Here is a 57,671-nt window from a genome sequence, read left to right on the forward strand (position 1 = left end):
TTCTCGACGCCGAGAGGATCGACGCGCACTGGAGGCACGACGGTTCACTCTACGTGGCCCGCAGCGCGCCGCAGGTCGACCGGCTGCGGGGCTGGCACGAGGTACGGGGCAAACTCGGCATCGGTGGGCTCACCCTGACCGTCGGCGCACCGGCCGCCGAGCAGATCGGGTTGACCGGGGTGCGCGCCACCGCGTACACCCCGCACTGCGTCACGGTGCATCCGGCCCGGCTCGCCCGTGGTCTGCTCGCCGCCGTCGAACGCCGGGGGGTCCTCGTCGCCGAAGGTACCCGCGCCACCCGGATCGCACCGGGCCTCCTGGTCACCGACGGTGGCACCGTGCGTGCCCGCTCGGTGCTCATCGCCACCGAAGGCTACACGGGACGCCTGGCCGGACATGGTCGTCGGGTCCTGCCGCTGCACTCGTACGTCCTGGCGACCGAACCCCTGGACGCCGCAACGTGGCAGCACATCGGCCTGACCGACCACCGGACCGTCGCCGAGTCCCGATACCAGTTCGGCTATCTGCAACGCACCCTCGACGACCGATTGGTGCTCGGCGGACGCGGCGCCTACTACCGTTTCGGGTCCGCCACGGATCGGGCGGCGGCAGCCGGACGACGGGCACACGACCTGCTTCGGCGCACCCTGGCCGAACTGCTGCCCGACCTGGCCGACGTGCCGGTGACGCATCGGTGGAGCGGGGTGTACGGACTGCACCGGCACACCGAGCCGGAGGTGGTGTACGACCGCGAGACCGGTCTCGGCCACGCGGGTGGTTACGGCGGTGAGGGAATCGCGCTGAGCAACCTCGCTGCCCGATCACTTGCCGCTCTCGTCGCCGGGGTCAGCCGCCCGGAAACCCGGTTGTGTTGGGTGGACAACGCCTCGCGCCGCTGGGAGCCGGAACCATTGCGATACATCGGCGTACGGACAGTTACCGGGGTCGCCACCGGGGCGGACCGCTACGAGCACCGCTTCGACCGGACGGCACCACTGGCCCGGCTCGCCCTACGCGCCATCGTGTAAGCCCCGACCAGCGACGAGGAGACCGGCGTGGACGACCCGCAACGGATGCGGAAGGTTTGGGAGTTCATCTTCCAACAGGCGGTCACCGACAACTCGGACTTCTTCACCGATCTCGACGGCGACTCGATGGCCGCCGCCGCCCTCGTGCACCACGTCGGCGAGGAGTTCGGCGTCTCACTGCCACTGTTCGAGGTGTTCGAACGCCCGACCCCCGCGGAGCTACTCGTCGCCGTCCGGGAACAGCTCGCGGTCGGCTGACCGCTGTCACACGCAGCGAGGAGCACGATGGATCAGCTCACGGCAACCGGTTTCGGACTCAGCGACCTGCAACAGGCGTATCTGATCGGTGAGCTGGGTGACTTCCAGCTCGGCGGTCCCGCGCTGTTCTACGAGGAGTACGTCTGCCCGCCGTTCGACGTCGACGCGTTCGTCGCGGCCGTGGGCATCCTCGTCCGCCGGCATCCGATGCTGCGCTGCGCCGTCGACGACAACGGCCTGATCCGGATTCTGGACGATCCACCGGCGCCGCTGACAGTGCGGTCGCTGCGGGGCGAGTCCACCCGGCAGCGCGACGAACTGCTCGCCGCCAGTCGCCGGGAACTAATCGACAACGGGCCACCCCTGGCCGGCCCGGCCGCCTTCCGGATGGTCGTCTGGTGTGACGAGACCGAGTTCCTGGTGCAGATGGCGGGCCGGCTGATGGTCTTCGACGGCCAGTCCGGCGAGGTGTTCGCCCAGGAGCTGCGCACCCTGCTCAGCGGCGGTGCCCTCGCACCGCTGGACTTCACCTACGAACGGTACCGCCAGGAACTGGACCACCGTCGCGACGGACCGGAGTACGCGGCGGCCCGCCGCTACTGGACCGACCGGCTCGACGACCTGCCCGGCGCACCGGAGTTGCCGTTGCGCCGAGGTGGGCGGCACGACGGTCCGCTGGTGCGGCGCACCTTCACGTTGTCGGTGGAGCGGACCGAAGCCTTCAGCGCGGCGCTACGCCGCCGCCGGCTCACCCCGACGATGGCCGTCGCCGCCGCGTTCGCGCGGGTGCTTCGGCACTGGAGTCGCCAACCCCGGTTCACCGTCAACATCATGTACGGTGAGCGCCTCGACCTGCACCCGGACGTCTCACAACTGATCGGCAGCTTCGCCAGCACCATGTTGTTGGAGTGTTCACCCGCGTCGGGTGGAAGCGACTTCACCGCCGACGCGACCGCGCTGCGTTCCCGGATGCTGCGGGACATGGCCCATGGCGCGTTCAGTGGCGTGTCGGTGATCCGGGAGCTGAACCGTCGATCGGGTGCGGTGTCCGCTGCCCGCATGCCGGTGGTCTTCACCAGCATGCTCGGGCTGGGCTCCGACACCGATCCGGTCTTCCTGGAACTGCTCGGCTGGCAGCGCCGCGAGTCGCTGGTACGCACCCCCCAGGTCGCCTTCGACCACCAGGTCTTCATGCGGGCCGGCGAGATGGTGTTCAGCTGGGACACCGCCGACGGTCTCTACCCGACCGGCCTGGTCGACGACATGTTCGCCGCCTACCAGCGGCTGCTCCTCGACCTGGCCACCGCGGACACCGCCTGGGCCTCGGCCGGTGACGACCGGTTGACCCCCGCCCGGCAGCTGGCGGTACGGGCCCGGGTCAACGACACCACAGCCGGCGTGCCTCCGCAGACGCTGCACGGCGGTTTCCTGGCACAGGCCCACCGCGCCCCCGACGCCGTAGCTGTCCTCACCCCCACCGGCCCGGCCAGCTACGGGCAGCTGCGGGCACGGGCCGGTGCGGTGGCCGCCGCCCTGCGCGCCGCCGGACGTGGCCCGGGCGACCTGGTCGCGGTCGTCGCCGAACGGGGCGTCGACCAGATCGCGGCGCTGCTCGGGGTGTTGATGAGCGGTGCCGCCTACGTCCCGGTCGCGCCGGGCTGGCCGCTCCGCCGCCGGGCGCAGATCCTCACCGGGGCGGACGTCCGGGCGGTACTCGGTGGTTGCGACGCCGACTGCGACGGTGCGCCGGCCGACGCGGTGCGGTGGCGTCTGGACGCGCTCCCCGAGGGGGACCTGCCCGACGACGAGGCCGCCGCCGAACCGGAGGCGCTGGCGTACGTGATTTTCACTTCCGGTACGACCGGCACGCCCAAAGGCGTGATGATCCGTCACCAGAGCGCGATGAACACCATCGTGGACGTCAACGCACGGTTCGGCGTCACCGCCGCCGACCGGGTGCTGGCGGTCTCCGAGTTCACCTTCGATCTGTCCGTGTACGACGTCTTCGGACTGCTCGCCGTCGGCGGCACGGTGGTCGTCCCGGATCCGCAGCTGTCCCGCGAGGTGGTGCACCTGCACGAGTTGGCATGCCGGGCCGGCGTGACGGTGTGGAACTCGGTACCCGCGTACCTGTCGATGTTCGTCGACTACGTGGGCGCCTCGGCCGAGCGGAAGCGACCGCAGGCGCTGCGGCTGGCCATGGTCAGCGGCGACTGGGTTCCGCTGTCGTTGGGCCGCGAGCTGGCCGACGTCGCGCCGGCCGCCCGTTGTGTCGCGCTCGGGGGCGCCACCGAGGCGTCGATCTGGTCGAACTGGTTCGACGTGCCGGTGCGGGTGCCGGCCGACTGGACCAGCGTCCCGTACGGCTGGCCACTGCGTAACCAGCGTTTCCACGTCCTGGACGGCGGGCTCGTCCACCGACCTGACTGGGTGCCCGGTGACCTGTACATCGCCGGGCGAGGGCTCGCCGACGGATACCTGCACGCCCCGGAGTTGACCGCCGCCGCCTTCGTCACCCATCCGGTCACCGGTGAGCGGCTCTACCGCACCGGTGACCTGGGTCGGTACCGGCCGGACGGGGTGCTGGAGTTCCTCGGCCGCGACGACCCCCAAGTCAAGATCAACGGCTTCCGGGTGGAGCTCGGCGAGATCGAGGCAGCCCTGGTCGAGCAGGCCGACGTCGCCGATGCCGTGGTGGTGGCCCGCCGGGGCGACCGGGGCGCGTCGCTTGTCGCCTTCGTCGCCGCCGATCCAGCACGACCGGAGCTCGCCGACGGGCTGCGTGAGGCGCTGGGCGCGGTGCTGCCCGCCTACCTGGTGCCGCCGGTCATCGACGTCCGGGAAGCGCTGCCGCTGACCGCCAACGGCAAGGTGGACCGGTCCGCGCTGGCGGCGGAGGCCGCCGGACTCTCACCCACCGCCGGTGAGTTCCGTACCCCGCGTACCGCCACCGAGCGGCAGCTCGCCGAACTCTGGGCGGAGCTGCTCGATGTGCCGGCGGTGGGTGTCGACGACCCGTTCTTCGGTCTCGGGGGCAGCTCACTTCAGGCGGCACAACTGATGAACCGGGTCGAGCGGGAGTTCGGCAGCAGGCTGCCGCTGGCCGCCCTGTACCAGCACCGGACGGTGGCCGCGCTGGCCCGGCTGCTCGACAACGACGACCGACCCGCCACGACGTCGACGGTGCAGTCGTTGGCTCCCGGCGACGGTCCGCCGGTGGTGCTCATCCATCCGGTCGGTGGTGATCTGCTGTGCTACCGCGAGCTGGTCGAACGGCTGGGCGACGACTGGTCCGTGCTCGGGGTCGCCTCGCCCGCTTTGGACTCGGCTGTCGCTGTGCCGCCGACCCTGCCCGAGCTGGCCGCAAGCTATCTCGACGACCTGCGGGGCGCGTTGCCCACGGACGGGCCGGTGCGCCTGGTCGGTTGGTCGCTGGGCGCGGTACTGGCGTACGAGCTGGGCCGGCAACTCACCGCGGCGGGGCGAACCTGCACCGCGGTGTTGATCGACCCGTGGGTCGGACCCGTCGGGTCCAGCGGTGAGCCGGAGACCGACGAGCTGTTCCGGGCGTTCCTGACCGACGTGACCCGGGGCGAGATGTCGGTGGTGGTGCCGCCGGCCGGCGGTGGCGTCGTCAGTGCGGAGCCGTTACGTGCCCGCTGGCCGGAGTTGGCCGCGACCCGGCCGGAGCTGGCGGCACTGGGGCTGGCGGCGGCGGAACGGCTGTTCGACGTCTTCGCCGCGCACACCCGAGCGCTGGTGCGTTACCCGGTGCCGGAGGCTACCGAACTCACCGTGCACCTGATCGAGGCGCAGACCAGGCTCGGTGGTGCGGCCGGCGACTACCTGGTACGACTCGGCGACCGGCTGCCCGAGGGCGCCGCGACGACGACCCGCCGGATTCCCGGTGACCACTTCGCGGTGACCGACGCGGTCGGCGTGGGCCCGGTAGCCGCAGCGGTAGCCGCCGCTCTCGGCCACGTCTGACGGCGGTCGCCACTCGGCCGAATCGGCGCAACCCACGTCGGTGTGGCCGTCACCGGCAACGGCCACACCGGTCGGTTACCTCAGGCGTGCAGCCGGTCGAGCAGGTCGGCGCGGATGGCCGGGCGAGTGCCGAACACGAGCAGGAACATCGCCTCGCGCATGAGTCGTTCGGTCGGGCGGTGCCGCAACACCGCTGCGCTGCCGGTGGTGGTGGCGAGCAGGCCGGCGGACCGCAGTGCGAGGGCGGCAGCGGCGGCTCGCGCCGAGGGCAGTTCCTGCGGGCCGGCTTCGTCGAGGGCACGCCGACACCTGTCGATTGACTCGTCCAGTGGGCTGGGTCCGATCAGCCGCGCGCAGCGGGTCGCCACACCCAACGGCAGGGAGCCGTTGAACCGCAGGGTCGCCGGGTCACGTTGCAGGTAGACCTCGTGCGGGACGGTACCGGTGACCCGTTCCTCGGGCAGGAAGTGGCCGGTGAAGGTGACCTGCACGGTGCGGCTGGCGCCGACCGCCACCATGTCGACCGGCGTGACCCTCAGGGTGTCACTTTCCCGGGCGTCGAGCAGTGACCAGACCAGGGTGTCCGCGTCGTCCCGCGCGGCGGCGAAGAGGGTGTCGACCAGCCCCCACCCGGTCACCCAGGGGGCTTCGCCGTGCAGCAGCCACCCACCGTCGACCGGTTCGGCGCGGACCGCCGGTGGCCCGGGTCGGGTCGCCGCGATGGCCAGCCCGGCTCGGCGGTCGCCCCGGCACAACGGCTCGAGCCATTCCTGCGTGATGCCGGGACGCTGGCTGTGGGTGGCGGCCATGACGGCGCTGTGGTGCTGCGCCCAGACGAACCCGGTGGTGAGGCAGCCACTGGCGATGATCTCCATGACCCGGGCGGCGGTGGCGGTGTCCTCGGCCGACATCGCACTGAACTCGGACGGGCCGGCGACGCCGTAGAAACCCTCGGCGGCGAGGAGGTCGAGGTGGTTGTTCAGTGTCATCTCGCCCGCATCGACCGTCTCTGCCGCCGGGAACAGCACCTCGTCGGCGATGCGCTCCGCGCGGTCCAACACCTTGGCAGAGTTGCTCATCAGTGGGTCCACCGTCCGTTCCGTTGTCAGTCGGTGTGTGGATTGTGCCAACAGCCTAACGAACACACCTCACGCAGCCTAGAAGCTACACAGTCGGGTGTTGCGTTTGTTGGCTCAGCACTATGCTGAACACGTCACGCCGATCCGGGAGGTCGCCACGGTGGCAGAAGACCCAGCGACACGGTCCCAGCGGGTCAGCACGTTCTACGACCTGATGGGCACGTTCCTCGACGCCGTCTACGGCGACAACCTGCACTACGGCTACTGGACCGACGAGCACGATCAGGCCACCATGCCGCAGGCTCAGGAACGCCTCAACGACGAGATCGCCGCCCGGCTGGGCGTCGGTGCCGGCGACCGCGTACTCGACATCGGCTGCGGCACCGGAGGACCCACCCGACGGATAGCCCACCGCACCGGCGCCGAGGCCGACGGCATCTCGCTCAGCGGACGCCAGGTCGATCGGGCCAACGAGCTGGCCGCCGAGGAAGGACTCGACCGGCGGGTACGTTTCACCCGCGCCGACGCCACCGACCTGCCGTTCCCGGACGACAGCTTCGACGCGGCGCTGGCCCTGGAGGTGCTGGTACATGTGCCCGACAAGACCGCCGCGTTGATCGAGGCGCACCGGGTGTTGCGACCCGGTGGACGACTGGTCCTCGCCGAACTGACCCTGACCCGCCCGATGGGACCGGAACAGCAACGGATCTGGTCGGGGATGCCGATGTCGACGCCGCCGACCGCCGAGGCGTACACCGGGCAGGTACGCGACGCCGGCTTCGAGATCATCGAAGTGCTGGACGCCAGCGAGCACGTCCGCCGCTCACACCGAGCCACCCGGGAGGCGGTCGCCCAGCAGCGTGAACAGCTCTCCGGCAGCTACGGCCCCCGGGTGCTTCGCCAGGTCAGCAACGCGGTACTCGACCTGCAGTCGGTCGCCGAATCCTGCCTGGGCTACGTGCTGCTCACCGCCCGCCGGTCCGGCCGAGACTGATCGGCCCGGTCAGGTCCGGGTCGACCCGGACGAGTTGAGGAGGACCCGTGTACCGACCCCGCCCCGTCCACCACCTCCTGTCGCGGTTCACCGGCCGGCCTGCCGGGCGGGCCTGGCCCCGCGACTTCACCGACCGGCTCACCCATCCCGTCCCCGGACCGGCCGCGGTCCTGCGGTTGACCCGCGAACGCGGCAACCGCCCGGTCGGGCCGACGGCGGGACGGGTACCGGTGGTCGACGAGGCGCTACCCCGCCCCGACCCAGGGCAGGCCGCGGTGACCTGGATCGGCCATGCCACCTGTCTGGTGCAGCTCGGTGGCCGGGTGGTCCTCACCGACCCGGTCTTCGCCGAGAAGATTCCGGGCACCCCGACGCGATTCACCCCACCCGGTGTGGCCTGGGACTCACTGCCACCGGTCGACGTGGTGTTGATCAGCCACAACCACTTCGACCACCTCGACGAGCCGACCGTGCGTCGGCTGCCTCGGGACACCACGATGTTGGTGCCCGCCGGGTTGGCCTGGTGGTTCGAGGCGAGGGGATTCCGCCGGGTCGTCGAGCTGGACTGGTGGGAGTCGACCACGATCGACGGCGTCCGTTTCGACTTCACCCCGGCGCACCACTGGAGTCGCAGAGGGCTCTTCGACACCTGTCAGAGCCTGTGGGGCGGCTGGCTGATGACCGCCTCCGGCCCTGCCCCCCAGAGGGTCTTCTTCGCCGGCGACTCCGCCTACGGCCCGGCGTTCGCCGAGATCGGCGCACGTTTCCCGGGCATCGACGTGGCGCTGTTGCCGGTGGGCGCGTTCCGGCCACGCTGGTTCATGAAGCCGCTGCACATGGACCCGGCCGAGGCGGTACGCGCCTGCGGGGACCTGGGGTCCGAGCGGATGGTGACCATTCACTGGGGTACGTTCGCGCTCTCGGCCGAGCCGGTGCTGGCACCGGTCGAGCTGGCCCGCAAGGCATGGGCGGAATCGGGACGACCGGCCGCGAACCTGTGGGATCTCGCCGTCGGTGAGAGCCGGTTGCTGACCGGCGACGCCTAGCGCGATCGTCCCACTGGGCGTACTCCCCTCGATTGTCCGGGCGCCCGACGGGACCGGGCGCCCGGACGACGTCACCCGGCGGGGACGGCCAGGTCAGCGGCCGGCGCCCGCTGCCCGGGCGCGACGTGCGGCCCGGGCAGCGAAGAACGCCCGCGGCGCCAGAGCCGCCGTGTGCGGCAACAGCAACGGGAGTCGGTCACCGGTCTCCTGCCGCCAGATGAACAGGTGCGCGCCCTTGTCACCGGCGCTCCCCTTGGCGAACTTCGGCTGGTTCACGGTGACGAACGCCAGCTCTGTGTATTCGGTCTTGCGGCGCAGCACCAGGTCACGCAGGATCTTCCCGCCGGTGTGGCTGGGCGCGATTCCGTTGCCGGTGTAACCGTGGCCGTAGACGAGACCGTCGCCGGTGCGGCCGAACTGCGGGATGAAGGTGCGGCTCCAACCGATCGGCCCACCGAAGGCGTGACTGAACCGGACGTCCCGCCAGGCCGGGAAGAACCGGGCGAACGACTCGCGGAGATCGGCGTGGGCCGCGTCGTTGCGAAGATGGCTCCGGTCCGTGTCGCGCCGGTCGAAGTAGTACCACCGGCCGCCGGACCAGACGACCCGGTTGTCGGCGGTCAGCCGGGCCGCGTGGGCGAACGACAGTGAGTTGCTGACGCCCTCTCGGCCGGGCCAGGCCACCCTGGCCAGCTGCACGTCGGTGAGCGGTTCGGTGACCATCAGGTAGTTCCACACCGGCATGACCTTCGTGTGGGTCTGGGCGAAGCTGTGCTGCCAGGCGTTGGTGGCCAGGACGACCTCGTTCGCGGTCACCGTGCCGGTGGGGGTGCTGACCTGGTATCGGTTACCGACCTTGCGTACCTCGACGGCCGGGGTCTGCTCGTGGATCGTGACGCCCTGCTCCCGGACCACCCGGGCCAGGCCCTGTATGAGGCGGTGCGGGTTCACGAGCGCGCCGGTGGTCCGCAACGCGCCGAGCACCTGCGGCGACCCGATCCGCTGCTGGGCCTCGTCACGGTCCAGCAGCTTGAACGAGCCGCGCAGCCCGGTACGCTCACTGCGCTTGACCTGGAGTTCGAGCCGGGCCAACTGCTTGCGGTCGGTGACCACCTGGAGCATGCCGTTCATGCTGAAGTCGGCGTCGATGCCGTACTGGCGGCAGAACCGGCCGATGTCGATGATCGAGCGGGCACCGCTGCGGTACACCCCGGCGGCCTTCTCTCGACCGTAGTACCACAGCAGCCGACGCAGCACCTTGCCGGCGGTCAGGCCGACGAACCCGCCGTTGGCGCTGGACGCGCCGCTGCCCACCGTCGAGGCGTCCAGCACCCGGATGTCTGCTGACGGCTCCGCCTCGGCGAGGAAGTGCGCCGCCCACAGACCGGTGTACCCGGCGCCGACGATGCAGATGTCGCAGGTCGCGTCGCCGTCGAGCGGCTCACCGGTCTCGACCGGCTCGGTGTCGTGCCAGTAGACGCTGTACCGGGTCTCTTCCACGTCGGTCTCCCAGTCGTCGGTGCGGAGTAGTCCGGCGGCGCGGCACACCGCCCGGCGCGTGTCGTACCACCCGTGGCAGCCAGGCGGTCCGGTCCCACTATCTACAGCGTATGTTGTTTTGGGCAAGACCCTACAACCGACGATCCCCGTCGGTTGTCCGCGCCGCCCGCTCGGCCCGGCGCTGCTCACGCAGACGATTCATGAAGTAGTCGGCGTTCAGCCAGTAGAACTCCAACCAGATGTTGTCCGGATCGCGCAGCCAGATGCCGTAGCCGGCCTCGAGGAACAGCTCACGGACACCGGAATGCGGCGCGCCGACAGCGTCCAGATGCTCGGCCCACTCGCTCAGGTCGGCCATGTCCGGTACGTGGTAGCCCAGGTGGTGCAGGCCGACACGCCGCTCGTCGAAGGGTTCGGGGTCCGGTGTCACCGCCTGGCCGAGCACGATGGAGGAGAGAGACCCCCGGTGCACGAGCGTGCGGAAGGTGAACCCGGACTCGGCGGGTGTCGCGTCCCGCACGGGGGTGAAGTCCATGACCCGGCAGTACCACTCGGTACTGCGCTCCAGGTCGCGGACGGTCAGGTTGACGTGGTTCCTGCCGTTGAGTTTGGGCACAAGACGCATGATAGTGGCCTGACTCGTATCTTGGGTGTGGCGTGTTGTCGTCGTTTCCCGGTAGCGTGTCGTCACCTGGCAGCGTGGTCGCCGGTAGCCGCCGGAACGGATGTGAGGAAACCGGGCATGCATCTGAACGTGTTCACCCAGTGCTCCCCGTCACCGCAGTTCAAAGGCATGTGGCGGGTACCCGGCGACCGCACCGCCACCGGCTACCGGTCCCTGGAATACTGGATCGCCCGGGCCCGCCAACTCGAGGCGGCCTGCATCGACGCCCTGTTCTTCGCCGACATCCACGGCGTGTACGACGTCTACCGGGGCTCCTGGGCGCCAGCCGTACGGCACGCTGTGCAGATCCCGTCGATCGACCCGGCGCTGCTGCTCTCCGCCGCCGCAGCAGCCACCCGGCACCTCGGTTTCGCGATCACCTATTCCACCACCTACCACTCGCCCTACGAATGCGCCCGGCTGTTCTCCTCGCTGGACCATCTCACCAGCGGACGGGTCGGGTGGAACATCGTCACCTCCTACCTACGCTCAGCAACCGCGAACGGGCTCGGCGACTACCTCGACCACGACGAGCGCTACGACCGGGCCGACGAGTACGTCCACGTCGCCCGCGCCCTCTGGGAGGACAGCTGGGACGCCGACGCGGTGGTCCGGGACGCCGAGCGGGACGTGTTCACCGACCCCGACCGGGTCCGTCAGATCGACCACCATGGACGCTGGTTCGACGTGCGCGGACCGCATCAGTGCGAGCCCTCACCGCAGCGCACCCCCGTGCTCTACCAGGCGGGTTCCTCTCCGCGGGGGATCGAGTTCGCCGCCCGGCACGCGGAGGTGGTCTTCCTCACCCTCGCCGACCCGGCCACCGGTGCCGAACCGGTGGCCGCCCTCCGCGCCGCCGTGGCCCGCCAGGGCCGGGACCCGGCCATGGTCAAGGCGTTGCAGGGCACGATGGTGATGGTCGGTCGGGACCGGGCCGAAGCCAAAGCCAAGGCCGAGGCGTACAACACCCTGTGGAGCAGCGAAGGACAGTTGGCCAAGTGGTGCGGGTGGATGGACATCGACCTCGCGGCCTTCCCCGACGACACCCCGGTCGCCGAGATCCGCAGCCAGGCGAGTCACTCGTTCCTCGGCTTCCTACGTAAGCTCACCCCGGACCGCACCTGGACCATCGGCGACGTCAAGTACCTCGTCTCGCGCCCCCGCCGGCCCCGGGCCGAGGCACCGGTGACACTGTTCGGCACCCCCGAACAGGTCGCTGACCGGATGGAACAGTGGCTCTCCGTCGCCGACGTGGACGGGTTCAACCTCATCCCCTGCCCACCGTCGGACGGCATCGACGACATCTGCGACCTGCTCGTACCCGAGCTGCAACGACGGGGCATGTTCCGAAGCGCCTACGATCCAGCGGAGGTCACCCTGCGAGAGCGGTACTTCGGCGCGGGAACGCCCACCTACCACGATCCGGCCCGCGTCGTGGCCGCCCGGGAGGGCTGACCGGTGCGGCTACGCGACACCGCCGAGGAGTCGGAGTTCCGCGCCAGGCTACGCGCCTGGCTCGCCACGCACGTGCCCCGGCACCACGGCGGCACCGCACCAGGCGACTGGACGAAGGCGCTGCACGCGGCCGGCTACACCGGCCTGACCTGGCCCGCCGCGTACGGTGGACGCGGACTTCCGCCGACCTACCAGGCGATCTACGCGGAAGAAGCCGCCCTGGCCGGGGCGCCCGACCACGTGAACGTGATCGGGCTGGGGATGGTCGGGCCGACGATCGTCTCGCACGGCACACCCGAGCAGCAGCGCCGTTTCCTGGAACCGATCCTGTCCGGCGACTTCGTGTTCTGCCAGGGGTTCTCCGAGCCGGACGCCGGCAGTGACCTGGCCTCGGTACGCACCCGCGCGGTGGCCACCGACGACGGCTGGCGGGTGACCGGCGAAAAGGTCTGGTCCTCGTACGCCCACCAGGCCGACTGGTGCCTGCTGCTGGCCCGTACCGAGCCCGGCTCCACCGCACACGCCGGCCTGACCTGCCTGCTGGTCGACATGCGCAGCCCCGGTGTGCAGGTACTACCCCTGCGACAGAGTACCGGTGACAGCGACTTCAACCAGATCGTGCTGACCGACGTGGCCGTCCCCCACGACTGTGTACTGGGGCCGGTGGGTGAGGGGTGGCGGATCGCGATGACCACCCTCGCGCACGAACGCGGCACCTTCGGGATCACCCTGACCGCCAGGCTAGCCGTCGAGTTCGACCGGCTGTTGGGTACCGTGCGCGACCTCGGACTGGCCGACGATCCGGCGGTACGCGCCGACGTGGCCGAGCTGTACGTGCAGTTGCAGGGCTTGCGCTGGACCGGCCAGCGGACGATGGCCACGCTGGCCCGCACCGGTAGACCCGGGCCGGAGAGCTCGATCCTCAAACTGCACTGGTCGGTCACCAACCAGCGCCTGGCCGCGCTCGCGCTGCGCCTGCTCGGCCCGGCGGCGATGCTGCACGGTCCGGACAGCCACGCCGCCGGCCACTGGCAGCACCTACGACTACGCAGCAGGGCCAATTCGATCGAGGGCGGCACCTCGGAGATCCTGCGCGGCATCATCGCCGAACGCGTCCTCGACCTGCCCCGGACCAGGTGAGCCGTTCAGGCCGGAGAGGAACAGCATGGACTTCGCCCTCACCGACGACCAGCGCGAGCTGGCGGCCGCAGCCGCCCGGCTGCTCGCCGACCGCTACCCGGTCGAGCGGGTCGCCGAACTGGCCGACAGCTGCGGCACGGATCCGGGCACCTGGCCCCTGCTTCGTCGACAGGGCTGGTGTGACCCGGAGCTGGGCATGGTGGAGAAGGGGCTGCTGGCCCAGGAGAGTGGCTACGCCCTGGCCGCCACCGCGTGGTGGAGCACGGTCGGTCTGGCCCACCCGGTCTACCGGGCGGCCGGGCGCGGTCTGCCCGCCGACCCACTCACCCTCGCCTGGCAGGACGATCCGGCCGGCGGCGGCTGCCGGGCCGCCCGGCACGGCAGCGGCTGGCAACTGACCGGACAACGCGCCCTGGTGACCGACGCCACCACAGCCTCCGCCCTGGTGGTCGCCGCCGACACCGACGACGGGATCGCGTTGTTCGCGGTACGGTCACCGGCCGCCGGACTCACCATCGAAGCCCAGCCCACGCTGGAACGTCTGCGCGGTGCCGCCCGGCTGCACCTCGCCGAAACGCCCGGCGAGCTGCTGGTGGCCCCGGAGACCGCGGGGCAGGTGCTGGCCGACACCCGGCGGCACGCCGGGACACTGCTCGCCTGCGAGGCGGTCGGGGTGGCTCGCCGGGCCCTCGACATGGCCCGCCGACACGCCGTCGACCGGGTGCAGTTCGGCCGGCCGATCGGGGCCTACCAGGCGGTGGCGCACCGGCTCGCCGACAGCTACGTGGCTCTGGAACTGGCCACCTCGCTCGCCCTGCGCGCCTGCTGGCTCGACGGCACCGCGGACGTCGACGCCACGACGGTCGAGCACGCTCACGCCGAAGCGGTGATCGCCAGCCGGCAGGCCGCGGTCCAGGCCTGCGAGAGCGCCCTTCAGGTCACCGGCGGGCTCGGCGCCACCTGGGAGTACCCGCTGCACTGGTGGTACCGGCGGGCACTCTGGCTGGACAGTTTCGACACCCGCACCAGGACACATCTCGCCACCCTCGCCGACCACCTGCTGACCGCGCCGCCGGAGCCGGCCGGTCAGGCGGCCGGCTGACCGACCCAGTTGACAAGGAGCAGCGATGCTGACGAGACGACGTCCCGGGATCGACGTGCCGGCCATCCTTCGGCTGATGGAGGTGGGTGACTACCTGCTGCCGTACACGATCCGGGCGGTCTGCCTGCTGCGGGTCGCCGACCGGCTCGCCGACGGACCGCTACCCGCCGACGAGCTGGCCCGTGCCTGCGAGGCGCACGAGCCGTCGCTGACCAAGGCACTGCGCTACCTCGCCACCCGGGACCTGTTCGCCGAGGTCGAGCCGGGCACGTTCGGCCTGACCCCGATGGCCGACCTGCTGCGGACCGACCACCCGTACTCGGCTCGGGACATCTTCCTCTCCCCCGTGGTCTGCACCCGGGCGATGGAAGGGCTCGACCACACCCTGCGCACCGGAGAGGGCGCCTTCGACGCCGTGCACGGCATCGGCATGTGGGACCACTTCGGCCAGCACCCCGGTGACGGGGAAGCCTTCGACAAGGTGATGAGCGGCGTCACCGGCATGGAACTGATGGCCATCCTGCGCGCCTCCGACTGGTCCCGCTTCGGCACCGTCGTCGACGTCGGAGGTGGCAACGGTCGCTTCCTGGGCGACCTGCTGGCCCGCTTTCCCCGCATGCGGGGAGTGCTGTTCGACCTGCCCGGTGTGGTGGCGAACGCGCCGGAGACGTTCGCGGCGGCCGGTGTCGCCGACCGGGCCCGGGTCGTACCCGGTAGCTTCCTCACCGACGACATCCCCCGCGACGGCGACGCGTACGTGCTCAAGCGGATCCTCTACAGCTGGAGCGACGAGGAGGCGACCGGTGTGCTCCGGCGCATCCGGACCGCCATGTCCCCGCAGGGTCGGGTCTTCATCCTCGAAGCTGGCAGGCAGACCGAGGCGGACAGCACGCCGCTGGCCCGCCGGATGGACATGCTCATGCTGACGCTCAGTGCGGGCGGCGCACGCAGCCTCGACGAACAGCGGGCTCTGCTCGCCGGAGCCGGTCTGGAACTGGTCGAGGCCACGTCGACGCCGATGTTCCCGGTGATCGAGGCCCGCCCGGTATGACCGGGCTGTTGTCCTGGCTCGACGATCCGCGCACCGACCGGGGTATCCGGTTCTCCCGGCCGGACGGCAGCTGGCAGTCGTGGTCGTACGCCCGGCTGGCCGGGCTGGCCCGGGCGCGGGCCGCCGACCTGCTCGCACGGGGAGTTGCGCCGGGTGACGTGGTGGGGGTGGTGCTACCGACCGGCCCGGACTTCGTCGGCACCCTGTTCGGCGCGCTACTGGCCGGCGCGACCGCGTCACCGCTCGCCCCGCCCGCCACCTTCGGTGACCCGGACCGGTACACCGAACACGTTGCCGCGGCCCTGACGGTGATGCGTCCCCGGCTGGTGGTCGTCGACACCGCGAGCGCTGCGGCGCTCTCCGGAGTGGCGGCCCGCGCCGCAGTGCCGGTGGTGGACGTCGCGCAACTGTCGGGCGAAGCTGCACCCGGCGGCGCGATGCCACCGACCCGGCTGGCCCTGCTGCAGTTCACCTCCGGCACCACCGGTACGGTACGCGGGGTACGGGTGCCGTACCCCGCGCTGGAGGCCAACGTCGCGGCGATCCGCCGCTGGCTGGAGATGACGCCGGACGATCCGACCGCATCCTGGCTGCCGGTGCACCACGACATGGGGTTGGTCGGCTGCCTGCTGGCGCCGATCGTCACCGGCGCCGATCTGTGGCTGCTGACGCCGGCCGAGTTCGTCCGCCGGCCCACCCGCTTCCTGGAGTGCTTCGGTCGGCACGGTGCCCGGCTGACCGCGATGCCCGGCTTCGGTCTGGCACACGTGGTGCGCCGGGTACGCGCCGAGCAGCTGGCCGGACTGGACTTCACCCACTGGCGGGCGATCATCGCCGGTGCGGAACGGATCCAACCCGCCACGCTCGACAGCTTCGCTGACCTGCTCGGCCCGTACGGGCTGCGACGGGAGGCGCTGCTACCCGCGTACGGGCTGGCGGAGGCGACGCTCGCGGTCACTGGGCTACCGCTGGGCACCGGATGGCGGCAGGTACCCGGGCCGGACGGCGTACCGGTGGTCGGTTGCGGCGTACCGCTGGCCGGCACCGAGGTGACGGTAGTCGACGACGACGCCCGGCCGGTCGGTGACGGAGTGGTCGGTGAGATTCTGGTCGGCGGCGCTGCGGTGACCGACGGTTACGCCGGTGGGCCGACGTTCCCCGGCGCCCGGGTGCGAACCGGCGACGCCGGCTTCGCCCGCGACGGGGAGCTTTTCGTCCTGGGTCGGCTCGGGGACAGCCTGAAGGTGCACGGGCGGACCGTCTTCGCCGAGGACGTCGACGCGCTGCTCGGCGCGGCCCTGGGCGTACCGCCCGGCCGGCTGGCCAGCGTGCTCGGCCTGCGGGCGGGCACGCCGGTCGTGGTGGTCTATCTGGAACATCCCCGACCGGAGTGGCTGCCCCGCATCCCGGGCCTGGTCCGACCGCTGGTCCCGCAGGCAGCCGTCCACGTCGTGCCGACACCGGCGGGCAGCGTGCCGCGGACCACGAGCGGCAAGCCGAAACGGCGTCTGCTGTGGCGGCGGCACCTCACCGAGCCGGCACCGGCCACGCCCGTCAATCTCACGGCAGACCGAGGCTCCGGGTGACATCGGCCAGCACCTTGGTGCGGTGCGGGAGCAGATAGAAGTGGTCGCCGTCGAAGACGGTCAGGTCGAAGGACGCCCGGGTGTAGGCGGCCCAGGCCGCCACCTCGTCCACCGCCGCCTCGGTGTCGACATCGCCGACCAGCGCGGAGATCGGAGTGGACAACGGCTCGTCCGGCACCGGGCGGTAGGTCTCGATGAGCCGGTAGTCCGCCCGCAACGTCGGCATCAGCGCGTCCCGTAGCTGCGAATTCTCCAACGCCGCCGGATCCGTGCCACTGAGCCGACGTAGTTCCGCCCACAGATCGTCGTCCGAGCCGAGGTGTTTGGTTCCCGGTCGGTGATGGTGGGGCGCGGGACGCCCCGAGACGAACAGGTGCGTCAGCGGTTCCCGGTGCCGGCGTTCCAGCCGCCGGGCCACCTCGTACGCCACCGCCGCACCCATACTGTGACCGAAGAGCGCGACCGGCAGGTCCCGCCGGGGCGCCAGCACCTCGGTGACCATGTCGGCCAGCGTCGACATGTTGGTCAGCGGTGGTTCGCCGATCCGGTCCAGCCGGCCCGGATACTGCACCGCCAGCAGCTCGACACCGTCCGGCAGTGCAGTCGCCCAGCTGCGGTAGAACGGGGCGCTGCCGGTGGCGTGCGGAAAGCAGACCAGCCTCACCGTCGCCGCCGGACGGGGCCGGTAGCAGCGCAGCCACCGGCGGGCAGTCGAGTCGACGTCGCTCACCCGACTGCCGTCCCGCCGCCGGTCACCACTGCATCGCGTGGGCCGGCCACCGCGTCCTCACCGGCTGCCGCGAGAGCGGCCAGGTCGGCGGCGCCGAGCATCCGCGGTGGGTCGGCCTTGACCAGCTCCGGCGGCCCGAGGATCGCCGTCAGTTCCTGCCACAGCTGGCACAACGTCAGGTGGTACTGCCCCTGCCGCAGCGGGTCCTCGCCCCGTTCGGCGGCTTCCCGCAACGTCCACAACGCCCGGCGCACCCCCTGCGGCCAGGTGGTGCCGAACACCGTGTCGTAGTGCGGCACCTCGCCGGGTCCGAGGGTCACCGCGCTGGGGGTGCTGGTGTCGCGCGCTGCCGCGAAGTGCGGATCCGCGCCGATCCCGGCGACCTCCCGGGGGAAGTCCGGTCGGGCCGTCCACACCGTCGGGCCGTGCGTGCCGACGAGGGTCAGGTTGCCGGCCTCGGTGCCGATGGTGATCCGGTGCATCAGGTGTGCGTAGTTGTCCGGGTCCGCCGGATCCATCTGGTTCTGCACCCGCAGGTTCACCGGCACCCCGGCCAGCACCCCGTCCAGGCTGCGGAACGGCAGGTCCAGATCGGTTGCCGCGGTCACCGGGGCGGGCAGCGCCGGCAACTCGGTGAACCGCCACGGCCGGACCCCGCCCAGCGCCTGGCCGAGCAGGTCCAGCAGCGAATACGCCAACTGGAAGCCGCAGGCCACGTCGAGATACCGGGGCGGTTGACGACGCAGCAGCTCGGCGGCGGCACCGAGGAAACGGCGTACCGGGGCGATGTGCCGGTAGAACGGGTTGAGCTGGTACACCACCTTGTGCCGGCGGGCCTGCCGCAGACACCGGGCCAGTTCGTCGTGGTGCAGCGGGTGTTCCTGCAACACGTGCAGTCCCCGCGCCATCAGCTCCATGGCCAGCTCGGACCCGCGTCCACCGAGCAGGCCACCGCGGATCACCACGCAGGCGACGTCGATATCGTCCGGAAGCTGCTCCACAGCCGTGTACAGCGGTACCCCGTAGTGCGCCGCGCAGGCACGGGAGCGGTCACTGCCACCGGCGAGGACGCCCGCCAGCTCGAAACTGGGATCCGCGTCGCGGAAGGACTCCAGGTAGACCTGGCCGAAGCGGGTGCCGCAGACGACCACCCGGGTGGGTCGGTTCAAATCACGTCCTCCTCGTAGCGGTCGACGGCGGTGACGTCCGCCACCACGGAGGCGAACAGCACACTCGGTGCCGCCGCCAGTTCGGTGAAGGTCACGACCGGGTCGAGCACCTCGGCCGCGTGCCATACGCCGGCAGGAACCGTGCCGGCCAGCACCGCCCGGGCCGTCAGCGCGGCGAACGTGCCGGTCAGATCACTGGCACCGGTGCTGTGCACCACTGCGGTGCGGGTGCCGCTGGCCCCGTCGAGGGTCACCACCAGGTGCTGGTACGGCCGCTGCCCGAACAGGTCCAGCTCCGCCGCCCGGTGCAACAGCTCACCGGCGCGGTGCTTGCCGTCCGCGTCCGGCGGCGTCCCGCTGCGCAACGCGGCCAGCACCCGCTCACCGGCGAAGACCGAATACCAGTCGACCTGCCGCAGCCCCAACCCGGCGGCTATCCGGGCCGTCTCCGTGCCCAGGTAGGGCTGCGCGGTGACCGGCTCGGGAAAGGTCGGTACCGTCACGTCGGCGCACGGTCGAAGCGCACCGGGCACCACCTGGCCGTCCCGCAACGCCGCTGCGGGCCAGCCGAAACTCTCGTCGGCGGACACGTAGTCCACGGCGGCGGTGCGGGTGAACCGATCCCGCCCGCCGACATGGCCGGTCAGCCGCTCCCCGTCGGGCAGGTGCACGGCGAGCAGCCGGGGCAGTAGTCCGGACAGCCCCGGCATCATCCCCGCCGACACCACCGCGACCCGACCCACCGCAGCGGGCACGGCCGCGACGGCGGCGTACAACGCGTCGTCGCCGGCAGCGTCCACGTAGTCCGCGCCGGCCTGTGCTGCGGCCCGTGCGACCGCGTCGGTCAGGTCGACCGCCGGGCCGGCGCAGTTGAGCACCACCCGGGCGTCCGCGCAGAACCGGACCAGCGCCGCGGGGTCACGCGCATCGACGGCGACCTGCTCGACCCCGTCGGCGTCCGGGGGGCGGCGGGCACCGGCCCGCAGAGGACCGACGCCCCACGAGCGCAGCAGGTCCAGGGCGACCCGCCCGACCGCGCCGGAAGCACCGAGCACGGCTACGGCGGTCACCGGACCGGCTCCGCGTCGAGATCGGCCAGGGCTGTCCCGGCTGCGGCGAGCGCCGTCCGGTGGTCACCGTCGACCTCGACGACACGTACGTCGCCGAGGCACAGATCGGGCCAGAACTCCAACTCCTCGGCGTCGTAGGGGACTTCACCGGCCGGACGCAGCACGGTGAGGTCACCGGCGTACAGGGTTGGTTCGTGGCGGACCACCGCCGACAGCCGGGCGGTGAAACCCTCGTCGGGTTCTCCGCCACCGGTCTCGGTCCGGTAGGCGGAGGCAGCCTCCCCGGCATTCGCCGGACGCCACGGTGAGACCAGGACCAGGGCGTCGACCTGACCGCCCGCCTCGGTGAACGACCTGGCCACCTCCAGGGCCATGGTCGCGGCGAGGCCGTGTCCGACCAGCCGTACCGCCGGCAGGCCGGCGGCGTCGATCCGCCGGGCCAGCTCGGCAGCGACCCGAGGCAGATCGTCGCTCGCCCCGCTGGCCAACCCGTGCACCGGACCGGACGTCGCCAGGTGCGGCACCAGTGCCGCGTACCGGTCGGCGGTCGCGGTGCAGCCCGGCACCAGCACCCACGGCGTACCGGAGCCGCCCTGCTGCAACACGGACAACCCGCCGGTGGCGGTCGGAGTCGCACCGGCCGGCTCCGTCTCGGCGGTGGCGGCCGTCTCCGCCTCGATGTGGCCTGCCAGCGCGGCCACGGTGGGTTGTTCGAGGACCTGCCGCAGCAACTGGTCGAAGAACAGACCCGCCGCCTGCGGCACCTCCTCCAGGATCCGTCCGGTGATCTGCGCCGCGACCAGGGAGTCACCGCCGAGTTCGAAGAGGTTGTCGTCCCGGCCGACCCGCCCCACCCGCAGCGCCTCGGCCCACACCGCGGCGATCCGGCGTTCCAGGTCACTGCCGGCAGCACTGGCTGCGGTTGTGGGGGCCACGCCCCGGCGGGGCAGCCGGCGGCGCAGCTCCGCCCGGTCGACCTTACCGTTGGCGTTGAGCGGGAAAGCGTCGACGACCTGCACCACCGCCGGGACCATGTACTCCGGCAGCCGCCGTACCAGGTGTTCGGTGAGGTCCTCCCGGGAGATCGGCAGCCGATCGGTCTTGAACCGGGCGGCCAGCACACACATTCCCAGTTCGGCGATGAAGCTGTCGGGTTCGGGCAGGCACAGTGGCTGCGCGGCACCCGCCGAGTCCAACACCTCCAGCCAGGACCGACGGTCAAGGAACACCTGTTCGGTACCACGGCGCAGGTCGGTGAAGTCGGCAGTTGCCTCGTCCACCCGGACCAGCAGTTCCAGCGAGGTCATGATCTGGTGGTGGTCGCGGGTCATCTCGCACGCCACCAGCCAGCCCTGCGGCGCCAGCACCCCCCGCAGCCGCTCCAACGCCTGGCCGATGTCGGCGCTGGCGTGCAGGACGTCACCGGCCACGATCACGTCGAACGAGTTCGGGGACACCCCCTGGACCGCCAGGTCCCGGTCGATGTCGATCACCTGTAGGCGCAGCCCGGGACGCTCGCCGAACCTGGTCCGCAGCTCGTTGACGAAAAACGGCGACAGGTCGGTGGCCAGGTAGTCCACCTCGTGCCCGTCGAGCGCGGCGAGCGTCGCGGCGGTGGTGCCGCCGGCACCCGCCCCGATCTCCAGCACCCGCAGTGGGCCGGGTGCGACGCGCTGCTCGGCGATCCGCCGTACGAGAGCTGCCGCCGCCTCGTTCGCCCACCGGTTGAACAGGGTCCGCTCGTAGAGCCCCTGCGAAACGTCCACCCGTCCCTGCGGGAACAGCAGCGCGAGCGGGTCGTCCTCGCCGCGCAACAGCGCGGGCAGCTGGGCGGTGCTGTTACGGAAGTAGCCGAGCAGCTCCGCGTCCTCGGCGTCGGCGTACTTCTCGACGCCCCGCCAACCAGCCGCGGTGTCCGCCGCCGCACCGGTCCCGGTCAGCCCGTAATCGCCGGTGTCGTCGAGGTCGAGCAGGCCGGCACCGGTGAGGGCTCGCAGCCAACGCCGCACCAACCGGTGATGCCGCGGGGCGACCCGGGCGGTGTCGAGCAGTTCGGCCAGTGGGTGCCGCCGACCGTCGGCGAACAGCCCCGCCGCGCGGAACGCGTCGAGCATCGCCGGCAGCGCGACGTCGTCGAGCTGGTGGGCGTACGCCAGGTAGCGTTCACGGTCGACACCCGTGAGGGTGGCGTCGGCGTCGACGCAGGCAGCTGCACCGAGCTGCCGTGCGGTTGCCTCGTCGTGTTCGACCTGCCGCCGTGTCAGCGTACGGCCGGCCGGCTCGACGAACGCCGCCAGCCGACGTTCCAGCGGGGTGTCGCCGTCGACGACCACGACCGCTCCGGCGACTCCGGGGCACCCGCCCAACGCTGACTCGATCTCGGCCAGCTCGATCCGGTATCCCCGGATCTTGACCTGGAGGTCCTCCCGGCCGAGGAACTCGATGGTGCCGTCGGGCAGGTACCGTCCGAGGTCACCGGTGCGGTAGAGCAGCTCGCCGCTCTCGGGATGGACGACGAACCGTTCCGCGGTCCGCTCGCTGTCGTTCAGGTAGCCCAGCGCCAAACCCTCGCCGCCGATGTACAACTCGCCGCCGACCAGGTCGGGGCGCGGTCGTAGCGCGCCGTCGAGCACGTGGAAGGTCTGGTTGGTCAGCGGCCGACCGTACGGGATGCTGCGCCAGGCCGGGTCGACCTGGTCGATCGGGTACCAGATGGACCAGATCGACGCCTCGGTGGCCCCGCCGAGGCTGACCACCCGCAGACCGGGGATCCGGCTCCGGATCGCCTCGGGCAGGGCGACCGGAATCCAGTCACCGGAGAGCATGGCCAGTCGAAGCCCGGCCGGGGGCACCACCGGGGCGGTGCCCAGGTAGTCGTGCAGCATCTGCAGCTGCGCTGGTACGGAGTTCCATACCGTCACCGCGTTCGTGGTGACCAACTGAGCCCAGTGTGACGGGTCGCCGCGGCGGTCCGGGTCGGGCAGCACCACCGCGCCACCGACGGACAGGGGGCCGAAGATGTCGTACACCGACAGGTCGAAGCCGAGGTTCGACAGACCGAGTACCCGGTCCTGCGGACCGATGGCGAACCGGTCGTTGATGTCGAGCACGGTGTTCAACGCGCCCCGATGGCTGATCATCACACCCTTGGGCGTACCCGTCGAGCCGGAGGTGTGGATCACGTACGCCAACTCCTCCGGGTCCCCGGAGCCGTCGACCGGATGTGCCTCGCCCTGCGGGAGCAGGTCGACGGCGAGCAACCGCAACCCGGCGGACCAGCCCTCCGGATCCACCCGCGACTGGGTCAACGCGCAGCGCACGCCCGCGTTCTCCAGGATGGTGCGTCGCCGAGCGGGTGGCTGGGAGGTGTCGACCGGTACGTAGACGCAGCCGGCGAGCAGCGTACCGAGGACCGCCACGACCTGTTCCCAGCCTCGGTCCATGACCACCGCGACCAGTTCCTGCCGACGACAGCCGGCAGCGGCCAACGCGTCGGCGACCCCGGCCGCGCGTCCGAGCAGTTCGGCGTAGCTGAGCGTGCGGTCCGCGGTGACCACGGCCGGCTGGTCCGGGGTGCTCAGTGCCTGGAGCACCACCCGGTCGTGCAGCATCCCGGCCGGCAGTGCCGCCTGCGTCCGGTTCACCTCGGCGCGACGGGTCAGGGTCGTCTGGGGCGGATCCGGAAGCCCGGTACGGGTCCACGCGGTGTCGTCCGTGGCGAGCCGATGCAGCAGCGCGTCGTAGACACCGAACATGTCCTCGACCACTCCCGGCGGGAAGACTTCCTCGCGTACGTCCCAGTTCGACACGAGACCGCCGGCACGCTCGATGTTCTGACAGTCGATCCAGACCTGCGGGGTCTGGCTGATTCCGTAGCCGAGTTCTCCGAGCGGAGCGCCGTCAGCAGCCGCACCGGCGTCGGCGATACCGATGGCGCTGGTGAACACCACCGGGAACAGCGCCGCCTCGGCGCCCTGCCGGCGCGCGATCTCCCGCATCACCTCGATGCCGCTGAACGTGCGGTGGTCGAGGTCCTCCCACAGTTGTGCCTGCAGGTCGCGGGCACGTTCGTCGACGCGGCGGGTCGGGTCGGCGTCGACCGCCAGCAGGTCCACCGAGGTGAAGTCGCCGACGAGCGAGTTCACCTGCTCATGCACCGGCGCCCGGTTGAGCAGCGTGATGTCCAGGGTGAACCGGCTCCGCCGACTCCACGCCGCGATGGTGTCGGCGAACGCGGCCAGCACCGCACCGGACGGGCTGACGCCGTGCCGCCCGGCGTTCTGGCGCAGCCCCTCCCAGACCTGCGGCGACAGTCGCGTCTCCCAGCGGCGGAACCGTCCCTCGCTGTCGGTGGGACGGGACACGGTCGGCAGTTCCGGTGCGGCGGGCAGGTCGTCGATGCGGTCCAGCCACCACTGGCGGTCCCGCGCATGCCGTGGGCCCTCCCGCAGTGCCCGCTCTGCCTGCTGGTAGTCCCGGAAGGTGATGTCCAGTGGTGGCAGCGGTTCGTCCGGCCGGTGGTAGAGCCGGTGCAGTTCGTCGAGCACCACCTGGACGCTGATGAAGTCGGCGATCAGGAAGTCGATCGACATGTGCAGTACCGCTCGACTGTCGGCGAGGGTGATCCGGGCGGCGAACAGCGGCCACTGGTCCGGTGTGTGGACGAGGTGGTCCATCTCGGCCCGGACCGCGCTGATCCCGGCGTCGACCACCGCGTCGGGGCGACCGGTCAGATCGATCACCGGTACCTCGAACGGCGGCACCTCCGGAAGCACCCGCTGCGCGCCGTCGGCCTCCACCACCGCGCGGAGCATGTCGTGCCGGGCGATCAACGCCCGCCAGGCGGCGGTCATCCGGGCCGGGTCCAGCGTCGGATAGATCAGCTCGCCGTAACCGTGACAGGCGACCCCACCGTAGGCGAAGGTCTCACCCCGGCCGAGCAGGTACGCGGCCTGGACGTCGGTGACCGGGAACGGGTCGTGCCGGTGCGCCGGGTCGGGCACCAGGGTGCCGCCACCACCGTTGTCGAGGTGCGCCACGATCTCGTCGCGACGGGCGCGCAACGCCTCCCGGCGGGTCGGGGTCATCGCTCCCTGCGGTGCCCGGAAGCGCAGCTGGCCGGCCTCCAGCCAAATCCGCACCCCCACGCTTTCCAACTCGGCGAGCAGGTCACCGGCGGACGACTGACTCATATGATGCCCTCCTCGAAGTCACCGGGTTCCACCGCGCGGCGGTGGGTGTCGAAGACGTCAGCCAACTGCGCCACGGTCGGCGCCAGGAACAGCTGCCGCAGCGACAGTTCGACCCCATGGCGCTGCCGCAGCGTCTCCACCAGCCGGGTCGCTAGCAGGCTGTCCCCGCCGAGGGCGAAGAAGCTCTGGTCACGTCCGACCCGGTCGCAGTCGAGCAGCTCGGACCAGAGTTCGGCGATGAGCTTCTCGCTGTCGCCGCGCGGGCCGTCGTCGGCTTCGCCGTCGGTTTCGGCGGTCAGCTCGGCTGTCAACGCCCGGCGGTCCACCTTGCCGTTGGCGGTCAGCGGCAGGTCCGTCACCGCGGCGATCCGCTCGGGCACCATGTAGCTGGGTAGCCGTTCCGCCAGGTGACCGACGAGCGTCGGACCGTCGACCGGTTCGCCGTCGGCTACGAAGGCCAGGGCCAGGCGGCGGTGAGTGCCCTCGCCGACGGTCAGTGCCACCGCCCGGGACACCCCGGGGTGGCCCTGTGCGGTCGTCTCGATCTCACCCAGCTCGATGCGATGCCCACGGATCTTGACCTGGAAGTCGACCCGGCCGAGGAACTCCAGCGTGCCGTCGGGCCAGTACCGACCGAGGTCGCCGGTGCGGTACCACCGCTGCCCGCCGACGGTGACGAACTGCCGGCTGGTGGTCTCCGCGTCCCCCCGGTAACCACGGGCCACCCCGACGCCGCCGATCCACAACTCGCCCGGTACCCAGTCGGGGCAGTCCCGGCCGCGCGGGTCGACCACCCGGTAGCGCTGGTTACGCAACGGCAGGCCGTACGGCACCGACTTCCAGTGCGGGGGCACGTCACCGACCTCGCAGGCGTTCGACCAGATCGCCGCCTCGGTCGCCCCGCCCAACGCGACGAACCGGGCGTCGGGGCACCGTTGCCGCAGCCGAGCGGGTAGGTCCAGCCCGACCCAGTCCCCGGAGAGCAGCACGAGGCGCAGCCCGGGCGGTCCTTCGGCACCGGCCGCGACCAGGAGCATGTCCAGCAGCGCGGGCACCGAGTTCCAGACGGTGACCCCGCCTCGCCGGGCTGTGGCCGCCCAGCTGCGGGCCTCCCGCCGGTCGGCATCGGCCACGCAGACCACCGCGCCACCCGCACCGAGCAGCCCGAAGATGTCGTACACCGACAGGTCGAAGTCGAGCGCCGAGACCGCGAGAACCCGGTCGTCGGGGCCGACGCCGAAGCGGGTGTTGATGTCGTCGACAGTGTTGAGTGCGGCGGCATGTGTGATCTCCACGCCCTTCGGCTCACCGGTGGAGCCCGAGGTGAAGATGACGTACGCGAGCTGGTCCGGGTCGACGTCGACCGGCGCCGGCAGCGGGGCGGCGGCCAGGTCCGGCGGTACGACCGTAAGGCCGGTCGACAGGTCGGGCCGGGCGACGACGACCCGTGCCGCGGCGCGGGTGTAGATGCGTTCCCGCCGTTCGGTCGGCTGGTCGAGGCCCACCGGGACGTAGTGCGCACCGAGGGCGAGCACGCCGAGGACCGCGGCGATCTGGTCGACACCTCGGGGCAGGGTCACCGCTACCGGGTCACCCGGGGCCACGCCGTGCGCGCGTAGCGAACCTGCGACCTGCAGCGCACGGGCGGCGAGATCACCGTAGCCGACCACCGTGCCGTCGGGGGCGATCACTGCGGTGGCGGCGGGGCGGGCGGCGGCGTGGGTGAAGAACCCGGTGTGCAACAACCCGGTCGGTAGCGGGCCCGCGGTGCCGTTCACCGTGTCGCGGACCCGCTGTTGGGCCGCCGGCAGCGGCGGCGGGACGGCCACCGTCCAGTCTGCGGTGGTCAGCCAGCGCAGCAGCTCACGGTAGGTGTCGAACATCGCGTCGAGCAGCCCCGCCGGGAACAGTTCTTCCACCGAGTCCCAGTTGAAGACCAGACCGCCGTCGCGTTCCATCACCTGGTTGTCCAGCCACACCTGCGGGGTCTGCGAAACACCCCAGACGAGTTCGCCGAAGGGGAAGGACATCTCACTCATGCCACCGGCCACACCGAGAGCGCTGGTGAACACGACTGGCATGCTCACCGTGCCGCCCTGTTGGCGGCGGGCCAGTTCCCGCAGCACCCACAACGCGGACACCGAGTCGTGGGCCATCCCCTCCCAGACCTGTTCCTGGGTACGACGGACCACGTCCAACCAGCTGTCGCCGGCACCGGCCCGGTAGGCGACCAGCAGCAGCGAGGTGAAGTCACCGAGGATGTGGTTGATGTCGGGGTGCACGTCGCGCCGGTTGAACAGGGTGAAGTTGACGGTCAGCTCCGCCCGACCGCTCCACGCCGACAGCACCTCGGCGAACGCGGCCGCCAGCACGCTGGCCGGCGTCACCCCGTGCCGGCGCGCCTGTTCGGTCAGTTGGCGCCACTGCGCCGGATCGAGCCGGTCCTCGCGGCGGTGGAAACGTGGACCGACCACGGTGGCCGGGTCGACGGCCAACGGCAGCGGCGGGCCGGGCGGCAACTCGTCCAGCCGGTCCAGCCAGTACCGCTGGTCCTCGGCGACCGCCTGCGGATCGGCCGGCGCGGCGAGCAGGTAGTCGCGGAAGGTCACCCCGACCGGTCGCAGCGCCGCCGCCGGATCCCGATACAGGGTGGTCAACTCGTCGAAGAAGATCACGATACTGAGCGCGTCGAGCACGATGTAGTCGAAGCTGAAGCCGATCCGCACCCGCCCGTCGGTGTACCGGACAGCGGCGATCTCCATCAGTGGCCAGCGGCCCGGGTCGGGAATCCGGTGCGACAGTCCCTCCCGCAGTTCCCGCAGTGCCTCGTCACCTCCGGCCCGCACCGCGATCCGGAAGCGGTCTACCTCGGCCAGTACCCGCTGGTCGCCGTCGTCGTCGAAGACGGCCCGGAGCATGTCGTGCCGCTCGACGAGCAGGTTGACAGCCTCCTCCAGCCGGTCGAGGTCGACGCCGGCCCCGTCGAACTCCCAGTACCAGTGCGACCCGACCCCGCCCAGGGCGAAGTCGCTGCTCCGACCCAACCAGTACGCCCGCTGTACGTCGGTGGGGGGAAACGGGGCGTACCGGTTCGCTTCGTCGGGGGTCAACACCGCGGCGGCGGGCCCCTCCTGCCCGGTGCGGTGCAGGGTGGCGGCGAAGTCGGCCAGCACCGGAGTCGCGAACAGCTGCCGCAGGGTCGCCCCGGCCAGTCCCGCCTCGGCCAGCAACGCCATGGACCGCGTCGCGACCAGGCTGTCCCCGCCCGCGGCGAAGAAGCTTTCCCGCCGGCCGACCGCCGGTACGCCCAGCAGCTGCGTCCACACCTGGGCGACCTCGCGTTCCACGTCGCCGACCGGTGTCTCGACGTCGTCCGCTCCCGGCCGGGCCGCGTCGACCAGCCGGGTCACCGCCTTCCGGTCGATCTTCGCGTTGGCCGACAACGGCAGCTCTCCGGTGACGACGATCTGGTCCGGCACCATGTACCCGGGCACCTGCTCCGCCAGCCAGTCACGTAGCGTCGCCGGGTCCACCTCGGTGGTCGCGGTCACCGCGGCGGCGAGGCGTCGCGGTGCGCCGAGGGCGACCACCACCGCTCGGGTAACGTCGGGATGCCGCTCCAGGGCGGTTTCGATCTCCCCCAGCTCGATCCGGTGTCCGCGGATCTTGACCTGGGCGTCGGCTCGGCCGAGGAACTCGACGATGCCGTCCGGCTGGTAGCGGGCCAGGTCACCGGTGCGGTACCAGCGCACCCCGTCGACCACACGGAACTGGGCGGCGGTCCGCTCGGGGTCACCGCGGTAGCCGTCGGCCACCGAGTTCCCGCCGATCCACAGCTCGCCGGGTACCCAGTCCGGCCGGTCCCGGCCGGCCGGGTCGGTGACCCGCATCAGCTGGTTGGCCAGCGGCACGCCGTACGGCACCGAACGCCAGGAGTCGGGTACGGGCACCGGCACCGCCTGCACGGTGGAGTGGATCGCGGTCTCCGTGGTGCCACCCAACGCCACCAGGGTGGCACCGGCGGTCTGGGCGGCCAGCCGGGCAGCCAGGTCGAGCCCGACCCAGTCACCGCCGAGCAGTGCGAGCCGCAGCGGCAGTTCCGACTCTGCGGCACCTGCGCTCAGCAGCATGTCCAGTAGCACCGGGACGGACTGCCAGACGGTGACCTTGTGCCGGCTGAGCAGCTCGCGCCATCGACTGGCGTCCCGCCGCTCGTCCTCCCCGACGCACACCACCGCCGCGCCGACGCTGAGCAGACCGAACATGTCGTAGACCGACAGGTCGAAGTCGAGGGCGGAGACGGCAAGCACCCGGTCCGCCGGCCCGATGTCGAAGCGCCGGTTGATGTCGTCGATGGTGTTGACGGCGGCTCGGTGCGGTACCTGCACCCCCTTGGGTTCACCGGTGGAGCCGGAGGTGAACAGCAGGTAGGCCGGGTCGTCGTCCCCGCCGGTAACCGGGGCGACCGGGGGGCAGGACCGGTCCGCCACGTCGATCACGCACAGGTCGGTCGGGGGCGCCGGTAGGGTCGCGCTCGTCACCACGTGCCGCACCCCGGCGACGGCGTGGATCCGGTTCCGGCGCGCGGCTGGCTGGTCGATGCCCACCGGAACGTACACCCCGCCGGCCCGCAGCACGCCGAGCACGGCGACGATCTGCTCCGGACCCTTCTCGACCGTCACCGCGACCGCGTCGCCCGGCCCGACCCCGTTGGTGACCAGCGCTGCGGCGACCCGCTCGGCGCGCTCGGCGAGTTCGCCGTAGCTGAGCTGCCCGTCGTCACCCCAGAGCAACGCCGGTCGGTCCGGCCCGGCGTGGGCGTGGGCGAAGAAGTCCTCGTGCAGCCGACGACGGCGGACCGGGCGGGCGGTGTCGTTGGCCGCCGCCCGCATCTGCCTGGTCCGCTGTGGCAACAGCTCCGGCAGCGGCGCCGACCAGTCCGTGTCGTCCATCAGCCAACCGAGGACCGTCAGGTACGCGTCGAACATCTGCCCGATCAGGCCGGGCGGAAAGAGTTCCTCGACGCAGTCCCAGTTGACGAAGAGACCGTGTTCCCGTTCGGTGACCTGCACGTCGAGCCACACCTGCGGGGTCTGCGACATCGTCCAGCCAGGTGCGCCGAAGCTTTCCCTGACCTCGGTGTCGAACAGCTCACCCAGGCTGAGTGCGCTGGTGAACACCACGGGGGCGCCGACCGGGGTGCCGCCTCGCAGGCGGGTCAGGTCGCGCAGCACGTCCACTCCGGTGTAGCCGGGGTGGGCCGCGTCGGACCGCATCCGGTCCTGTACCGCGCGGGCGAACGTCACGAAGTCACCGCCGGTGCTGGTGTCGATCTCCAACAGCAGCAGGTTGGTGAAGTCGCCGACCAGGTGGGCCACGTCGGGGTGGACCGGTTGGCGGTCGTAGAGCGGCAGGTTGAGCAGGAAACGCGGCGCGGCGCTCCAGCGGCCGAGGACGAGACCGAAGGCGGCCAGGAACAGCACCGGCAGGGTCAGCCCGTGCGACCGGGCCTGTCGGCTCAGCCCCGCCACCTGTTCGGCGGTGATCCAGTGGTGGTGGCGTACCACCCGCTGACCGCTGACCTGCTGCGGATCGACGACCAACGGCAGTTCGGGTGGTCCCGGCAGCTCCGGTAGCCGCGACTGCCAGTGGCTGCGGTCGGCTTCCCGGTCGGTGTCCCGACGGGTCCGAAGAGTCGCCAGGTAGGTCGGGTAGTCAAGCCCGATCGGGGCCGGTTCGGCCGCCGGGTCCCGGTAGTAGCGGGCGAGTTCGGACATGAGGATGCGGAAACTGTGCGCGTCGGCGACCAGCATCTCGATATGTACGTGGCACCGGGTGGCTCCCCCGGGCAGGAGTGAGAGCTGCACGTCGAAGACCTCACCCCGGGCGACGTCGAGCCGCCGGTGGGAGAGCTGGTCACGCAGGTGTAGCAGGGTCTGTTCGGCGGTCTCAGGATCATCGCTGCGGAGGTCGTGCACGGTGAGGCCGGGCCAGGCAGCGTCGGCGAGGATCTGCTGCCGGCCGTCTTCCCCGAAGCGGGCACGCAGCATGCCGTGCCGGCGCAGCAGCGCCCGGACGGCGGCCTCCAACCGGACCGGGTCGACACCTTTGCCGTCGAACTCGTTGTAGAAGTGCGCGCCGACGCCACCGAGGGCCTGGCCGTCGCCTCGTCCCACCCAGTAGGCGTGCTGCATGGGTGCCAGCTCGAACGGCTCCGCACTGTCCACGACGGCCAGGGGTGGTTCGTCTTCGGCCGCCACGGCCACGGGCGCCCGGTCCGCGATCATGCGCCACCAGTCGTCGAGGGTACGTCCCTCGATCAGTTCCGCGAAGCTCAGCGACACACCGCTCTGGTGCCAACGCCCCACCAGTCGCATCACGCCGATCGAGTCGAGGCCGAGTTGGAGCAGGTCGGCGTCGGCGGCGATCGTCTCGGGTGGCTCGCCGAGGACTGCCGCGATGTCGTCACGCATGCCGTCCCGGGTGAGGGGTCGTCTCTGTTCGGCCTCAACGCCCAATCTGGGTCTCCCCTGTCCGACGGAGCTCTGGCGTCGCCGGCAACCGAGCCGGTGCCGACGCAAAGGTAACAAGCACGCCCTGATACGTACAGTAGAAAGAACAAGCTACTTGCCATACGCTTCACATACAACATTACGGCGGCCGGTCCACCGGCCTCGACGACCCGCGACGGAAGGGTGACATCCGCGATGACGAGCGGTCTGCCCGCCGAGGGGACCTGCCAGGTGTGGTGGGCCCGGGCCGCGTCACCCGACGATCCGGGGCTGCTCTCGGTGCTCACCGAAGCGGAACGCCGACGACATGCCGGGTTCACCGACCCGCAGGGGCGCGCCTTGCACCTGACCGCGCGGGCGTTGACGCGGCTGGTGCTCGCCGGCATGCTCGATGCGCCCGCGTCCGGACTGCACTTCGAAGCCACCTGCCGGCAGTGCGGTGGCAAGCACGGTAAACCGGTACTGAGCCGACCCCGGTCCCCGGTCACCTTCTCCGTCGCCCACTCCCACCAGTGGTGTGTGGTCGCCTTCGCGGTACACGCCGCCATCGGCGTCGACATCGAACAGATCGCCATCAGCGGCAACAGGCTTCCGCTACGCGCGCTCGCCCCCGCCGAACAAGCGGTGGTCGACACCGCCGAGGACCGGACAGCGGCTTTCGTCAGGTACTGGACCAGAAAGGAGGCACTGCTCAAGGCGACCGGAGACGGCTTGACGGTCGATCCCGCCACGATCACCGTGACCGGCCCGCAGCAGCGGGCCGACGTACTGAGCTGGGATCACTCGTCCGCTCCGGCGCAGCCGCCCCACCTGACCGATCTGACCGCGCCAACGGGGTACGTCGGCGCCCTTGCCGCCATCGGCGTACCGCTTGTCGTGTCCTGCCATGACGGTGCGCCACTTCTGGATCGGTGCCGCGCCGGTGCGGCGATTCCTGAACGAGACACATTTCCAATAAGGTGCCTACCTAGCGCACTCGCCTGATCTCCGTCCGCTGCTGGCACGTCCGGGCTCACCGTCCCGGGGCGGCGGAGCACACACGGGCTGACACTCCACAGACGCCATGTTCACTGAGCCCCAGGAAAGGGAACCGATGTCTGACGACAGCCGCACGTCGTCCGGTGCCGACACCAGCACGGTGTCGGCACCGGCCCCGGCGCCACCCGACGAGTTCGTCCCCCCGATCACCGGCCGCAAGCGCACCCTCGCCCTCGTCGTCGTACTCACCGGGTTCGTGCTGGACCTGCTCGACATCACCATCGTCAACGTGGCGCTGCCGTCGATCCGGGACGGGATCGACGCCACCGCCTCCACCATGCAGTGGCTGGTGGCCGGGTACGCTCTGGCATTCGCCTCAATGTTGATCATTTCTGGTCGGCTCGGTGACATCGTCGGTGTACGCCGGATGTTCCTCATCGGTGTCGCCGGCTTCACCTTCACCTCGCTGCTCGCCGGGCTCGCCCAGTCACCGGAGCAGTTGATCGTGCTGCGCTTCCTGCAGGGCGCGATGGGCGCGGTGATGGTGCCGCAGGTCTACACCCTGATCCAGTTGCTCTACGCGCCGAAGGAACGCGGCCGGGCGTTCGCGGCGATGAGCGCGGCGCTCGCCTTCGGCACGGTCGGTGGCCCGCTCGTCGGCGCACTGCTGACCACCGCCAACGTCGCCGGGCTGGGTTGGCGGAGCATCTTCCTGGTCAATGTCCCGATCGGCATCGCCGCCTTCTTCGCCGCCCGGGCCCTGCTGCCCGAGTCCGAGCCGAACCGGCGGGAGCGGCTCGACCTGGTCGGCGCGGCCCTGATCACGGTGGCGGTGCTCTTGGTCGTCTACCCGCTGGTGCAGGGACGCGAGCAGGACTGGCCAGCCTGGACCTATGCCAGCATGGCCGGCGGACTTGTCGTGTTCGCGCTGTTCGTGATGCACCAACGGTCCCGCTCCGAGTCACCGCTGGTGCCGATGTCGCTCTTCCGACACCGCTCCTTCAACTCGGGTCTGGTCGTGGTCTTCCTCTTCCAGGGCGCGGTCATGTCGTTCTTCCTGGTGATCACCATCTACCTGCAGATCGGTGTCGGCTACAGCATCCTGCGCGCCGGGCTGTCCGGGTTGCCGTGGGACATCGCGGTGCCGCTGCTCGGTTGGCTCTCCGCCCGGGCGATCACGCCGAAGCTCGGCCGGCTCGGGCTGCAGATGGGACTGCTACTGCTCATCGCCAGCATGTTCTGGTTCATGTGGGTCATCGACAGCACACCGCAGGTGACCATCTGGCAGCTGCTCGTCCCGATGTTCATCGGTGGAGCCGGCATGGGTATGACCTTCCCGCCGTTGATGGGGTACTCGTTGCACGATGTGCCCGGCCACCAGGCCGGATCCGCCTCAGGTGTGGTGAACGCGAACTACCAGATCGGTGTGACCCTGGGCATCGCGGCGTGCGGCACGCTGTTCTTCAGCCTGCTCGCCTCGCACGCACCGTCGGCGGTCGACGACGTCACACCGCGGCTGAGGGCGGATCTGGTCGCCGCAGGTGCAACCGACGCCGAGGCCGGACAACTCAGCGACCGGTTCCGCGACTGCGTCACCACCCAGCTCGACGCGGCGGACCCGACGCTCCCACCGCCCGGCTGTGACGCCGCGAGCCTGACCGCCGGAAGTGGCGGCGGGGCCACCGAGGTCGTCGAGCAGCGGGCGTTCGAAACCAGCCAGATCAGTTTCCAGCGGGCCATGGTCGGTACCCTCTGGTTCAGCGTGATCAGTTTCGCGCTGGCCCTGCTCGGCAGCTTCCTGCTACCACGTCGGTAGGCCGGCACCGGACCGCAACCCAGCTGACCCACCGTCAGGATCGACCGCCGGTGGCCGGCCCGGACGGGCCGGCCACCGGCGGTCTGGACATCGAGACCAACCAGATGCGCCGGTTCGGGTCAGCCGAGCGCGGTCCGGTAGGTCGCGAACGTCCAGACGTGCCCCTGCGGGTCCTGGCAGGTGAACTCGTACGAATCGTGCGGCTTGCTCTCCGGCGCGAGCAGGATCTCGGCGCCGGCGGCCACCGCACGGCTGTGGATGTCGTCGACCTCCGTATTGGTCTCCACCCGCACGAACGTGCCGGAACTGGCGGCACCGAGCGCCTTCGGCTCGCCGATACGCAACCCGTCGTTCGCCGGGTTGATCATGATCAGACCGTGGTCACCGATCCGTAGTTCGGCGTGGTAGACGTTGCCGGCGCCGTCGTCGAAGACACCCAACGTGGTGAAGCCGAAGGTGCTCACCAGCCACTCGATGGCCTTCGCCGGGTTCTCGTACGCGATGTAGGGGGCGACGGTGGGCGGCACGGAGGAATCGGCCATGGTCACTCCTCGGAGTCGTGTTGCGGACGGGGTCGGAAACGATTCATCACTCTATGTGCTCTACGTGACCTGGGGACGCAGACCTGCCGACGTTCGGCGGTACCGGTCAATCGAGCTTCGGTGCGTAACTGCCGAATCCCCACAGGTGTCCCTCGAAATCCCGGGCGACGTACTCCCGAGAGCCGTAGTCGGTGTCGGTCAGCGGCATGACCACCTCGGCGCCCGCCGCGACGGCACGGTCGTGATGTGCGTCGACGGCATCGCCGACGTACACGTACACGCCCTGGCTGGTGAAGGGCAGGTCCCGTGGGCTACCCATGGGCAGGCTCGACGATCCGGCCGGGCCGAGTTGGAAGGTGCCGATGCCCCACCGCAACTCGGCGTGCACGACCTGCCCCTCCCCACCGGTGGTGGTTTCCAGTATCTCGAATCCGAAAGCCGAGCAGAGCCAGTCGATGGCGGCGCGCGGATCCTGGTAGCGCAGGAAGGGGATGACGGGTGCGACCAGGTCGGCCATGAGAAATCCTCCAGGTGTCGGCAGACGCAACACACCCTACCTGGGGTCGTCCGCCTGCGGGCAGAGACGACACAACACCGTCATCGGGCGCGCACCGCCAGCGGCAGGTGGTCGTACGAGCGCAGGCTGGCGTGACGACGCCGGACCGGCGGCGCCGCCGGACCGAGGACCTCCACGGCACCCACCAGTCGCTCGAAGACGACCACCGACATCAGTCGGGCCAGTGCGGTGCCCAGACAGTGGTGCAGGCCGCCGCCGAACCCGAGGTGCGGATTCGGGTTCCGTGTGACGTCAAGCCGCTCCGCGTCGGCGAAGACCACGCCGTCCCGGTTGGCCGCACCGAGCAGCAGCAGCACCGTTCGGCCCGCCCTGATCTTTACCCCGGCCACCTCGACCGGCTCACGGGCCACTCGGATGACGTTCTGGATCGGCGCGTCGTACCGGAGGAACTCCTCCACCGCCGAGGGCACCAGCGCCGGTTCGTCCCGCAGCCGGCGCAGCTGATCCGGATGGGCCAGCAGCGCGGCGAAACCGTTGGAGACCAGTCCCATGGTCGTCTCGAAACCGGCGTGGAACAGGAAGAGCATGTTGTCGGCGAAGTCCTCGACCGCCAACCGGTCGGTGGCCTTCTCCTCCCAGTACATGCCGGCCAGGGTCGGCCCGCCGGGCTGGTCCTGCCGGGAGGACAGCAGGTCGCCGAGGTAGTCGTGCAGCCAGGGCAGAGCCACGTTGATGTCGCGCAGATCGGCGGGGGTGAGGTTCGCCGCGTCGAACACCTTGGCCAGCGAGATGACCCGGGTCAGCACGTCGGGCCGGTCCGCGACCGGGATCCCGATCAGGTCGCAGACCACGCCCACCGGAAGCGGCACGGCCAGGTCGGTCACCACGTCGAGCCGACCGCGGTCCAGGGCGGTGGTGAGCAGTTCGTCGGCGGCCCGGCCGATGTGACCGGTCAGCCGACGCACCACCGGGGTGCCCAGGGCCCGGCCGATGAACCGCCGGAGCCGGGTGTGATCCGGCGGGGTGCGGGTCAGCACGATCCGGTTGAGGAACTCCACACCGGGTCCGTCGCCCAACGTCAGCCGGGTGTACTCGGCCGGCATCCGGCTCTCCAGCCGGTTGTCGCGTAGCAGGGTGGAGACCGTCGAGTGCCCGGTGACAAGCCACTGACCCAACTCGGCCCGGGACAGCGGGCCGCGGGCCCGCAGTTCCGCGTACGCCGGGTAGGGGTCGTCCTGAGTGGCCAGGAATGCCGCGGACAGGTGCGGGCGCGCGGTGTCGGCTTGCATACAGAGCACTATCCGTGAGTCGGTGCCGTTGGACAAGACCCGACATACGTCATAGTGCCACCGACCGAAAGTCGGCACTGTCGACACACACCCGGTCGGCCTCTAGGCTGGGCGGGTGCGTGACGAACCCGCTTCCGTCGGCCAACGCCTCCTGGCGCTCATGGATCACTACCGGGGGCAGGACAGCGCCCTCAACGAACAGGTGTTGTGGCGGCTCCACGGCCCGTACGACCACGAGGCCATGACCAGGGCGGTGGCCGCGCTCACCGCCCGGCACGAACCGCTGCGGACCACCTACCCGCCGGGCCGCCGGATGCGCCAGCGGATCCACGAGCCACGCGAGGTACCGGTGCCGATCACCGACGTGTCGGCCGAGGCCGATCCGGTCGCCGCCGCCCGACGGATCGTCGCCAGTGAGGTGGCCACCGCGGTCGACGCGTCGGTGTGGCCGCTGCGCCCCCGGGTGCTCCGGCTGGGGCACGAGCACCATCTGGTCGTGCTCACGCTGCACCACTACTGCTCCGACGACTACTCCAACGCCCTGCTCTCCCGGGATCTGCGGGCTCTGTACGCGGGCGCGACAGGTGCGCCGACCGAGCTACCCGCACCCCAGTGGCAGTACGCCCAGTGGGCCCGCTGGCAGGCCGAGCAACTCTCCGGTGCGAACCTGGAACGGCTCACCGCCTACTGGACCGGCAAGCTTGCGGGCGCACGGCTGGTGGAGCTGCCGGCCCGGGGCACCCGCCCGGTTCCGGAGGGCGAACCGCCGTGGATCTCGGTCGAGCACTACCTGGACGCGGAGACGACCGCCGGCCTCCGTCAGCTCGCACGCCGGCACCGTACGACCCTGTTCCCGGTCACCCTCGCGGTGTTCTACGCCCTGCTGCACGCCGAGACCGCAGCGGGTGACCTCACCGTGGCCTCACTGTTCGCCAATCGCGGTCAGCCACAGGTACGTGACACCGTGGGCTTCTTCGCCAGCATGGTACTGCTGCGGGAACGCTTCACCCCGGACATCACGCTGAGTGAGCTGATCAGGCAGACTCGGGCAACCGTGATGGACGCGATGCGCCACCAGGATCTCCCCCACCAACTGCTGCCGCCGGACACGGTCGTCGGCGGCACCGGGCGTACCGACGACGTGCTGTTCCAGCTGATCGGCAGTCTGATGACCCGCACCGACATGGCTGGTGAGGAACTTGACGACATGGAGGCGCAGCTGGAGCGGCGGCGCTTCGCGCTCGAGTTCGTCGTGGTGCCGCAGGGGGACGTGACCTCCGTGCTGCTGTTGTGCTCGCGGGCCGAGTTCGACCCCACCTGGGCCGACGCCTTCGTCCGCAGCTACGTCGACCTGATCCAGCGCGCGGTCACCGACGCCGACGTTCCCCTCACCGAGCTGTCGGCTGCCCGGGTGGTTTGAGCTGGTCGCACCGCTGCGGAAACGCCCGCAGCGGTGCGGCGGTGTTCCGGCGACACGCGGCAGGTCGAAGATGCCGGAACCCGCACGGATAAGTACACCGTGTTAATTGCGGCTGCAACGGTCGCCGCCGCGCTGGTTAACGGTAAGACAACTTCTGTGGCTCGACTTCACACTTTGACCCACGCGCGAGAATACCGGACCGCACCTGCACCGAATTTGCGGAGATAATCGGATTAAGTACGCCGAACCGGACTCGAAGGGTTTAATCGGGATGTATGGGTAAACCGACCATCACCCCCTGAAATACGCAGTAAGGGTCACCCCCTACTGCGGTTGGCCAGTGGCCCCGGGCACCACCTCACCACCCGGGCGTCGGTCATCGCGCGGCGGGAGGCCCGCCGCCGCACCAGGAACTTGAGATGCACACGCAGCATTCGACTGATCTGCTCCGAGATCAGCCCTCGTCCGCCGCGGTGAGACTCCAACATGGCGCGTTCGGCACCACAACGCACCACCACCGCCGCACCGGAAGCCGTAGCCCCGGCGGCGACGTCGACCAAGGAGGTGAACCCCACCTCGTCGACCCCGGTCACATCAGTGAGGTCCAGTTCGACCCGATCCGGCGTTGACTCGACGTGATCCAGCATGTATTCGGCAACTCGGGTGACGTACTCGGCGGTGCTGTGGTTGACACTGCCGCTGACCGAAATCGCAACGGCACGTGGACTGACTCTGCGGGCTTTGACCATCGGCAACACTATTCCCCCCTCCTGCTGGTGTCACACCCTAGGGGGCGTCGCCACAGCAAGGGAATGACCGATCGGCCGCAAAAACGTGACATCCGCGTGTTAACTCCGTCGATAATTCTGATAGTTGGCAATACATGTGACTTTCCGTGGCTAGACCGCAAGAGTTCCGGCGCGCCCCCGATAGAACGCTCTCCCGACCCGCTCCGATCGGGTGAGCAGCGGATGCGGCCGACCAGAAGCGACGGGCGGGTGGCGGCGCCAGCCCCGGGCCCCCGAGTCCGACCCCTGCCCGTTCGGACGTCCACCCCACACCGAGATCACCCCCAGTGATCACGGGACAGCCCAGTGCCGAACATCCGACAAAAGTCATCGGAGTCCACGACCAGGCCCGGAACGGACGTGTCCCCCGGTCATCAGGCATGTCAACATGCGACTTGCCGCCCGACGCCAAAGCAACAGACACTAGATGCATGACCGCACCGGCCCTGACACCGCGCTTCGACGCTCTGGACCCGAACGTCACCGAGAATCCCTATCCCGAGTACGCCCGCCTGCGAGCCGCCGGACCGCTGTGCCGGATCGGACCCGGGAGCTGGGGTGTCACCCGCTTCGCCGACGTCACGGCCCTGCAGCACGACCCACGACTGGGCAGCGAGTTCCCCGACGGCTACCACCAGGTGTCGGTGGGTGACGGCCCCGCCAGCGCCTTCTTCCAGCGGATCATGCTGTACCGCGACCCGCCGGACCACGTCCGGTTGCGTCGTCTGATGAGCCGGGCCTTCAGCCCGGCCGTGGTCCGCCAGCTACGGTCCTACGTGGCGGACCTGGTCGACGAGTTGCTGGAACCGGCACTGGTGAACGGCCGGATGGACCTGGTAACCGAGCTTGCCTATCCGCTGCCGGTACAGGTGGTCTGCCGGCTGATGGGCATCCCACCGGAGTCCACCGACGAGGTGCGCCGCCACGCGATGAACCTCGGCCGTGCCTTCACCGCGGTCGTCCCCGAACACGCCCGTACGGAAGCCGACGTGGCGGTGCGGTGGCTTCGTGAGCACATCGGCGCCCTGCTCGACGAGCGCCGCGCCCGTCGGGGCGACGACCTGCTCTCCCGGCTGCTGGACGCCGAGGAATCGGGTGACACCCTCAGCCACGACGAGATCGTCGACAACACGGTCTTCTCGTTCTTCGCCGGCTTCGAGACCACCGTGCACATGATCGGCACCGGTACCGCCGCTCTGCTGAGCCACCCCGACCAACTCGACCGGCTACGGGCCGACCCGTCTCTGGTCAACACCGCCGTGGACGAGTTCCTCCGGTGGGACGCGCCGATCCAGGGCACCGCCCGGTACGTCCGTGAGCCGATCGAGATCGGTGGGCGCACGGTGCGCCGGGGCCGGGTCCTGGTGCTCATGGTCGGGGCAGCGAACCATGACGACCTCCGGTTCGCCCACCCCGACCGGCTGGACGTGGGCCGGACGGACAATCCGCACCTCGCCTTCGGCGGGGGCGCTCACCTCTGTCTCGGTGCCTTCCTGGCCAGGATGGAGGGGGCCGTCGTCTTCGACAGGCTGGCGCGGCTCGCCGTCCTCGAACCCGACGGGGCCACGGTACGCGAACGCGACACGCCGTTCCGGGCGTACGCCTCCGTCCCGGTCCGTGTCGGCTGATCGGGACCAGGCGGGTACGGCGGCGCCCGGGCCGAAGCCCGCGTGGTCGGGTGCGCGTGGCTCAGTCGGCCGGCAGTGCCTCCAGCACGGTCAGGGTGGGTGTGCCGACCACCTGGGTCAGCCGTAGCCCGACCTGCTCCAGCAGCCGGCCGGTCTGCTCCGCGCCGCGGTGCGCACCGCCGGTGAGCACCATGGCGTGGACGTCGAACAGCTTCGCCATGTCGAAGGTGTCGCCTGCGGGCAGCACGGCCTCCAGCAGGACCAGCCGCGAGTCGGGCCGCATGGCGTCACGGACGTTGCGGAGGATTCTGACGACGTCGTCGTCGTCGAAACCCGGCAGCACGGTCTTGAGCAGGTAACCGTCGCCGCCGACGGGCACCGCGTCGAAGACGTCGCCCGGCACCACGTCGCAGCGGTCTGCCACCCCCGCCGCGGCCAGCACCGGGGCCGCCCCCGACACGACGTGCGGCAGGTCGAACAGCACCCCCCGGACCGCGGGAAAACGGGCGAGCAGTCCGGCCAGGAAACCACCGGTACCGCCACCGACGTCGACCAGGGTGCCGAACCGTCGCCACGGGTACGCCCCGAGCACGGTGCGCAGGTGAAGCCGGTTCACGCTGCGCATCCAGTCGTCGACCCGGTTGCTCTCCTGCGGGTGGTCCGCGAGGTAGGTCCAGTAGTCCTGGCCGTGCACGTGGGAGAACGCCGGTTCTCCGGTCAGCAGCGTGTGTCCCATCGCCCCCCACGCCCGTACGTCCGATTCGAGCAGGGTGAAACTGTCCCGCAACGACATGGGGTGGTCACCGCGCAGCGGCTCGGCGAGCGGGGTGAGTGCGAACGTGGCATCGGCGACCTCGGTGAACACGCCCCGCGCGGCCAGGGCCCGCAGCAGCCGCAGCAGCGCCCCGGCGTGTGCGCCAGCCGCTTCGGCCAGTTCCGCGACCGTACGCGGACCGTTGGCGAGCAGGTCGGCGACGCGCAGGTCACAGGCGGCCCGCAGCGCGAACGGGGTGATCTGGTCACCGAGTTCACCGAGCCGCATCACCGCGGTCAGGTCGAGGGACTTACGGCTGGTTGTCATGTGAACGCCCCTCTGCGTACCCGCAGCCGCTCACCGGCGAACTGCAGAAGGCCCAGCTTGTCCAGTCCGGTACGGACCTGGTCGGTCATCAGGCCTATCTGTCCGAGCGCGACGGCGACCCGGGAGAAGACGGCCTGTCGATACTTGATCATGAGATCGTGGTTGGTGGCGAACTCCACACCGGCGGCGCGGTCGACCTCCAGCCGTTGCCAGATGTCGTCGAGCAGAAACCGCCGCCGGATCAGCGCCGCGGCGTCCAGCACCAGTTCCTCCCGTTCCGCCCGCTCAGCGGTGGTCAGCTGGTCGTAGAGACCGCTGAGGGACAGCACGCCGAAGGTGACGTGTCGTGCCTCGTCCCGAGCCACGAGGTGGGTCAGTTCCTTGATCAACGGGTCGTGGAAGCTGCTGTTGGACAGCCGGAACGAGGCCATCGCGATCGCCTCGACCATGATCTGCATCCCGAGAGCGGTGACGTCCCACCGCGAGTCGGACAGGATGTCGGTGAGCAGTTCCCGTAGCGGCGGGGACACCCCGTACGGCTCGGGAATCTTCTCCCGCAGGTAGCGGGAGAAGACCTCGACGTGCCGGGCCTCGTCGACTGCCTGGGTGGCCGCGTAGAACTTGCTGTCCAGATCCGGCACCGTCTCCACGAGCCGGGCGGCGACGATCATGGCGGCCTGCTCGCCGTGCAGGAACTGGCTGACCATCCACGACTGGAACTCCCAGCGAAACGCGTCCCAGGCGCGGGGGCCGCGTGCCGCCAGCGGCGAGTCGGCGAAGGCTGCCATGGCGAACGCGGAGTCGTCGGGCAACGGTTCACCGAAGGGTACGGGTATCGACCAGTCGACGTCCGAGGCTCGCCACTGCGCCGACTTGGCCCGCTCGTAGAGGGCCACCAGCCGGGGATCGGAGGCTTCGTAGTCCCAGGTGAGTGTAGTGTCCACGCGAGCTGGCACGACAAAGCTCATGCAATGCAACATACCTAGAGAGCTGACCGATGCCAACGGATTGACGCTAGGGTCCCGATGTGGAGATACGACAAACACCAGCCTCCGTGGCCCAGCGCCTGCTCTGGATGATCAAGCACTACCGCACCGACTTCGGCGCCTTGAGTTGCCCGCTGCTGTGCCGCCTCACCGGCGAGGTCGACGCCGATGCGCTGGACTCCGCGCTGTCCGCGCTCACCGCCCGACACGAGTCGCTGCGTACCACCTTCACCGGTCGCGGAGCACGACTTGCCCAGGTCGTACACCCGCCCGCGTCGATCGCGGCCCGCCGGATGGACCTGTCGGCGGAGGCGGACGCGGCAGCCGCCGCGGACCGGGCGGTCCGGGCCGAGCTGAGGACCGGGATCGACCCGACCGAGTGGCCCTCCCGGGCCACCCTGTGGCGGCTCGGGCCCGGTGAGCACATCCTCTGCCTCAACCTGCACCACCTGGTCACCGACGCGTGGTCCACCGGGATCCTCTTCCGTGACCTGGGCATCCTCTATGCCGGCGCCACCGGCGCGACCGCACAACCACCACCCACCGGCTGGCAGTACACCTCGTTCGTCAGGTGGCAGCAGGAGCTGCTGGACGGCGACGGGTTGCGCCGGCACCGCGATTACTGGCGACGGCAACTGTCCGGGAGCCAGCTACCCGCGCTCGGCGACGCCGAGAGCGAGCAGACCAGCACCGTCAGCGACGTACCAGCCACCTCCGACGTGGCGGTCGACCTGGACCGCGAGGCGGTCGCCCGGATCCGTACGGTGGCGCGGACGCAGCGCACCACCCTGTTCTCGGTCTTGTTGGCGGTGTTCTACCACCACCTGCACCGCATCACCGGCCAGGACGATCTCGCGGTGGCGTCGATGTTCGCCAACCGGTCCCGGCCCGAGCTACGTCAAACGGTGGGGCTGCTGGCCAACATGGTGCTCCTACGGGCCCGGGTCGGGCAGGCCACGACCTTCGCCGACCTGGTCGGACAGGCACACGCCGCCGCTATCGGGGCCTTCACCTACCAGGATCTGCCCTACCAGATGCTCCCGCTGGACGCGGTGCAGACCGGCGGACGGCGGGCCGACGACGTGCTGTTCAACGTGATGACCGAGATGGACCACCGGACCGAGGCCGGTGGTGTCGGGTTCGAACTGCTGGTGCCCCCGGGGCTCGGCAGCCGCTTCCGCTTCGAGTTGGCCGTCGCTCCGGTCGGCCCGACGGACCTGCGCGCCGTCTTCTACCACCGCACGGCGGCATACCCGGAGGCGGACGCCACCGCTTTCCTGGCCGGGTATGCCGACCTGGCTGCCCGACTGGCCACGGAACCGCACGCTCCGCTGCGTCAGGCTTCCGGTTGACCAACACCAACAAGCGTCAAACAACACGACACTGGCGTCACACACTCTTGACACCGCATCCGGCTGCTGGGAGGCTTCGACCAGCCCTACCTGGTAGCGCGCAGGGAGCGGACGGTGCCGCCAACCGTACGACGGCTACCGCTCAGCCGATGGATGCTGTGACAGGAAGGTCCACATGCCACTTCACCTGCACTGGTTCCTTCCGTCCCACGGTGACGGCCGTGAGGTGGCAAAAACCCCCCAGGGCACGCCGGCCGACCCCGCGCAGAACATCCGCCGCGAACCGGACATCGACTATCTCGCCCAGGTCGCCGCCGCCGCCGACCGTTTCGGCTTCGCCGGCGCCCTGGTGCCCACCGGGCTGTTCTGCGAAGACCCCTGGCTGGTGTCGGCTGCACTGGCCAACCGGACCAGCCGGCTGAAGTTCATGGTGGCGGTCCGCCCCGGATCGATGTCCCCCACCGTCGCGGCGCAGATGGCCGCAACCATGCAACGGCTGTCCGGCGGCCGGCTGCTGCTCAACGTGGTCACCGGCGGCGATCCGGACGAGCAGCTGCGCTACGGCGACTGGCTCGACCACGACCAGCGGTACGCCCGAGCCGACGAGTTCCTCGACGTATTCGCCCGAGCCTGGTCAGGCCGAACCTACGACTTCGCCGGCTCCCACTACCAGGTACGGGCCGGTCGGCTGACCCGGGCCCATCCGGTCACCCCACCGGTGTTCCTCGGCGGTTCCTCCGCCGCGGCACACCAGGTGGCCGCCAGCCGTGCCGACGTCTACCTCGCCTGGGGAGAGCCACCCGAGTCGCTTGCGGAACTCGTGAAACAGGTCCGCGACCGGGCCGATGCCCAGGGCCGCGAACTGTCCTACGGCTCCCGGTTCCACGTGATCAGCCGGGACACCGCCGAGGAGGCGTGGGAGGTGGCACACCGATTGGTCGCGGGCATGCATCCTGAGACCATCGCCGCCGCCCAACAGCGGTTCCGGCGCACCGAGTCCGAGGGACAACGCCGGATGGCCGCACTGCACCAGGGCCGGACCGCAGACCTCGAGGTGTATCCGAACGTATGGGCCGGTTACGGGCTGGTCCGACCGGGTGCTGGCGTGGCGCTGGTCGGCAACCACGTCGAGGTGGCCGACCGCATCGAGGAGTACCACGCCATCGGACTGGACCACCTGATCCTCTCCGGCCAGCCGCACCTGGAGGAGGCCTACACCTTCGGTGAGGGTGTCCTGCCGATCCTGCGCCGACGTGGGCTGCTGGCCGAACCGGAAGGAGACCGGTGACCGACCTCCGGCAACCCCCACCCCGGCGGGCGACCGAACCGACCGGGTCCGTGAGTGTGCCGACCACTGTTCTGGTCGGCAATCCTCGGCAGGGATCACGGACCCGCACCGTGGCCCAGCACCTCACCGAGGCGCTGCGTACCGGGCTCGCCGGCCTGGACGTCCACCTGGTCGACCCGTACGTCGTTGATCTCGCCGAGTTGGGGGCGGACCTGCCCGCCCGACTCCTCGCCGGCACCGCCGCCCACGCACCGCTGGAGCAGGTGGTCCGCCGAGTCCGCGGACCGGGCCTGCTGGTGGTGGTGAGCCCGACGTTCAAGGGCTCCTACACCGGCCTGTTGAAGCTCTTCCTGGACATGCTGCCGCGGGAGGGACTGTGCCCGGGCACCGTGGCGGTGCCCGTGATGACCGCCGGCTGGGCCCAGCACCGCTTCGTCTCCGACGCCCGGCTGCGACCGCTGCTGGTGGAGTTGGGCGCCGTGGTCCCGGTACGCGGGCTGGCGGTGTTGGAGGAAGAGTTCGGCGACCTCGACACTGCGGTCGCAGGATGGACCGCAGCGGCGGTGCCGGTGCTCGCCGCAGTGCTGCGCAGCTGCCAAACCTCGTCGGTTGGCTCAGCCCGACCTGCGGAAACCCTACCCATCCATCAAACCGCACAGCTCCGGTGAGCCGGGCGATCCGGAAGGAAGAAGCGACCATGAGTGAGCAGACCCCGACGGTCGTGGGACAGAAGCAGTCCGACGAGCAGATCCGCGCACAGGTCCAAGCCATCGTGCTCGACCTGGCGCCAAACCCCGACGGCCTGCGCGACGCGGAGACCGCCCTGGTCCAGGACCTCGGCTTCCACTCGTTGGCCCTGATGGAACTCGCCTTCGCCCTGGAGGACGAATTCGACCTGGAACCCATCGACGAGAAGACCGCCCGGTCGATCACCACACTCGGTGCGGTGCAGGACCACGTACTCAAGCGCATCGCCGAACGCGACGCCGGGGCCTGACCTCCCTGGCGTCCACGGGCCGGCCATCCAACTCGGATGGCCGGCCCGCACGCTTCCTGCCGCCGCGACCGTCCGGCCCGATGGCCGCGCCCCGGGCGCGGGCAACTCAGCCGATCAGGCGGTACAACCGGTGGAAGCGGTCGTCGATCGGCAACTGGGTGACCGCGGCGAAACCCGCCTCGACCGCCAGCCGCCTGACCGCCTCCGGTCGCAGCACCGTGCCGGTACCGGCCGATGGCTGCTGACTCAGACAGGCCGGCAGGCAGTGCAGCACGCTCGTCGCGTACTGGAAACGCTCGATCTCGTCCGCCGGAGCGGTGAACCGTTCCGCCACCCGCGCGTCGAGAACCAGAACACTTCCCCCCTCGGCGCACAGCCGTCGACAGGCCTGCAGCACCTCCACCGGGCGGGAGATCTCGTGCAGCGCGTCGAAGAGACAGACCAGGTCGTAGCCGCCGGCCAGCTCCGGGTCCGCCGCGTCGCGGGCGGCGAAGGACACCCGTTCGACCAACCCGGCCTCCGCGGCGTGCCGCCGGGCGTCACCGATCACGTCGACGTCGATGTCGTAGCCGTCGACCGAAATCCCGGGAAAGGCTCGCGCCAGAGCGATGCCCGCCCAACCGGCCCCACAGGCTACATCCGCCACCCGGGCCGGGGAGCCGGCGAGCCGGGCGTGGATGTCCGGTGCGTGGCGACGCAGCCAACCGGCCATCTGATGGGTGAACATCGCCCGGTTGGCACCGGCGTGGCCCTCCCGCCAGTCGACGCCGTAGACCGCGTCGGGCACCCCGCCGCCGTCGCGGTACGCGTCCAGCAGCGCCGGCAGGGCCGCCGCCACCCCGCCCAACGGCAGCACGGCCAGTGCCGCCATCGACACCGGACTGTCGGACACCGTGAGCACCTCGGCGTGCGCGGCAGGTATCGCGAACACCCGCGCCTCGGCGGGACGGGAGGCGTCGTCCACCGTCAGGACACCGGCCACCGCCTGCTGCTCCAGCCACTCCCGGGCGTAACGCGGGTCGACACCGGTGCGCTCCGCGATCTCCGCCACCGTGCCGGGCCCCTTAGCGGCGAGGTCCTCGTAGAGACCCAGTCGGACACCGAGATACGTCGAGAGCAGCTCCTGGGTGGCCAGCAGCGAGGTCCACATCCGGACCGCGAAGACCCGGGCACCGGTGTCAGTGGGAGTTGTCATCGGCGTCCTCCAGGTGGCGCATGAATGGTGTGTTGTTTTTCTGCACACACGCTAACGCGACGGGCGCGCCATGGACAGCACCCGCCCACGGAAGATAGCGTCCGGACACGACACACCAGACACAGGAGGAGCGGACGTGAACCCAACGCGCTCACGGGTGGCCGAGCTTGCGTCCCGCGTGGCGAAACGGGCCGACGAGATCGAGCAACGGCGCGGGCTTCCCGACGACCTCCTCGACGATCTCCGTGCCGCCGGTTGTTTCCGGATGTTGGCACCGGCCAGTCACGGTGGTGACCAACTCGATCTGCCCGACGTCCTCACCGTGCTCGAACAACTCGCCCGAGCCGACGCCGCGACAGCGTGGACGGTCGGCCAGGTGGCCCTGTCGCACCTGATCGTGCGGTGCGGTCCGGCCGCCGCGCTCGACGACGTCTTCGCCGACGGCCCGGACACCCTCGTCGCCGGAGCGGTGGCCCCCAAGGGTCGGGCCCGGACCACCGAGGGCGGCTGGCGACTCACCGGCCAGTGGCCCTTCGTCACCGGCTGTCCCCGGGCGCGATGGTTCTACCTCAACTGTGTGCTGGTCGCCGGTCGTAGCGTCCCGGTCGGACCCGACGGGGTGCCGACCACCCGCATCCTGTTCGTGCCGGCGAGCGAGGTCCGCGTCGTGGACACCTGGCGGGTCCTGGGGCTGCGCGGCACCGCCAGCCACGACGTGGCGGTGGATGACGCGCGGGTACCGGAGCACCGCGCGGTCGCCGCACGCGACGACGACGCCGTGCACCGCATCGCCCAGTCCAGTCTGATCATCGGTGCGGTCGCGGTGGGACTGGCCGACGGCGCGCTTGCCGACCTGGTCCGGCTCGCCGTCGACGGAAAACGCCCGGCCCTGAGCGCCCGCCGGCTGGCCACCTCGACGGTCTTCCAGGACCGGCTGGGCGAGGCGCAGACGGTGCACCGTGCCGCTCGGGCGCTGCTCTACGCCGAGGCGGTCGAGGCACAGTCGGCCACCGGCGCCTCGACGCCGCTACGGCGGGCACGGCTGCGGGCTGCCGCAGCGCAGGTGACCACCCTGTGCGCGCAGGTCGTGGACACCGCACACACCCTGGCCGGCGGCAGCGCGATCTACGAGACCTCCCCGCTGCAACGCCGGCTGCGTGACATGCGCACCGCCACCCAGCACTTCGTGGCCGGCCGCGACTCGTACGCCACACTCGGCGCGCTCGCCGTCGGCGAGGAGGCCGGCCCGGGATAGGTCACGTCGAGTCCGACGTACGGATAGCGAACCTTATCGTTTGTGGAGGTTGTCATGAGTGAGCTGTTTTCGGTGGCCGGCCGGGTGGCACTGGTCACGGGCGGCACCCAGGGGATCGGGCGGATGATCGCCCAGGGGTTCGTCGAGGCGGGCGCCCGGGTCTACCTCACCGCCCGGACCAAGTCCGACTGCGCGGACGTGGCCCAGGAACTGTCGGCTGACGGTGGCGACTGTGTCGCCATCCCCGCCGACCTGGCCGACGAGCAGGAATGCGTGCGCCTGGCCCGGGAGATCGCCGAACGCGAGGCGAAACTGGACATCCTGGTCAACAACGCCGGCACCGCCTGGACCGCGCCGGTCGACCAGTTCCCCGCCAGCGCCTGGGACAGCGTGCTCGATCTCGGTCTCAAGGCACCGTTGTTCCTGGTGCGAGAGCTGGCACCGCTGCTGCGGGCAGCCGGCACCGCCGAGAACCCGGCCCGCATCGTCAACATCGGTAGTGCCGACGCGCTGCGGGTACCGGAGATGCCGACGTACTCCGCAGCAGCGGCGAAGGCGGCGATCCATCACATCACCCGGATGCTCGCGCACGACTTCGCGCCGACGGTGACCGCGAACGTGATCGCGCCGGGCAGCTTCCCGTCCCGGATGATGGCCGGGGTACTCGAGGCGATGGGTGAGGAGATCGCCGCCGTGACTCCGTTGCAGCGCATCGGCCGGCCGGACGACATCGTGGGCACCGCCATCTACCTGTGCAGCCGCGCCGGGTCGTACGTGACCGGATCGGTGGTCACCGTCGATGGTGGCCTCTCCACCGCCCGGACCGGTTACGTACCGGGCCGCTTCCTCACCGACGCACAGTAGTCAGGCGGACACGTGCCGGTGTTCGTCCGACGGGTGCCCCGCGCTTGCCGCGCGGGGCACCCGTCTTCCGGTCAGTCCTTCGGCTTCGGCGGCAGGTGCAGGCCGAACGCGAGCCCCTGGTTGTCCCGGCACTCGACGAACGCACCCCACTGCTCGGTCGGTGGGCGCATCGGCTCCACCTCACCGCCGAGTTCGATCACGCGCTTCATCGCCGCGTCGATGTCGTCGACTGCGAAGTAGAGGTAGTGCTGCGGCGGCCCCGGGTCCCGGTGCAGACCGCCGGGGACCGTCGTCGTCCCGTCGGTCGCCTGCCCGGTGTCGATCGAACCACCGTGTTCCTGCGCCTGCACCTGCCAGCCGAACAGCTCGGCGAAGAACCGGCTGGCGACTGCCACGTCCGGGGTACCGAACTCGAAGTACGACAGATGTCCTGCCACGACCCGACCTCCTGGTGTCCTCGATCCGGCGATCCGCCACCACCCTCTGCGGTGGGGCTGCCTAACGCAACAAACTACACTAGGATTCAACGCAACATACTCCGCTGACCGCTCCGCCCCGCGTGGTGCGCCGAGCCGGAAGAGGTCGTCACGTGCCTGTCACCGCCGCCCCGACCGAACTCATCCCGGACACCGGCGTCCTCATCGGCGCCAGCCGGACGTCGGCCACCTCCGGTGGCGTCCACCGTCACGTCTACGCCGCCAACGGTCAGAGCACCGCCGAGGTGCCGCTCGGTGGCGCGGCTGAGATGGACGCCGCGGTCCGCGCCGCGGGTGCGGCGTCCGACGGCTGGCGGAACACCCCCGGCAACATCCGCCGCGACCTGCTGCTCCGCCTGGCCGAGCTGGTCGAACAGCACGCCACGGAACTCATCGGGCTACAGACCCTGGAGAACGGCTGTCCCCGGCAGTTCGCGTCCAAGATGCCGGAGTTGGCGGTCGACCACCTACGCTACAACGCCGGCTGGGCCGACAAGATCGGCGGCGAGGTCGTCCCCACCTGGCCGGTACGCGCCCTCGACTACACCCTCGACGAACCGTACGGCGTGGTCGCCGTGATCATTCCCTGGAACGGGCCGCTCGTCTCCGTCGCACAGATGCTGGCCCCGGCACTCGCGGCCGGCAACACGATCGTGCTGAAGCCGTCGGAGCTGGCACCGTTCACCGCCCTGCGGCTCGGGGAGCTGGCCCTGACGGCGGGTTTCCCACCCGGCGTGGTGAACGTGGTGCCGGGCGCGGCGGCCGGCGGTGCGGCGCTCGTCCGGCATCCAGGCGTCGACAAGGTGCACTTCACCGGCGGCGGCCCAACGGCCCGGAAGATCCTCGCCGACGCCGCGGAACGGCTCGTCCCCGTCGGGCTCGAACTGGGCGGCAAGTCCGCACACATGATCTTCGGTGACGCCGACGTCCGGATGGCGGCCCGGATGGCGATGAGCGGTGTGATCGCGCTGAGTGGTCAGGGCTGCGCCAACGGCACCCGCGTGCTGGCGCACTCCTCGGTCTACGACGAGGTGGTGCGCACCCTCACCGCGCGGCTGGCCCGGGTACCGGTCGGTGATCCCGCCGACGAGCGCACGCTGATGGGGCCGGTGGTGAGCGCGGGCGCCTGCGAACGCATCCTCGGTGTCGTCGATCGGGCCCGAGACGAGGGGCAGGGCCGTCTCGTTTCCGGCGGAGAACGACTCGGTGGCGACCTCGGAGACGGCTACTTCATCGCTCCGACCGTCTTCGCCGACGTCGACCCGGCCAGCGAACTGGCCCAGGAGGAGATCTTCGGACCGGTGCTGGCCTGCACGCCGTTCGACACCGAGCAGGAGGCGCTGCAGCTGGCCAACGGCACCCGGTACGGCCTCGGGGCGTACGTGCACACCACCGACCTGCGCACGGCGCACCGGGTGAGCCGGGCGGTCGCGGCGGGAAGTGTCTGGGTCAACGGGGTGCCCGGTGTCCTACCCTCGACCCCGTTCGGTGGAGTACGGCAGAGCGGCTGGGGCCGCATCGGCGGCGAGGCCGGGGTACGCGAGTTCCTCCGGCCGAAGAACGTCTGGATCGCCACCTGACCCCCGCGGGGCCGGTCACGGCGCCGTGGCCGGCCCGTGGGGGTCAGAGCCGCCAGGAACGGGCCGCCTCCTGCTCGGCCCACATCCGCGCGTATCGGCCTTCCCGGGCGAGCAGGTCGTCGTGCCGCCCGACCTCGACGACGCTGCCGTCGTCGAGGACGACGATCCGGTCCGCGTGCCGGATCGTCCCCAGCCGGTGCGCGACGACCAGCACGGTACGGTCGCGGATCAGGCCGGACAACGCCTGTTGAACGTGCCGCTCGTTCGTGGCGTCCATCGCCGCCGTCGGCTCGTCCAGCAACACGATAGGCGCGTCCTTGAGAATGGCCCGGGCCAACGACAGCCGTTGCCGCTCACCCCCGGACAGGGTGGCTCCGCCCTCCCCCACCTGGGTGTCACCGCCCTGCGGCAACCGGGCGACGATCTCGTCCACCCGGGCCTGTGCCGCGGCCTGACGCACCTGATCGTCGGTGGCGCCGGGCCGACCGAAGCGGATGTTGTCCCAGACGGACTCGCTGAACAGGTAGCTGTCCTGGAAGACGACGGTCACCGCATCGAAGAGGGTTGCGGTGTCCATCTCCCGGATGTCGGTGCCGCCGATCCGGATGGTGCCGGAGTCAGGGGCGAAGAACTGCGCCAGCAGGTGCAGACAGGTGGTCTTACCGGCACCGCTGCTGCCGACGAGCGCGGTCACCGTGCCGGACGGCGCCTCGAAGCTGACGTCACGCAGAGCGGGCCTACTCGCGCCGGGGTACGTGTAGGAGACCCCCTCGAAGGCGACGTCGTGCCCCTGCGGAGCCCTGCCGCTGTGAATCTCCGCCGGCACCGGCTCAGCCAGCAGGGCGCCGAGCCGGTCGACGGCCGCCTCCCCCACACGCAGGCTCTCGGTCTGCTCCCCCATCGCGCGGAGCGGGCCGTGGATACGCAGCGACAGCACCGCGAACACCAGGAAGGTGGCCGGTGCCAGGTCGCCACCGATCAGCAGGAAGGCGCCGACCAGGAGCACCACGGGCAGGCCCAGCTCGATGACGGTGAGGAACAGCACCAGCGGCACCACCAACCGGCTGACCAGCCCGGTGCTCGCGTCCCGGTGCCGCAGCAGGGCACGGGAGAGGCGGCCGGCCCGGTCCCCGGTGGCTCCGTGTGCCCGTGCGACGGCGATCCCGGAGACGTACTCCTGGAAGCGGGCAGCGGCCTGACCGCTTGCCTCGGCACGCTCGGCGGCGAGTCGGGCGAAGGTGCGCTGTGACCACGCGTAGACCAGCATCGCCAGTGGGATGGTGGCCAGCGCTGCGAGACCCATCCGCCAGTCCTCCAGCAGCAGACCGACCGCGATCACGATCGGCAGCAGGGCCGCTCCGATGATGGTGGGAATCGCCCCGAACACCACCGGCTCCAGCTCGCTGAGGTGATGCGTGACGAGAGCGGTGAGGTCACCACTCTGCCGTCTGGTGTGGTAGCCCAGCGGCAACCGGCGCAGGTGCTCCAGAGCCCGAAGACGCAGATCCCCGAGGAGTTCGAAGGACGCCACCCAGCTCTGCCGTTGGGCGAGCAGATCGAAGCCGAACTGGCCGATCACTGCGGCCACCACGCCCAGACTCCACCACAGCACCTCGCGCTGGCTGATCTCCGGTCCGCCGAGGTTCGCCTCCCGCAACCGTTGCAGAACCACCACGAGCAGCCAGATCGGTATCGCGGTGCAGACCGCCGCCGCCATCCGGGCGGCGATGCCCCACAGTTGCTGGCGGCGCAGCCGCGGATCGGACAGCGACCACAGTCGCCGGATCAGGGCGATGGTGCGCCCGGCCACCGTGCCGGTCGACGGGCTGGCCGACGTCGACGTGTGGGTCGTCATGCGTGTGCTCCGCTCCGGTCGCCGCTGACTCCGAGACTCCATCGGGCACTGGTGGTGGCGTCGGCCCAGAGCCCGGCGTAGGTGCCGCCGGTTGCCAGCAGTTCGTCGTGCCGTCCAGTCTCGACCACCCGACCATCGCTCATCACCACGATCTGGTCGGCGTCGCGGACGGTGGTGAGCCGGTGGGCGATCACCAGCAGGGTCCGCCCGGCGGCGAGGTTCGCCACCGCCTCCTGGATCCAGAGCTCGTTCTCCGGGTCGGTGGAGGCGGTGGCCTCGTCGAGCACCACCACCGGTGCGTCCTTGAGCAGCGCGCGGGCGATCGACAGGCGTTGACGTTCACCGCCGGACAGCGTCGCGCCCCGCTCACCGACCACCGTGTCGTACCCCTGCGGCAGGGCCAGGATGAAGTCGTGGCAGCGGGCGGCGCGGGCCGCGCGCTGCACGGCCTCGTCGTCCAGGTCGGGTCGCCCGAGGGTAAGGTTGGCCCGGACGGTGTCGTGGAAGAGGAAGGGGTCCTGGAACACCACCGCGACGGTGTCCATCAGCTGGTCGACGGCCATCTCGCGGACGTCGACGCCACCCACGCGGACACTCCCGGCGGACACGTCGAAGAAGCGGGACACCAGACGGGCGACCGTGGTCTTACCCGAACCACTCGGGCCGACGATCGCGGTGACGCGGCCCGCCTCGGCCTTGATGGACACTCCGGTCAGCACGTCCCGGTCCGGATGGTAGGCGAACGAGACGTCGGTCAGCTCGACGGCCGGCTGACCCAGGGGCAGCCGTCGGCCGGTGTCCGGCAGTTCCGGGGTGTCCAGCAGCTTGGCGATCTCGTCGGTGCCGAACCGCACCTGGCGCAGCTGCGAACCGTAGCCGGTGAGTTTGGTCAACGGCGCGGTGTAGCCCAGGGACAGCAACAGGAACAGCAGCAGAGTGGGCAGGTCCACGGCGCCGTCACGGTACAGCAGGAGGCCCACCGGCACGACCACCGCCGCGTTGGCCGCCATCACCGTGAAGTACGCCGCACCGCCCGGCAGGAAGGCTCTGCCCCACTGGGTTTCGGCGTCGACGTACCGTCGCACCGCGTCGGTGGCCCGGGCCACCGTGTCGGTCTGCCGGTTGAAGACCTTGACCGCCTTGATCCCATGCAGGAACTCGGTGACGGCCTGGTTCATGGCCATGCCCGCACCGTGCCACTGGGCGACCCAGGCACCGGAGCCGCGGGTGGCCCACCGCATGCCGAGCATCGCCAGCGGCACAACCGCCACCGCGGCCAGGGCCAACCGCCAGTCGATGACGAACAGCCACACGGTGGTGGCGGCGACCACGGTCAGCGCGGCCACCGCATCCGGCAGCATGTGCGCGATGAAGACCTCGATCCGTTCGACGTCCTCCATCGCCAGTTTGCCGACACCGCCACTACCGCGACGGGTCACCTCACCAAGCGGGAGGACCCCGAGCCGTTCGGCGATGCGCTGGCGCAGTCGGTGGAGCAGGCGGTACGCGCTGATGTGACTGATCGCCAGCGCCCCGCCCATCAGGGCGGTGCCGGCCGCGATGGCGACCAGGGCAATCACGGCGTAGCGGATCAGGGCGTCACCGTCGGGGGTCGCTTCACTCACCAGCTCCACCGCGACCCGGTAGGCCATCAGGTACGGCACGAGCTGGCACGCCACTGCCGCGACGGCGAGCAGCACAGCGGCGGCGAGCCGGCTTTGTTCCGAGCGCACCAGCGACCGGAGCAAGCCCCGACCCCCGGCAGCGGTCTCGGTCTCGGCGGCCATCGCCCCCACCCCATCTCGTCGACGGCTGACCCGCGCCGGACCAGCAGGAAACGCAATGGTAGTCGTTGTCGGCAGTGCGGTGAAGGTCCTTCCGCACACGTGTCGTGGCCCGAGCGGCAGCCCGCGACCACCGCACGGACCAGGCGCGGCGGAGATCAGACCAGTTGCAGCGGAGCAGCCGCGCGGAGGTTGTTCGACGCCGATTGAACCGACCCGGCACCGCCGACCGTATGTCCTGGGCGAAGGGAGTGGCCCATGAAGCGCCTGACCCCGTTGCTCACCCTCCTGTCGGGGGCGGTGACGGCTGCCGTGCTGTTCACGATGAGTGCACAGGCATCCCCGCCGGGCACCCAATCCGTGGCCGGTGGTGGACCACCGGTTACCACGCCGGCACCGCCGGCTGATGTGGAGGCTGATGCCGACGTCGAGGTGGACCCTGATGCGGTCACACCCGAAGCTGACCTGGACGACGCCCAACGACCGGCCGGAACGTCACCGCCCACCGATCCTGACGCCTCATCGGCCGGTACCGAGGTGACATCGGTCGAACAGAACTGGATCGGTGAGCTCGAGAACGGGGCCACCATCGCCATCACCGTCAACAACGGCGAAGCCGAGGCGTACGTCTGCGACGGCAAGGAGATGGAACTGTGGCTGTCCGGCAGCGTCCGCGACGGCAAGATCGAGCTGACCGGCAAAGATGCGAAGCTGACCGGCATCATCCGGGGCGACAGTGCCTCCGGTGAGATGGTCGTCGGCGTACGGCGTTGGAAGTTCACCGCCCGACCCGACGACACCTCGACCGAGGATGCGGTGGTGAAGTCCGGTGCGGGTATCGCCACGACGATCTACCGGGTGACCGACGAATCCCGGAAGGCCGGCTTCGACGGAGGCTGGATCATGTTGCCCGACGGCACCCAGATCGGCATCGTCACCTGGGACGGCAAGCCCATCGCCGCACCACCGTTGGACCCCGCCTTCACCAGCACCGTGGTCAACGGGGTGACCCTCGTCGCCGAACCGGTAGTCCCCGGGGCACGGTGATGTCCCAGCACCGAAACGGCGGGGCACGCACCGTGCCCCGCCGGGCACCCGAGCCCACCGTCGAGGTGCTCCGCGACTTCGACGGCCCGCCGCCGAGTGTCCCGAGACAGGGAACCTCACTGCTGGTGCCGCTTGTCGTCGGGGCCGCGGTGGCGGTGGCGCTCGGTGTCTACGGGCGCACCCACACCCCCACCGGTATCGCGGTCAACGTCGCCGGTTTCTCCTCACCTTTGACGGTGAAGGTCTGGCTCGGCACCGGTGCGGCGTTCTTCGCCGTCATCCAGTTGCTCTCCGCGCTGGCCATGTGGGGTCGGCTGGGCGGGCTGTCGCCGTCCTGGGCCGGTCCGGCGCACCGCTGGTCAGGGCGGATCGCGTTCCTGCTCACGGTACCGGTCGCGGTGCACTGTCTGTACGCGCTCGGCTTCGCCGACTACGACACCCGTACGCTGCTGCACTCCCTGCTGGGCTGCTTTTTCTTCGGGACGTTCGCCACGAAGATGCTGACGCTACCCAAGCGGGGTCTCGCCGGGTGGGTGCTGCCCACCGTCGGCGGGGTCGTGTTCGTCGCCCTGATCGGTGTCTTCCTGACTTCTTCGGTCTGGTACTTCACCACGTTCGGCGTCCAGTTCTGATTCCCGGAAAGGCAAGGCACCTCGAATGAACCACGAGCAGGCTGGCTGCTGCCGGTCGCGACGAACCCTGCTGGCCGGCACCGGCGCGGTGGGTGTGGCCGCTTTGACCGGGTGTGCGACGTACGGTCAGCCGACGGCGGCACCCGCGCCTCCGGCCGCATCATCGGCCGGTGACGCCAGCGGCGACCCGGCCGGCACCGCCGCCCCGGGTGGCGACCCGGATCCGGGCGCACCGGCACTCACCACGCTCGCCGACATCCCGGTCGGCGGTGGCACCGTCTTCGCCGACGCCGGGGTGGTGGTGACCCAGCCGACCGCAGGTGACATCAAGGCGTACTCGGCCACCTGCACCCACCAGGGTTGCACGGTCACCTCGGTCTCCAACGGGACCATCATCTGCGCCTGCCACAACAGTGTGTTCGACATCGCAGACGGGTCGGTACGCAGCGGCCCCGCCGGGGCCCCGCTGCCCGCCGCGAACGTCACCGTCGACGGGGACGCCATCCGGTTGGCCTGACCGAGCCGCGATGCGGACACGAGGGACGCGGTCCACCCAGGCCCGGGCCGCGCGGGGCCGTCCGAGTGGTGTCACACCGCCGGGCGGCCCCTGCCTCGCGGGGAGCGGGAGGCAGGGGCCGTCCCGTTTCAGGAGGCGGTGCAGGTGATGTTCGTCGGCGTACCCGATCCGGTGCCGGTCAGCCCGAAGGTGGTGCTGGTGCCGGCCGCCAACTGCCCGTT

The 57,671-nt window shown here is 70.6% G+C and carries 43 protein-coding genes (2 of these 43 cut by a window edge); 24 read left to right on the forward strand and 19 right to left on the reverse strand.

All coding sequences use genetic code 11. The annotated features are described in order from the left end of the window. The 3 genes in view from HCA58_RS07600 to HCA58_RS07610 are tightly spaced (at most 27 nt apart) and all read left to right on the forward strand, a layout consistent with a single transcriptional unit that may run on beyond the window. Positions 1-1,028, forward strand: partial view of an FAD-dependent oxidoreductase gene (locus tag HCA58_RS07600; protein WP_169597054.1) — the 3' portion only. 361 nt of this gene lie to the left of the window's left edge; the window shows 1,028 of its 1,389 coding nt (coding positions 362-1,389); its start codon lies beyond the left edge, outside the window; the stop codon is at positions 1,026-1,028. Between the two features lie 27 nt (positions 1,029-1,055). Continuing rightward, positions 1,056-1,286 carry an acyl carrier protein gene (locus HCA58_RS07605; protein ID WP_169597055.1) on the forward strand — a complete coding sequence of 77 codons (231 nt, stop codon included), beginning with the start codon at positions 1,056-1,058 and terminating at the stop codon, positions 1,284-1,286. A gap of 27 nt (positions 1,287-1,313) precedes the next feature. Further along, a complete protein-coding gene (locus HCA58_RS07610; RefSeq protein ID WP_169597056.1) occupies positions 1,314-5,273 on the forward strand; it encodes a non-ribosomal peptide synthetase in 3,960 nt (1,319 codons plus the stop codon). Positions 5,274-5,353: 80 nt separating this feature from the next. Here HCA58_RS07610 and HCA58_RS07615 read toward each other — a convergent pair whose 3' ends face one another. Further along, positions 5,354-6,352: an acyl-CoA dehydrogenase family protein gene (locus HCA58_RS07615; protein WP_169597057.1), complete on the reverse strand. Its 999-nt coding sequence runs from the start codon at positions 6,350-6,352 to the stop codon at positions 5,354-5,356. Between the two features lie 160 nt (positions 6,353-6,512). Here HCA58_RS07615 and HCA58_RS07620 point away from each other — a divergent pair, with 160 nt between their 5' ends. Continuing rightward, positions 6,513-7,346 carry a methyltransferase domain-containing protein gene (locus tag HCA58_RS07620; protein WP_169597058.1) on the forward strand — a complete coding sequence of 278 codons (834 nt, stop codon included), beginning with the start codon at positions 6,513-6,515 and terminating at the stop codon, positions 7,344-7,346. Positions 7,347-7,393: 47 nt separating this feature from the next. Then, positions 7,394-8,392, forward strand: coding sequence for an MBL fold metallo-hydrolase (locus HCA58_RS07625; RefSeq protein ID WP_169597059.1), 999 nt, complete (start codon positions 7,394-7,396; stop codon positions 8,390-8,392). Between the two features lie 93 nt (positions 8,393-8,485). Here HCA58_RS07625 and HCA58_RS07630 read toward each other — a convergent pair whose 3' ends face one another. Together HCA58_RS07630 and HCA58_RS07635 are read right to left on the reverse strand one after the other, a co-directional pair. Beyond that, positions 8,486-9,892: an FAD-binding oxidoreductase gene (locus HCA58_RS07630; RefSeq protein WP_346775902.1), complete on the reverse strand. Its 1,407-nt coding sequence runs from the start codon at positions 9,890-9,892 to the stop codon at positions 8,486-8,488. Between the two features lie 130 nt (positions 9,893-10,022). Then, the gene (locus HCA58_RS07635; protein WP_169597061.1) at positions 10,023-10,517 is read right to left on the reverse strand and encodes a VOC family protein; all 495 of its coding nucleotides are present in this window, start codon (positions 10,515-10,517) and stop codon (positions 10,023-10,025) included. Positions 10,518-10,634: 117 nt separating this feature from the next. On the opposite strand from HCA58_RS07635, the gene HCA58_RS07640 reads away from it, so the two are divergent. From HCA58_RS07640 to HCA58_RS07660, 5 genes are read left to right on the forward strand one after another with little or no spacing between them, the layout of a single operon-like run. Next, complete coding sequence (locus HCA58_RS07640; RefSeq protein WP_169597062.1) at positions 10,635-12,011, forward strand: NtaA/DmoA family FMN-dependent monooxygenase; 1,377 nt, start codon at positions 10,635-10,637, stop codon at positions 12,009-12,011. Between the two features lie 3 nt (positions 12,012-12,014). After that, positions 12,015-13,151 (forward strand): acyl-CoA dehydrogenase family protein, encoded by a 1,137-nt coding sequence (locus tag HCA58_RS07645; protein ID WP_169597063.1) that lies wholly within the window; start codon positions 12,015-12,017, stop codon positions 13,149-13,151. A 25-nt stretch (positions 13,152-13,176) separates the two neighbouring features. Continuing rightward, on the forward strand, positions 13,177-14,253 hold the full coding sequence (locus HCA58_RS07650) for an acyl-CoA dehydrogenase (RefSeq protein WP_169597064.1): 1,077 nt from the start codon (positions 13,177-13,179) through the stop codon (positions 14,251-14,253). Between the two features lie 25 nt (positions 14,254-14,278). Then, positions 14,279-15,304: a methyltransferase gene (locus HCA58_RS07655; RefSeq protein ID WP_169597065.1), complete on the forward strand. Its 1,026-nt coding sequence runs from the start codon at positions 14,279-14,281 to the stop codon at positions 15,302-15,304. Next, complete coding sequence (locus tag HCA58_RS07660; protein ID WP_169597066.1) at positions 15,301-16,890, forward strand: AMP-binding protein; 1,590 nt, start codon at positions 15,301-15,303, stop codon at positions 16,888-16,890. Before HCA58_RS07655 ends, HCA58_RS07660 begins: the two co-directional genes overlap by 4 nt. On the opposite strand, the gene HCA58_RS07665 is transcribed toward HCA58_RS07660, so the two are convergent. From HCA58_RS07665 to HCA58_RS07685, 5 genes are read right to left on the reverse strand one after another with little or no spacing between them, the layout of a single operon-like run. Then, on the reverse strand, positions 16,865-17,620 hold the full coding sequence (locus HCA58_RS07665) for an alpha/beta fold hydrolase (protein WP_169597067.1): 756 nt from the start codon (positions 17,618-17,620) through the stop codon (positions 16,865-16,867). The genes HCA58_RS07660 and HCA58_RS07665 overlap by 26 nt on opposite strands. Next, entirely contained in the window at positions 17,617-18,789 is a 1,173-nt protein-coding gene (locus tag HCA58_RS07670) for a Gfo/Idh/MocA family oxidoreductase (protein WP_169597068.1), read from the reverse strand. Before HCA58_RS07670 ends, HCA58_RS07665 begins: the two co-directional genes overlap by 4 nt. Next, positions 18,786-19,859: a saccharopine dehydrogenase NADP-binding domain-containing protein gene (locus HCA58_RS07675; RefSeq protein ID WP_169597069.1), complete on the reverse strand. Its 1,074-nt coding sequence runs from the start codon at positions 19,857-19,859 to the stop codon at positions 18,786-18,788. The genes HCA58_RS07670 and HCA58_RS07675 overlap by 4 nt, the downstream gene beginning before the upstream one ends. Then, positions 19,856-25,051, reverse strand: a complete 5,196-nt coding sequence (locus tag HCA58_RS07680; protein ID WP_169597070.1) for a non-ribosomal peptide synthetase — start codon at positions 25,049-25,051, stop codon at positions 19,856-19,858. The genes HCA58_RS07675 and HCA58_RS07680 overlap by 4 nt, the downstream gene beginning before the upstream one ends. Next, complete coding sequence (locus tag HCA58_RS07685) at positions 25,048-31,524, reverse strand: non-ribosomal peptide synthetase (RefSeq protein WP_205807936.1); 6,477 nt, start codon at positions 31,522-31,524, stop codon at positions 25,048-25,050. The genes HCA58_RS07680 and HCA58_RS07685 overlap by 4 nt, the downstream gene beginning before the upstream one ends. A gap of 234 nt (positions 31,525-31,758) precedes the next feature. Here HCA58_RS07685 and HCA58_RS07690 point away from each other — a divergent pair, with 234 nt between their 5' ends. Then, positions 31,759-32,547, forward strand: a complete 789-nt coding sequence (locus tag HCA58_RS07690; protein WP_169597072.1) for a 4'-phosphopantetheinyl transferase superfamily protein — start codon at positions 31,759-31,761, stop codon at positions 32,545-32,547. A gap of 109 nt (positions 32,548-32,656) precedes the next feature. After that, positions 32,657-34,357 (forward strand): MFS transporter, encoded by a 1,701-nt coding sequence (locus tag HCA58_RS07695; protein ID WP_169597073.1) that lies wholly within the window; start codon positions 32,657-32,659, stop codon positions 34,355-34,357. Between the two features lie 119 nt (positions 34,358-34,476). Here HCA58_RS07695 and HCA58_RS07700 read toward each other — a convergent pair whose 3' ends face one another. The 3 genes from HCA58_RS07700 to HCA58_RS07710 all read right to left on the reverse strand — a co-directional run bounded on the left by HCA58_RS07700 (position 34,477) and on the right by HCA58_RS07710 (position 36,705). Then, positions 34,477-34,899, reverse strand: coding sequence for a VOC family protein (locus HCA58_RS07700; RefSeq protein ID WP_169597074.1), 423 nt, complete (start codon positions 34,897-34,899; stop codon positions 34,477-34,479). A 106-nt stretch (positions 34,900-35,005) separates the two neighbouring features. After that, entirely contained in the window at positions 35,006-35,416 is a 411-nt protein-coding gene (locus tag HCA58_RS07705) for a VOC family protein (protein WP_169597075.1), read from the reverse strand. A gap of 80 nt (positions 35,417-35,496) precedes the next feature. Further along, positions 35,497-36,705, reverse strand: a complete 1,209-nt coding sequence (locus tag HCA58_RS07710; protein ID WP_169597076.1) for a cytochrome P450 — start codon at positions 36,703-36,705, stop codon at positions 35,497-35,499. A gap of 115 nt (positions 36,706-36,820) precedes the next feature. Here HCA58_RS07710 and HCA58_RS07715 point away from each other — a divergent pair, with 115 nt between their 5' ends. After that, positions 36,821-38,125, forward strand: coding sequence for a condensation domain-containing protein (locus HCA58_RS07715; protein WP_346775903.1), 1,305 nt, complete (start codon positions 36,821-36,823; stop codon positions 38,123-38,125). Between the two features lie 317 nt (positions 38,126-38,442). Here the strand turns inward: HCA58_RS07715 and HCA58_RS07720 are convergent, their stop codons facing one another. Further along, entirely contained in the window at positions 38,443-38,874 is a 432-nt protein-coding gene (locus HCA58_RS07720; RefSeq protein ID WP_205807939.1) for an STAS domain-containing protein, read from the reverse strand. A 470-nt stretch (positions 38,875-39,344) separates the two neighbouring features. Here HCA58_RS07720 and HCA58_RS07725 point away from each other — a divergent pair, with 470 nt between their 5' ends. Beyond that, positions 39,345-40,541, forward strand: a complete 1,197-nt coding sequence (locus tag HCA58_RS07725; protein WP_169597078.1) for a cytochrome P450 — start codon at positions 39,345-39,347, stop codon at positions 40,539-40,541. Between the two features lie 61 nt (positions 40,542-40,602). On the opposite strand, the gene HCA58_RS07730 is transcribed toward HCA58_RS07725, so the two are convergent. Both HCA58_RS07730 and HCA58_RS07735 read right to left on the reverse strand, forming a co-directional pair. Continuing rightward, complete coding sequence (locus tag HCA58_RS07730; protein ID WP_169597079.1) at positions 40,603-41,622, reverse strand: methyltransferase; 1,020 nt, start codon at positions 41,620-41,622, stop codon at positions 40,603-40,605. Beyond that, entirely contained in the window at positions 41,619-42,590 is a 972-nt protein-coding gene (locus tag HCA58_RS07735; protein WP_169597080.1) for a ferritin-like domain-containing protein, read from the reverse strand. The genes HCA58_RS07730 and HCA58_RS07735 overlap by 4 nt, the downstream gene beginning before the upstream one ends. A gap of 59 nt (positions 42,591-42,649) precedes the next feature. On the opposite strand from HCA58_RS07735, the gene HCA58_RS07740 reads away from it, so the two are divergent. The 4 genes from HCA58_RS07740 to HCA58_RS07755 all read left to right on the forward strand — a co-directional run bounded on the left by HCA58_RS07740 (position 42,650) and on the right by HCA58_RS07755 (position 46,245). Beyond that, positions 42,650-43,960: a condensation domain-containing protein gene (locus tag HCA58_RS07740; RefSeq protein WP_346775904.1), complete on the forward strand. Its 1,311-nt coding sequence runs from the start codon at positions 42,650-42,652 to the stop codon at positions 43,958-43,960. Between the two features lie 175 nt (positions 43,961-44,135). Next, complete coding sequence (locus HCA58_RS07745) at positions 44,136-45,248, forward strand: LLM class flavin-dependent oxidoreductase (protein WP_169597081.1); 1,113 nt, start codon at positions 44,136-44,138, stop codon at positions 45,246-45,248. Then, positions 45,245-45,916, forward strand: coding sequence for an NAD(P)H-dependent oxidoreductase (locus tag HCA58_RS07750; RefSeq protein ID WP_169597082.1), 672 nt, complete (start codon positions 45,245-45,247; stop codon positions 45,914-45,916). Before HCA58_RS07745 ends, HCA58_RS07750 begins: the two co-directional genes overlap by 4 nt. Before the next feature lie 29 nt (positions 45,917-45,945). Beyond that, positions 45,946-46,245 carry an acyl carrier protein gene (locus tag HCA58_RS07755; protein ID WP_169597083.1) on the forward strand — a complete coding sequence of 100 codons (300 nt, stop codon included), beginning with the start codon at positions 45,946-45,948 and terminating at the stop codon, positions 46,243-46,245. A gap of 106 nt (positions 46,246-46,351) precedes the next feature. On the opposite strand, the gene HCA58_RS07760 is transcribed toward HCA58_RS07755, so the two are convergent. Continuing rightward, positions 46,352-47,440 carry a class I SAM-dependent methyltransferase gene (locus HCA58_RS07760; protein WP_169597084.1) on the reverse strand — a complete coding sequence of 363 codons (1,089 nt, stop codon included), beginning with the start codon at positions 47,438-47,440 and terminating at the stop codon, positions 46,352-46,354. Positions 47,441-47,510: 70 nt separating this feature from the next. Here HCA58_RS07760 and HCA58_RS07765 point away from each other — a divergent pair, with 70 nt between their 5' ends. Both HCA58_RS07765 and HCA58_RS07770 read left to right on the forward strand, forming a co-directional pair. Next, positions 47,511-48,695, forward strand: a complete 1,185-nt coding sequence (locus tag HCA58_RS07765; protein WP_169597085.1) for an acyl-CoA dehydrogenase family protein — start codon at positions 47,511-47,513, stop codon at positions 48,693-48,695. 54 nt (positions 48,696-48,749) lie between these two features. Further along, positions 48,750-49,559 (forward strand): SDR family oxidoreductase, encoded by an 810-nt coding sequence (locus tag HCA58_RS07770; RefSeq protein WP_169597086.1) that lies wholly within the window; start codon positions 48,750-48,752, stop codon positions 49,557-49,559. Positions 49,560-49,630: 71 nt separating this feature from the next. Here HCA58_RS07770 and HCA58_RS07775 read toward each other — a convergent pair whose 3' ends face one another. After that, entirely contained in the window at positions 49,631-49,996 is a 366-nt protein-coding gene (locus HCA58_RS07775) for a VOC family protein (protein WP_169597087.1), read from the reverse strand. 152 nt (positions 49,997-50,148) lie between these two features. Between HCA58_RS07775 and HCA58_RS07780 the strand changes: the two genes are divergently transcribed. Further along, on the forward strand, positions 50,149-51,615 hold the full coding sequence (locus tag HCA58_RS07780) for an aldehyde dehydrogenase family protein (protein WP_169597088.1): 1,467 nt from the start codon (positions 50,149-50,151) through the stop codon (positions 51,613-51,615). Positions 51,616-51,658: 43 nt separating this feature from the next. Here HCA58_RS07780 and HCA58_RS07785 read toward each other — a convergent pair whose 3' ends face one another. Beyond that, on the reverse strand, positions 51,659-53,470 hold the full coding sequence (locus HCA58_RS07785) for an ABC transporter ATP-binding protein (RefSeq protein ID WP_169597089.1): 1,812 nt from the start codon (positions 53,468-53,470) through the stop codon (positions 51,659-51,661). Continuing rightward, the gene (locus HCA58_RS07790; RefSeq protein ID WP_169597090.1) at positions 53,467-55,257 is read right to left on the reverse strand and encodes an ABC transporter ATP-binding protein; all 1,791 of its coding nucleotides are present in this window, start codon (positions 55,255-55,257) and stop codon (positions 53,467-53,469) included. Before HCA58_RS07790 ends, HCA58_RS07785 begins: the two co-directional genes overlap by 4 nt. 255 nt (positions 55,258-55,512) lie before the next feature. Here HCA58_RS07790 and HCA58_RS07795 point away from each other — a divergent pair, with 255 nt between their 5' ends. The 3 genes from HCA58_RS07795 to HCA58_RS07805 are packed head-to-tail and all read left to right on the forward strand — an operon-like array spanning position 55,513 to position 57,450. After that, a complete protein-coding gene (locus HCA58_RS07795; protein WP_169597091.1) occupies positions 55,513-56,301 on the forward strand; it encodes a hypothetical protein in 789 nt (262 codons plus the stop codon). Then, on the forward strand, positions 56,301-56,933 hold the full coding sequence (locus tag HCA58_RS07800) for a DUF6529 family protein (protein ID WP_205807941.1): 633 nt from the start codon (positions 56,301-56,303) through the stop codon (positions 56,931-56,933). The genes HCA58_RS07795 and HCA58_RS07800 overlap by 1 nt, the downstream gene beginning before the upstream one ends. A gap of 25 nt (positions 56,934-56,958) precedes the next feature. Further along, positions 56,959-57,450, forward strand: coding sequence for a Rieske (2Fe-2S) protein (locus HCA58_RS07805; protein WP_169597092.1), 492 nt, complete (start codon positions 56,959-56,961; stop codon positions 57,448-57,450). Between the two features lie 128 nt (positions 57,451-57,578). Here HCA58_RS07805 and HCA58_RS07810 read toward each other — a convergent pair whose 3' ends face one another. Then, positions 57,579-57,671: the 3' end of a cellulase family glycosylhydrolase gene (locus HCA58_RS07810; RefSeq protein ID WP_169597093.1), read on the reverse strand. The gene runs 1,872 nt beyond the window's last position; the window shows 93 of its 1,965 coding nt (coding positions 1,873-1,965); the start codon falls outside the window, past its right edge; the stop codon is at positions 57,579-57,581.

It is taken from the genome of Micromonospora sp. HNM0581 (assembly GCF_012726175.1).
In the GTDB taxonomy this organism is placed as follows: Bacteria; Actinomycetota; Actinomycetes; order Mycobacteriales; family Micromonosporaceae; genus Micromonospora.

Bases quoted from the DNA above. Each gene is read 5' to 3' on its own strand.
- HCA58_RS07610 (WP_169597056.1), top strand. From the start codon at position 1,314: ATGGATCAGCTCACGGCAACCGGTTTCGGACTCAGCGACCTGCAACAG.
- HCA58_RS07615 (WP_169597057.1), bottom strand. From the start codon at position 6,352: ATGAGCAACTCTGCCAAGGTGTTGGACCGCGCGGAGCGCATCGCCGAC.
- HCA58_RS07635 (WP_169597061.1), bottom strand. From the start codon at position 10,517: ATGCGTCTTGTGCCCAAACTCAACGGCAGGAACCACGTCAACCTGACC.
- HCA58_RS07640 (WP_169597062.1), top strand. From the start codon at position 10,635: ATGCATCTGAACGTGTTCACCCAGTGCTCCCCGTCACCGCAGTTCAAA.
- HCA58_RS07650 (WP_169597064.1), top strand. From the start codon at position 13,177: ATGGACTTCGCCCTCACCGACGACCAGCGCGAGCTGGCGGCCGCAGCC.
- HCA58_RS07655 (WP_169597065.1), top strand. From the start codon at position 14,279: ATGCTGACGAGACGACGTCCCGGGATCGACGTGCCGGCCATCCTTCGG.
- HCA58_RS07660 (WP_169597066.1), top strand. From the start codon at position 15,301: ATGACCGGGCTGTTGTCCTGGCTCGACGATCCGCGCACCGACCGGGGT.
- HCA58_RS07680 (WP_169597070.1), bottom strand. From the start codon at position 25,051: ATGAGTCAGTCGTCCGCCGGTGACCTGCTCGCCGAGTTGGAAAGCGTG.
- HCA58_RS07685 (WP_205807936.1), bottom strand. From the start codon at position 31,524: ATGCGTGACGACATCGCGGCAGTCCTCGGCGAGCCACCCGAGACGATC.
- HCA58_RS07690 (WP_169597072.1), top strand. From the start codon at position 31,759: ATGACGAGCGGTCTGCCCGCCGAGGGGACCTGCCAGGTGTGGTGGGCC.
- HCA58_RS07695 (WP_169597073.1), top strand. From the start codon at position 32,657: ATGTCTGACGACAGCCGCACGTCGTCCGGTGCCGACACCAGCACGGTG.
- HCA58_RS07700 (WP_169597074.1), bottom strand. From the start codon at position 34,899: ATGGCCGATTCCTCCGTGCCGCCCACCGTCGCCCCCTACATCGCGTAC.
- HCA58_RS07705 (WP_169597075.1), bottom strand. From the start codon at position 35,416: ATGGCCGACCTGGTCGCACCCGTCATCCCCTTCCTGCGCTACCAGGAT.
- HCA58_RS07710 (WP_169597076.1), bottom strand. From the start codon at position 36,705: ATGCAAGCCGACACCGCGCGCCCGCACCTGTCCGCGGCATTCCTGGCC.
- HCA58_RS07720 (WP_205807939.1), bottom strand. From the start codon at position 38,874: ATGGTCAAAGCCCGCAGAGTCAGTCCACGTGCCGTTGCGATTTCGGTC.
- HCA58_RS07725 (WP_169597078.1), top strand. From the start codon at position 39,345: ATGACCGCACCGGCCCTGACACCGCGCTTCGACGCTCTGGACCCGAAC.
- HCA58_RS07730 (WP_169597079.1), bottom strand. From the start codon at position 41,622: ATGACAACCAGCCGTAAGTCCCTCGACCTGACCGCGGTGATGCGGCTC.
- HCA58_RS07735 (WP_169597080.1), bottom strand. From the start codon at position 42,590: ATGAGCTTTGTCGTGCCAGCTCGCGTGGACACTACACTCACCTGGGAC.
- HCA58_RS07745 (WP_169597081.1), top strand. From the start codon at position 44,136: ATGCCACTTCACCTGCACTGGTTCCTTCCGTCCCACGGTGACGGCCGT.
- HCA58_RS07755 (WP_169597083.1), top strand. From the start codon at position 45,946: ATGAGTGAGCAGACCCCGACGGTCGTGGGACAGAAGCAGTCCGACGAG.
- HCA58_RS07760 (WP_169597084.1), bottom strand. From the start codon at position 47,440: ATGACAACTCCCACTGACACCGGTGCCCGGGTCTTCGCGGTCCGGATG.
- HCA58_RS07765 (WP_169597085.1), top strand. From the start codon at position 47,511: ATGGACAGCACCCGCCCACGGAAGATAGCGTCCGGACACGACACACCA.
- HCA58_RS07770 (WP_169597086.1), top strand. From the start codon at position 48,750: ATGAGTGAGCTGTTTTCGGTGGCCGGCCGGGTGGCACTGGTCACGGGC.
- HCA58_RS07785 (WP_169597089.1), bottom strand. From the start codon at position 53,470: ATGACGACCCACACGTCGACGTCGGCCAGCCCGTCGACCGGCACGGTG.
- HCA58_RS07790 (WP_169597090.1), bottom strand. From the start codon at position 55,257: ATGGCCGCCGAGACCGAGACCGCTGCCGGGGGTCGGGGCTTGCTCCGG.
- HCA58_RS07795 (WP_169597091.1), top strand. From the start codon at position 55,513: ATGAAGCGCCTGACCCCGTTGCTCACCCTCCTGTCGGGGGCGGTGACG.
- HCA58_RS07800 (WP_205807941.1), top strand. From the start codon at position 56,301: ATGTCCCAGCACCGAAACGGCGGGGCACGCACCGTGCCCCGCCGGGCA.
- HCA58_RS07805 (WP_169597092.1), top strand. From the start codon at position 56,959: ATGAACCACGAGCAGGCTGGCTGCTGCCGGTCGCGACGAACCCTGCTG.